The organism is Streptomyces cinnamoneus (assembly GCF_014650495.1).
In the GTDB taxonomy this organism is placed as follows: Bacteria; Actinomycetota; Actinomycetes; order Streptomycetales; family Streptomycetaceae; genus Streptomyces; species Streptomyces cinnamoneus.
Genome location: NZ_BMVB01000034.1, coordinates 1 through 48,191, shown reverse-complemented (window position 1 = coordinate 48,191; position 48,191 = coordinate 1). Strand labels below are relative to the sequence as shown.

The window sequence follows — 48,191 nt, the reverse complement described above, 5'->3', positions numbered from 1 at the left end:
GCGAGGCCCGCGAGGCCGACCTGGGCGTCGCCTCCGGCAACGGCAAGGGCCAGATCTTCGTCAAGGGCGAGGTCATCAAGACCGTCCCCGAATCGAAGATCGTGGAGACCCTCATCGAAGAGGCCCTGAAGATCGCCGAGCAGATGGAGAAGGACGGCGTCGCCTCCGGCGAGCCCACCATCAGCGTCGCCGGCTGACGCCCCGCACCCCGGCCGTGCCCCGCCCTCCCGGCGGGGCACCGCCATATCCGGCCGTCAGGGCGGTGCCCCGGGAGGCCGGGAGGTACAGTGCCAGGACCTGTCCCCATGGCCCCCGGCCCGCGACCGTGAGGCAATCGCACACGTGCTGACGACGTCCACCACCAAGGTCCTGGAGCCCGGCGAGCTCGACGCCGCCCTCGCCGTCCTCGACCGTGACCCCGTCGCCAACGCCTTCGTCGCCGCCCGCGTCCAGGTCGCCGGCCTCGACCCCTGGCGGCTCGGCGGCGAGATGTGGGGCTGGTACGCGGAAGGCCGTCTGGAATCGCTCTGCTACGCCGGCGCGAACCTCGTCCCCATCTGCGCCGGCCCCGAGGCCGTACGCGCCTTCGCCGACCGCGCCCGCCGCTCCGGCCGCCGCTGCTCCTCCATCGTCGGCCCGGCGCCCGCCACCACCGAGCTGTGGTCCCTGCTCGAACCCCACTGGGGGCCCGCCCGCGAGGTCCGCCCCCACCAGCCCCTGATGGTCACCCGGTCCATGCCGGCGGGCATCGAGCCCGATCCGTTCGTGCGCCGCGTCCGCAAGGACGAGATGGAGGTGATCATGCCGGCCTGCGTGGCGATGTTCACCGAGGAGGTCGGCGTCTCCCCGCTCGCCGGCGACGGAGGACTGCTCTACCAGGCCCGCGTCGCCGAGCTCGTCGGCTCCGGCCGCTCCTTCGCCCGCATCGAGGACGGCCGCGTCGTCTTCAAGGCCGAGATCGGCGCCGCCACCGACCGCGCCTGCCAGATCCAGGGCGTCTGGGTCGCCCCCGAGCACCGGGGCCGCGGCCTGTCCGTGACCGGCATGGCCGCCGTCCTCGGCCACGCCCTGCGCGAGGTCTCCCCGGTCGTGAGCCTGTACGTCAACGACTACAACACCGCCGCGCGGGCCTCGTACCGCCGGGTGGGCTTCGAAGAGGTCGGCGCCTTCATGAGCGTGCTGTTCTGATGGGACCCGGGCAGACGTGCGGGTAGCCTCCCCGCATGGATGACATCGTGGTCGGACCGCTCGACCTCGCCGCGCGGGTGGACGAGGCGCTGGCCGTGCAGGCCCTCGCCTTCGGGCTGACCCCCGAGGAGGTCGGCGTACGGCGCCACATCGTGCTCCGCCACCTGACCTGCCCCGGCGCCCGGGCCCTGGGGGCCACCACGGCCGAGGGCCGGCTCGTGGGCTTCGTCTACGGCATGCCCAATGACCGCACGCACTGGTGGTCCACCGTCGTCGAACCGTACCTGCGCGCCAACGGCTGCGACGGCTGGCTCGACAACGCCTTCGTCATCACCGAGCTGCACGTCCACCCCGGCTTCCAGAACCGCCGCATCGGCCGCGCCCTCATCACCGGCATCACCGCCACCGCGCAGGAGCCGCGCTCCATCCTCTCCGCCATCGACAGGGAGAGCCCGGCCCGGGCGCTCTACCGCAAGCTCGGCTACCGGGACCTGGCCCGGCACGTGGTCTTCCCCAGCGCGGCCAGCCCCTACGCGGTGATGGGCGCACCGCTGCCGCTGCTGAGCTGAAGCCGAGGGGCCGGGGCGCATCCCGGCGGGAGGGGCCGGGGGGAAACCGTTTTCCGGCTGTCGGTGGCTGCGGTTAGTCTCCTCGACATCACACCCCGTACGCCCGCACGCAGCAGGAGACGCTCCATGGCCCACGTCCAGCGCATGTCCACAACGATGATCAAGACCTTGCGCGACGACCCGGCCGACGCCGAGACCGCCAGCCACAAGCTGCTGGTGCGGGCCGGCTACGTGCGCCGCTCCTCGGCCGGGGTGTGGACGTGGCTGCCGCTCGGCAAGAAGGTCCTGGACAACGTCGCCCGGGTGGTGCGCGAGGAGATGGACGCCATCGGCGGCCAGGAGGTCCTGCTGCCCGCCCTGCTGCCCAAGGAGCCCTACGAGACGAGCGGGCGCTGGAAGGAGTACGGCGACCTGCTCTTCCGGCTGCGCGACCGCAAGGGCGCGGACTACCTCCTCGGGCCCACGCACGAGGAGATCTTCACACTGACGGTCAAGGACCAGTGCACGTCCTACAAGGACCTGCCGGTGATCCTCTATCAGATCCAGACCAAGTACCGGGACGAGGCGCGGCCCCGCTCCGGCGTCCTGCGCGGCCGCGAGTTCCAGATGAAGGACTCCTACTCCTTCGACACCACCGACGAGGGCCTCGCCGAGTCCTACCGGCTGCACCGCGCCGCCTACCGGCGCATCTTCGAACGCCTCGGCCTGGACCACCGGATCGTCTCCGCCGTCTCGGGCGCGATGGGCGGCTCGGCGTCGGAGGAGTTCCTGGCGCCCGCGGCGGCCGGTGAGGACACCTTCGTCGACTGCCCGTCGTGCGACTACGCCGCCAACACCGAGGCGGTGACGACGGTCGTCGCCCCCGCCGAGCCCGCCGCCCACGGCCCGGTCGAGGAGCTGGACACCCCGGACACCCCCACCATCGAGAGCCTCGCCGAACACCTGGGCGTACCCGCCTCGGCCACCTTGAAGAACCTCCTCGTCAAGGTCGACGGTCGGATCACGGCCGTCGGTGTGCCCGGCGACCGCGAGGTGGACCTCGGCAAGCTCGCCGAGCATCTGGCCCCTGCCGTGGTGGAGTTGGTGACGGCCGAGGACTTCGCCGGCCGCCCCGACCTCGTCCGCGGTTACGTCGGCCCGCAGGGGCTGGCGGACGTGCCCTGCATCGCCGACCCGCGCGTGGCACCCGGCACGTCCTGGATCACGGGCGCCAACAAGCCGGACACGCACGCCCGCAACGTCGTCTGCGGCCGCGACTTCACCGTCGACCGCTACCTCGACGTCGTCGTGGTCGAGCCCGGCGACCCCTGCCCGTGCTGCGGGGCGGGCCTGGAGATCGGGCGGGCGATCGAAATCGGTCACATCTTCCAGCTCGGCCGCAAGTACGCCGACGCGTTCGGGCTCGACGTGCTGGGCCCGCAGGGCAAGCCGGTCCGCGTCACCATGGGTTCGTACGGCATCGGCGTCTCCCGCGCGGTGGCCGCCCTCGCCGAGCAGACCCACGACGAGGCGGGCCTGTGCTGGCCCCGCGAGGTCGCGCCCGCCGACGTCCAGGTCGTGGCGGCGGGCAAGGCCCTCCAGACGGAGCTGGCGGACGAGCTCGCCACGCGGCTGGCCGAGTCGGGGGTGCGGGTGCTGCTGGACGACCGGGCGGGCGTGTCGCCGGGCGTGAAGTTCACCGACGCCGAACTCATCGGCGTGCCCACGATCCTGATCGTGGGTCGAGGCGCAGCGGACGGCATCGTCGAACTCAAGGACCGCCGCACGGGCGAACGCGAACAGCTGCCGGTGGAGGAGGCACTGTCGCGCGTACGGTCCCTGTGCTGACCACCGGCTGACGGCGGCCGGAGGCGCCGTCACGCCCCGGCGCCCCCGCCTCCGTGGGCGCCGGTCCCCGCCGCCCACGGCGAGCACCCCGGCGGCGCCGGGCCGGCCCCCGTCCCTCCCTCGTCGGGGTCAGAGCAGGCCCGCGAACTCCAGGAGGAGTTCGCCCTGCCCCCCGGCGCCCAGCGCCAGGGCGTGGGCACCTGCCGATGCCGTGCGGAAGAGCGTCCAGGCGCGCAGCCGGGTGGCGTCGACGTCCAGGGACTCGGCCAGTTTGGCCACCCGGCGGCGGGCCGCGGCGGCTGCGCCCGGTGCCGCCAGCAGCGTGTCGGCGCGGTCCCGCACCAGCCACGCCAGGTCGTAGGCGCGCTCGCCGACCAGCGGGCGGGGCGCGACGGCCAGCCACGGGACGCGGTCGGCGGCCAGCACCGTGCCCTGGTGGTACTCGCCGTGCAACAGCACGGCGCCCTCCTCCGCGACCTCCGCCGTCAGGTCCCCGTGCAGCTCCAGCGCCTCGTCGAGCACGGCCCGCACGTCCGCCGCCCACGGCTGTTCGCGGTGGGAGCGCAGGACGTCGGCCAGCTGCGCCGTGTGCGCGGCCACGGTCGGGAAGTCCACGCCGGCCGCGGCCGGCGGGGGCACCCACAGCCGGTGCAGCGTCGCCGCCGCCTCCAGCTGGGCCTTGGGCTCCGCGAGGGAGCGCAGGCTGACGTCCGCGTGCAGACGCTCCAGCAGCAGCGCCCCGTTCGCCGTGTCCACGCGCAGCGGGCGCACGGCGCTGCGGCCGTCCCAGTGCGCGAGCGCGGCGTGTTCGAGGGCGGTCGTGCCGTCGGGCGGGGAGAGCTTGAGCGCGGCGGGCGTGCCGTCGGCCTGCCGGACGAGGGCGACCATGCTGGTCCGCCCGCCGGGCATCTGCACCCGTTCGGGTGTCAGTTCCCAGCGCGCCAGGCACTCCTGGGCGACGTCCGGCAGAGCGGCGAGCCACTGCCGTGCCACCTCTTCGGTGACGGAGGCGGAGGCGGGGTCCGAGCCCAGGGACCGAACCAGCCTTTCCGGCGGTTCGAGGCGGTCGTGAGCATTGGCCATCCCTGAGCTGTCCCTTTCGTTCTTTCGCTGATCAGGCACGCGGGGAGGGGCCGCCCGGCGAGCCGCCGGGCCCGGTGGAAGCGGCCCGCTCCGCGAGCCCAGGGAAGGCTACGCTGCCGCCGCTCCAGCGCACCGCCCGCACCGCCGCCTCGCGCAGCGCGGCGGCGGCCTCGCCGCGCAGGCCGCCCGTGGCGGCCCGTACGAGATCGGCGTACACGGCGGCGACGCGGTTCTCCAGCTCCGCCGCGAGCCGCACCGCAGCGTTCGCGTCCGGCACCGGGAAGGGCAGGGCGTACGCGGCCGCCGCGGCCCCGGGCTCGGCACCCAGGTCCCGGACGGCACGGATCATGGCGTCGCGCCGGGCCCGGTGCGCGTCGTACGCCTCCCGCGCCTCGGTCTCCCGCGCGTCGTCGACCCGTCCGCCGACCACCCCGTAGCCGTAGACCGCCGCGTGCTCGGCGGCCAGCGCGGCCTGCGCCGCGGCCAGCGCCTCGCGGGAGCGGGAGCGCCTCATGAGCCACCTCCGGTGAGCAGGTACGCGTGGGCCGCGCCGGCCGCCGCCACGGAGGCCAGGAGGCGGGCGAGTTCGGGGCCGGCGGCGCCGAGGGCGGCGGTACGGGCGTCGGCCGTACGGCGTTCGGCGTCGGCGAGGGCCGCGAGCGCGGCACGCTCGTCACCGGGCACCTCCACGCCCGCGGCCGGTGGGGACGCGCCAGGGGACGCCGGCGCGGAGGACGCGGACCCGGACGCTGACGGCGCGGAAGACCCGGGAGGGGCGCCGAACGCCTCGGCGTGGTGGGCCACATCGGTCCGCAGCGGCCGCAGCCGGTCCGCCAGGGCGGCGTGCGCGGCGATCGTCGCGTCGTAGCGCGCCAGCAGCGCCGCACTGTCCCGGGCGGCGCCCTCGCGCAGCCGGCCGTCGGCGGCCGGGCGCCCGTCGGCGTCGGCTCCGCCGGAGGAACATCCGGCCAGCAGCACGGTGCCACCGGCGGTCAGCAGGGCCGCCGCGGCCCCGGCCAGTACCCTGCGTCTGCGCGGGTCGTCGGCGCCCCGCGTCCTCGTCGTGAGCGGCACGATCCTCTTTCCGCCTCGTCCGGGCATGATCACCGCACGCGAGCGTACCGGCGCGCGACCGGCCGGCCGTGGACCGGGCACCGAATCGTCAGCCGGCTGCCGGAACAGATAGGCTTTGACCTGACACGCGACTTTCCCACAACAGCACACGCGGCCGAGGAGTCACCCGGATGAGCACCACCCAGAGCGAGAGGCTGCGCGAGCTGCTCGCCCCTCTCGTCAGCGCGCGAGAGCTGGAGCTGGAAGAGGTCGAGGTGACACCCGCCGGCAAGCGGCGCGTCCTGCGCATCGTGGTGGACTCCGACGAGGGCGTGCAGCTGGACACGTGTGCGGATCTGAGTCGCGACATCTCCGCGAAGCTCGACGAGACGGACGTCATGGGTGGCGCTCCGTACGTCCTTGAGGTCACCTCCCCCGGCGCCGACCGCCCCCTCACCCAGCAGCGCCACTACGTCCGTGCCACGGGCCGGCTGATCAAGGCGCAGCTGACGGAGGGCGGTGAGCTCGTCGCGCGGATCGTCTCCGTGGACGACGAGGGCCTCGACCTGGAGGTGCCCGGCGTGAAGGGCCGCAAGGCCACCGCCCGCAGGCTGGCGTTCGCGGAGATCGCGAAGGCGCGCGTGGAGATCGAGTTCAACCGTAAGACGGCGGACAAGGCCGTCGACGAAGCAGACGAATCCGACGAGATTCAGGAGGAGGCGTAGCCGTGGACATCGACATGAGCGCCCTGCGGGGTCTGGTGCGAGAGAAGGAGATCTCCTTCGACCTGCTGGTCGAGGCGATCGAGTCGGCCCTCCTCATCGCCTACCACCGCACCGAGGGAAGCCGCCGCCGGGCCCGCGTGGAGCTGGACCGGTCGACCGGGCACGTGACGGTGTGGGCCAAGGAGGACCCGCAGGACCTCACCGAGGGCGAGGAGCCGCGCGAGTTCGACGACACCCCCTCCGGCTTCGGCCGGATCGCCGCGACCACCGCGAAGCAGGTCATCCTCCAGCGTCTGCGCGACGCCGAGGACGAGATCACTTTCGGTGAGTTCGCCGGCCGCGAGGGCGACGTCGTCGCGGGCATCGTGCAGCAGGGCAAGGACCCCAAGAACGTCCTGGTCGACATCGGCAAGCTGGAAGCCATCCTGCCGGTGCAGGAGCAGGTGCCGGGCGAGGAGTACAAGCACGGCACGCGGCTGCGCACCTACGTCGTGCGCGTGGCCAAGGGTGTCCGCGGCCCGTCGGTGACGCTCTCGCGCACCCACCCCAACCTGGTGAAGAAGCTCTTCGCCATGGAGGTCCCGGAGATCGCGGACGGTTCGGTGGAGATCGCCGCCATCGCCCGTGAGGCCGGTCACCGCACCAAGATCGCGGTCCGGTCCACCCGCTCCGGCCTCAACGCCAAGGGCGCCTGCATCGGCCCGATGGGCGGCCGCGTCCGCGCGGTCATGGCCGAGCTGCACGGCGAGAAGATCGACATCGTCGACTGGTCGGACGACCCGGCGGAGCTGGTGGCGCACGCGCTGTCCCCCGCACGGGTGAGCAAGGTCGAGGTCGTGGACCTCGCCGCCCGCTCCGCCCGGGTGACCGTGCCGGACTACCAGCTCTCCCTCGCCATCGGCAAGGAAGGGCAGAACGCCCGTCTCGCCGCCCGCCTCACCGGCTGGCGGATCGACATCCGCCCGGACACCGAGCAGCAGCAGTCCGAGCGCGACTGACCCGCGGGCAGCGCACAGAAGCGACGGGGGGCGTGCGGCAAGCCGCTCCGAGCGGCTCCGATTGGTCCGTAAAACGACCATGAGGGGCCCGCATCCCCCCGGTGGGCCCGGTCCCGGGCCCCGAATCCTGGCCGATCATGGCCGAAACGTATACGTGCACGCACAGTGCCCCGAAGGGGTGAGGTCGGCACGGGGAGGTAGACTTAACCAGTGTCTGGCCGGACGCATGCCCGCGCATGCCCTGAGCGCACCTGTGTGGGGTGCCGGGAGCGAGCGGCCAAGGGCGAACTGCTGCGGACCGTGGTGATCGAGGGCGTCTGCGTCCCCGACCCCCGCGGTACGCTGCCCGGCCGGGGTGCCTCCGTGCATCCCACACTGGTCTGCCTCGATCTGGCGGTGCGCCGCCGGGCGTTCCCCAGGGCCTTCAAAAGCCCGGGTCCGCTCGACACGGCGGAGTTGCGCCAGTACGTCGAACAGATCGATCAGCAGTAGAGATCGGCCCCGCCTGCGCGGGGAGACCCATTGTCAGGTACCTCGCGAGTTGGAAGTAGGTCGAGATTGCGATGAGCACTCGATGAGTACGCGATGAGTACGCCCATGAAGTAGCGACGGTCCGGTGGACACCCGGACCTAGAAGGAGCGAAGTGGCTAAGGTCCGGGTATACGAACTCGCCAAGGAGTTCGGAGTGGAGAGCAAGGTCGTCATGGCCAAGCTCCAAGAACTTGGTGAATTCGTCCGTTCGGCGTCCTCGACCATCGAGGCGCCGGTCGTCCGCAAGTTGACTGACGCATTGCAGGGACCCGGCGGCAACGCCGGCAAGTCCGCTGCGAAGCCCGCGGCGCCGCGCAAGGCTGCGCCGAAGCCGGGTGCCCCCACTCCGGGCGCCCCCCGTCCCGCTGCCCCGGCTCCCAAGCCGGCCGCGGAGACCCCCAGCACCCCCAAGCCCGCAGGCGCCGCGCCGACCCCCGGTCCGCGCCCCGGCCCGAAGCCCGCTCCGGCGGCTCCGGCCAAGCCTGCCCCGGTCACCCCGGTGCCCGCCGCGGAGTTCTCCGCGCCGGCCCCGGCCGCCCCCTCCCAGGACCGCCCCGCGCCGCGTCCCGGCGGTGCCCCCGGTCCGCGCCCCGGCGCGCGTCCCGGCCCGGCCGGCCAGCGTGACGGCGGCCGTCCCGAGCGCGCCCCGCGCCCGGGTGGTCAGGGTGAGCGTGCCCCGCGTCCCGGTGGCGCCCGTCCGGCCGGTCCCCGTCCGGGCAACAACCCCTTCACCTCCGGTGGCTCGACGGGCATGGCCCGTCCGCAGGCGCCCCGTCCCGGTGGCGCCCCGCGTCCCGGCGGCGAGCGTCCGGGCCCCGGCCCGCGTCCGCAGGGCGGCCCCGGTGGCGCCCCGCGTCCGCAGGGTCAGGGCGGCGCCCGTCCGACCCCGGGCGGCATGCCCCGTCCGCAGGGTGCCCCCGGTGGCGCCCCGCGTCCCGGTGGCGCTCCCGCCGGTAACCGCCCGAACCCGGGCATGATGCCGCAGCGTCCGGCTGCCGGCCCGCGTCCGGGCCCCGGTGGCGGCGGTCGCGGTCCCGGCGGCGGCGCAGGCCGTCCCGGCGGCGGTGCCGGTCGTCCCGGCTTCGCCGGTCGTCCGGCCGGTCCCGGCGGCGGCGGTCGTCCCGGTGGCGGCGGCGGCTTCGCCGGTCGTCCCGGTGGCGGTGCCCCCGGTGGCGGCGGCGGCTTCGGCGGCGGTCGTCCGGGCTTCGGCGGTCGTCCCGGCGGCCCGGGTGCCCGTGGCGGCACGCAGGGTGCCTTCGGCCGTCCCGGCGGTCCGGCCCGTCGTGGCCGCAAGTCGAAGCGGCAGAGGCGCCAGGAGTACGAGGCCATGCAGGCCCCGTCCGTCGGCGGCGTGATGCTGCCCCGCGGCGGCGGCGAGACCATTCGCCTGTCGCGCGGTGCCTCCCTCACCGACTTCGCGGAGAAGATCGGCGCCAACCCGGCGTCGCTCGTCGCCGTGATGATGAACCTCGGCGAGATGGTCACGGCCACGCAGTCCGTCTCGGACGAGACGCTGCAGCTCCTCGGCGGCGAGATGAACTACACCGTTCAGATCGTGAGCCCCGAGGAGGAGGACCGCGAGCTGCTCGAGTCGTTCGACATCGAGTTCGGTGAGAACGAGGGCGGCGAGGAGATGCTCGTCGCGCGTCCGCCGGTCGTGACCGTCATGGGTCACGTCGACCACGGTAAGACGCGACTGCTGGACGCGATCCGCAAGACCAACGTGGTCGCGGGCGAGGCCGGTGGCATCACCCAGCACATCGGTGCCTACCAGGTCTCCACCGACGTCAACGACGAAGAGCGCAAGATCACCTTCATCGACACCCCGGGTCACGAGGCGTTCACCGCCATGCGTGCCCGTGGTGCGAAGTCGACCGACATCGCGATCCTCGTGGTGGCGGCCAACGACGGTGTCATGCCGCAGACGATCGAGGCCCTGAACCACGCCAAGGCGGCCGACGTGCCGATCGTGGTCGCGGTCAACAAGATCGACGTCGAGGGTGCCGACCCGACCAAGGTGCGCGGTCAGCTCACCGAGTTCGGTCTGGTGGCCGAGGAGTACGGCGGCGACACGATGTTCGTCGACATCTCCGCCAAGCAGGGTCTGAACATCGACAAGCTGCTCGAAGCCGTCGTCCTCACCGCCGACGCCGCCCTCGACCTGCGCGCCAACGCGGAGCAGGACGCGCAGGGTATTGCGATCGAGGCCCACCTCGACCGCGGTCGCGGTGCCGTGGCCACCGTGCTCGTCCAGCGCGGTACCCTCCGCGTCGGTGACACGATGGTCGCCGGTGACGCCTACGGCCGTGTCCGCGCGATGCTCGACGACAAGGGCCAGAACGTGGAAGAGGCGGGTCCGTCGACCCCGGTCCTCGTCCTCGGTCTGACCAACGTCCCGGGCGCCGGCGACAACTTCCTCGTCGTCGACGAGGACCGCACGGCCCGCCAGATCGCCGAGAAGCGCGCTGCGCGCGAGCGCAACGCCGCCTTCGCCAAGCGCACCCGCCGGGTGTCCCTCGAGGACCTCGACAAGGTGCTCAAGGCCGGTCTGGTCCAGGACCTCAACATCATCATCAAGGGTGACGCGTCCGGTTCGGTCGAGGCTCTCGAGTCCTCGCTGCTCCAGCTCGACGTCGGCGAAGAGGTGGAGATCCGGATCCTGCACCGCGGTGTGGGTGCGGTCACCGAGTCCGACATCAACCTGGCGACCGGCTCCGACGCGATCGTCATCGGCTTCAACGTCCGCGCCGAGGGCCGTGCCACGCAGATGGCCGAGCGCGAGGGCGTCGACGTCCGGTACTACTCGGTCATCTACCAGGCGATCGAGGAGATCGAGGCGGCCCTCAAGGGCATGCTGAAGCCGGAGTACGAAGAGGTCGAGCTCGGTACGGCGGAGATCCGCGAGGTCTTCCGCTCGTCCAAGCTGGGCAACATCGCGGGTGTCCTCATCCGCTCCGGCGAGGTCAAGCGCAACACCAAGGCGCGCCTCATCCGCGACGGCAAGGTCGTGGCCGAGGACCTCACCATCGTCGGTCTGCGTCGCTTCAAGGACGACGTCACCGAGATCCGCGAAGGCTTCGAGGGCGGTATCAACCTCGGAAACTTCAACGACATCAAGATCGACGACGTCATCGCGACGTACGAGATGCGCGAGAAGCCGCGCGGCTGATGTGAAGCCCGCGCGTAGCGCGGTCCACCCGGTGTGGTGGTCGGGCGACGGGCGGGCACAGCTCGGCTGGGGCCGGTCGGCGGGAAGATATTCCGTCGATCGGCCCCGGCCGTTGCGTGTACGGTTCGAAGAGCGGTACACCACATTCCTCCAGCTACCGCTGGGGGGACCCCATCACGCCTCCCGGGTGGGCTTCACCCGCACCACATGTATGCAGGGACTCTGTCCTTCGACCTCCTCCTCGGCGACGTACGGTCGCTGAAGGAGAAGCGCTCCGTCGTCCGCCCGATCGTCGCCGAGCTGCACCGCAAGTACGCGGTGAGCGTGGCGGAGGTCGGCGACCAGGACCTCTACCGCCGGGCCACGATCGGCGTGGCGGCGGTCTCCGGGGACGCGGGGCACCTCACAGACCTGTTGGACCGTTGCGAGCGCCTGGTCGCCGCACGTCCTGAAGTGGAGCTGCTGTCGGTACGGCGGCGGTTCCACGGAGACGACGACTAACGCCGTCGACTGGGCGCGCCAGCGCCGAGAGCACAATGATGGAAGACGAGAAGGAGACGGACCAGTGGCCGACAACGCGCGTGCGAAGAGGCTGGCGGACCTCATCCGCGAGGTCATCGCACAGAAGCTGCAGCGCGGAATCAAGGACCCGCGGCTCGGCTCTCACGTGACCATCACGGACACCCGGGTCACCGGCGACCTGCGGGAGGCCACGGTCTTCTACACGGTCTACGGCGACGACGAGGACCGGGCCAGCGCCGCTGCCGGGCTGGAGAGCGCCAAGGGCATCCTGCGCTCCGAGGTCGGCCGTGCCGCGGGCACCAAGTTCACGCCGACGCTGACGTTCGTGGCGGACGCCCTGCCGGAGAACGCCCGGACCATCGAGGACCTCCTCGACCGGGCGCGGGCCTCGGACGCCCAGGTGCGCCAGGCGTCCTCCAACGCGACGTACGCCGGCGAAGCCGACCCGTACCGCAAGCCGGGCGAGGACGACGAGGCGGACGACAAGGGCGCCGGCGCCTGATGAAGCACAAGGCACCGACCACCCCGGACGGGCTGGTCATCGTCGACAAGCCGGCCGGTTTCACCTCGCACGACGTCGTCGCCAAGATGCGCGGCATCGCCCGCACCCGGCGCGTCGGCCACGCGGGGACGCTCGACCCGATGGCGACCGGCGTGCTCGTCCTCGGCGTCGAGCGGGCCACCAAGCTCCTCGGTCACCTCGCGCTGACCGAGAAGGAGTACGTGGCCACGATCCGGCTCGGCCAGAACACGGTGACCGACGACGCGGAGGGCGAGGTCACCTCGTCCACGGACGCCTCCGGGGTGACCCGCGAGGCGATCGACGCGGGGGTGGCCAAGCTGACGGGCGCCATCATGCAGGTGCCCTCCAAGGTCAGCGCGATCAAGATCAACGGCGTGCGCTCCTACAAGCGGGCGCGCGAGGGCGAGGACTTCGAGATCCCCGCCCGGCCGGTGACGGTCTCCTCCTTCACCGTGCACGCCGTGCTGCCCGCCGAGACGGCGGACGGCACGCCGGTGCAGGACCTGCTGGTCTCCGTCGTCTGCTCGTCGGGCACCTACGTCCGTGCCCTCGCCCGCGACCTGGGCGCGGACACGGGAGTCGGCGGCCACCTCACGGCGCTGCGGCGCACCCGCGTCGGCCCGTACGGGATCGGCGACGCGCGCACGCTTGAGGCGCTCCAGGAGGAGCTGACCGTGATGCCCGTCGCCCAGGCGGCCGAGGCCGCCTTCCAGCGCTGGGACGTGAACGAGGAGCAGGCCCGCCTGCTCGGCAACGGTGTGCGCATCAAGGTGCCGCCGTTCGACACCACGGGCCCGATCGCCGTCTTCGGCCCCGACGGCGGCTTCCTCGTGCTGATCGAGAACCAGGGCGGCAGGGCCAAGAGCCTGGCCGTCTTCGGCTAGCACGCCGCCTTCGCCCCCACGGCACACCGTGGGGCGGGGACCGCGCCCGAACGCGTTCCCCGCCCCACGATCCCCCTCCCACCTGTCTCTATCCATCCGAGACGGATGATTCACCCCAACGGGCAGGCGCTCGGAGTGAACCAGGGGGGTGGAAGGGGGCGCGTTCAGGGTGGGACCTGGCTTCGCCGATCATCCGCTGCCTACCGTCGTGTGGACGAGCACGGCGGGAGGTTCGACGGATGAACGGGCGGCGGGCCGACGCGGAAGAGTCGCTGGTGCGTATCCGCGACCTCGCCGGGCGCGCGCGGGGCACGGGATTCCTCGCCGACGACCGCGGCACCCTGATCACCAGCCATGAGGCGGTCGACGGCCTCGCACGCCTCGTGCTGCACGCACCCGGCGAGCTGACCTGCATCGTCGGCGCGGAGAACGTGACGCCCCTGCCCGAGTGCGACCTGGCGCTCGTGCGGACCGAGGGCCTGTGCGTCCCCCCGCTGCCGGTGGCCGCCGCCGTGCGCTTCGAGGGCGGCCAGGAGGTCCGGCTGCGCGCCGGCCGCTGGCACAACGCCCGGATCGTCGGCGACGTCCCGGTCACCTACACCGCCACCGACCGCTTCCACCTCCTCGGCGCCGCCCTGGAGCTCTCCCTGTCCGAGCGCGCCGGGCTGCGGCTGGGGGAGGAGGCCACGGGCGGCCCGGTCTTCGACGCCCGCACGGGGGCGGTGGTCGCCGTCCTCGGTACCGCGCTCCAGGCCGACCGCCGGGCCGCGGGCTTCGCGATCCCCCTGCGCGCCGTCGCCGCGACCGCGCCGGACGGGCCGCTGGCCGAGCTCCTCGACCGCAACTCCGCCACGGTCCCCGCCTTCGGCCCCGACCTCAACCTCGCGGGCGCCCTGCAGCTGACGGCGACGGCCCTGGGCTCGGTCGTCACCCCGCGCGTGTGGCGCGACCCCGTCGAGCGGCCCGAGGTCGAGTGCGAGTTCGCCCGCTTCCTGGACGTGGAGCCGGACGGGCCCGGTGGCGGGCGGCACGTCCTCGGGCTCGTCGGCGACCCGGGCACCGGTCGCACCACCGAGCTGGGCGCCCTGGCCGGGCGCCGGGCGCGCGGCGCCGAGCCCGCCCCCACGCTGTGGCTGCGCGGCGCGGACCTGCAGGTGGGCGACGAGAGCGTCCGGGACGCGATCGCCCGGTCCCTGGCGGCCGCCGGGCGCATCGTGGCGGCCTCGGCGGGCCCCGGGGGCACCGTCGGCGCCACCGCGGCCGCCACCCCCGAGGGGGTGGCCGAGCTGGCCCGCCGCATGGGGCGCCCGCTGCTCGTCCTGCTGGACGGCCCCGAGGAGATGCCGCCCGTCCTGGCCCACGCCCTGCCCGAGTGGACGGCCGCGACCACCCGGTGGCTGCGGAGCACGGCCTCCCGCCTGATCGTCGCCTGCCGCCCCGAGCACTGGGAGAGCGCCGGCGCGCTCTTCCCCCCGGAGGTCCTCCACCTCCCCGGCGGCCCCGGCGGCCCGCCGTCGGCGCCGGGGCCGCGCGCCCTGCCGCCCTGCACCCGGCTCCCCGCCCTGACCCCCGGCCAGGCCGCGGAGGTCCGTGCCTCCTACGGCATCCCCCCGGACGCCATCGATCCCGCCGACGCCGGCCACCCGCTGGCCCTCCGGCTCCTCGCCGAGGTGCGGGCCGCGCTCCCCGACGGCACCGTGGGCGCCGGCGGCACCGGCGAGGCGGCCCCCGGCCGGTGGGACGTCTTCGCCGCCTACCTCGACCTGGTCTGCCTGCGCATCGCCGTGCGCCTGGCCGCCTCCCGCAGGCCGCCGCTGCGCGGCGCGGCCGTGCGGCGGCTCGCCGCGCGCGTGGCGGGGCAGGTGCACGAGGCCGCCCGGCGCTGCCTCGGCCCCGGCCAGGGGGAGCTGGAGCGGGAGGCGTTCGAGGAGCTGTTCCCCTGGCGCACGGGCTGGGCCTCCGCCGTGCTGACCGAGGGCCTGCTCGTCCCCGCCGGCTCCGGCTACCGCTTCGCCCACGAGGAGTTCGCCGACTGGCTGCAGGGCACCCACCTCGACCTGGACGCCGCGCTGCACGCCCTCGTCCACCGCTGGTACGAACCGGAGGGCCCGCCCGCCGAGGCCGCCGTCCGCCTGCCGTCCCGCGCGGGTGGCGGGCCCATGCCCGCTCCCGGGGGCCATGTGCCGCCCCCGCCTGGCTCCGGCGGCGCGGCCCGCTCGGGCGCCCGCCGCCGCAAGCGCGGCGCGGCGGCGCAGGAGCCGCCCCGGCCGCTGCCCGTGCCCCGGCACCGCATCGGGCCCGTCCTGCAGGCGCTGCTCCTGCTCGCACGCCGCGCGGGCCCGATCGAGCTCTCCCGGCGCCTGAGTGCGCTGGTCCATGCCGTCGAGACGCTCGCGCTGCGCGCGGAGGCCGCCGGGACGAACGAGGCCAAGGACGGGGGGAAGGCCAAGGGGGCCGCGAAGGCCGAGGGGGCCACGGCGGGGGACGGCGGCCGCTGTGCCGGCGACCCGTCCTGGTGGGCCGCCCACCTGCTCGGCGAGGCCCTGCTGCGGGTGCCCGACGCCACGCCCTACCTCGGCGTGCTGCGGCTGCTGGCCGAGCGCGTCACCGCCCGTTCGGTGGCCGCGGGCGGCTTCGACAGCGCCGACTCCCGCACGCTGGGCGGCCTCGCCGAGTTCGGCCCCTGGTTCTGGCTCCGCCTGCCGCTGGGCCTGGCCGACCGGCTGGAGCTGCTGCGGATCCTCATCCCCGCGGACAGCCCCCCGCCCGGCGCGGCCCAGGAGGCCGCCACCGCCGCCCTGGAAGCGGGCCCGGCGTCGGGGGAGGACGAGGCCCCCGTGGATGCTTCCGTGCCGGCCGGTACGGGCGAGGTGACCGAGGCGCACGCTGCGACTCCTCCCGAGGAGGGTGCGGACGCCCGGGTCCCGGGGCGACCCGAAACCGGTGGGCACCGCGTGCCCGGGCAGGGGCACGCGCGCAGTGCCGACGCCCGCCAGGGGGCGCCCGGGCAGCCGTGGTCCGCCCGCGGCCGCCGCAGGGGAACGGGCGCCGCGGGGCAGCCGGAGCACCCCACCGACGCGGTGCCGGGGCCCGCCACAAGCCACGGGGGCGTGCCGGGCCAGACGCGGGGAAGCGGGGGCGTGCGGGACGCGGCGACGAGCGACCCGGCGGAGTGGGACGGGGCGGACGAGGGCGCCGGTGGCCGCGGGGCCGTGCCCGGTCGGACCCGGGCAAGCGGTGAGGCGGAGGACGGCCCGGCGGAGGGTGCGGGGCACGGCACCGTGCCGGGGCAGGCGACCGGGAGCGACGGAGCGGTCGGCGGCGCCGAGGGAGCCGTGCCCGGTCGGACCCGGGGGAGCGACGCGGCAGGGGGCCCGGCGGAGGGTGCGGGGCAGGCGGCCGGGAGCGGGGGCGTGTGGGACGGGGGCCGCGGGCCGGTGCCCGGGCGGACGCGCGGGAGCGGAGGCGTACGGGACGGGGCGGACGCGGCCGTTGCCGGCCAGGCGTACGGCGGTGATGGCGTACGGGCCGGCTCCGTGAGCGACACCGCCCGGGACGACGCGGGGCCCGGCCGCGAGCGCCGCGGACAGGGCGACGCCGCGGGTGCACGGGTGCCGGGGCCCGCCCGTGGGGGCAGCCGGCCGGCCGGAGCCGAGGACGGGCCGCAGAGGCAGGTCCACCCCGCCGACCGGTTCCTGACCGCCACCTCGGCCCTCCTCATCGAGCACACGTGTGACGCCCAGCCCCTCCTGTGCCGCTGGTTCACGGACGAGCGGGCCCTGCAGACCATGAACCTCGGCGGCCACGTGCGGCCCACCGTCGCCACCGTCGCCCAGGCCCTGCTGCACACCCACCGCCGCCGGGCCATCGACGACCTCGCCGAGGCGCTCGTGGAGGCCGGCCATCCGCGCGCCGACGAGCTGCTGACGGCCCTCGCCGAGGACGAGCCCTCCGCACTCTGCCGGGCCGTGGACCGCTGGGCCCACGACGACCGCGTCGAGCGCCATGTGGCGGCCGCCGCGTACGGGCTGCGGACGGCGCCCCACGTCACCACGGACGCCGACCGCGAACTGCTGCGCTTCTCGGCCCTCGCCCTGCTCGCCCGCCCCGCCGAGGGCGCCCTGCACGGCACCGCCCTGGCCCTCCTCGTGCGCGACGTCACCACCCGGGCCAAGCACCTGCCCCAGGCCGTCGCCCGCTTCGCCGCGGGCGACCCCCACCTGCCGCCCGACGTCCTCGCCCCCGCCCTGACCAGCCACCCCGACCTCGTGCTCGGCGCCTTCCAGGCCCGGCTGTACGAGCCCGGCGAGCGGCCCGCCGAGGTCCTGCGCACGCTCGCCGAGGTGTCCTCCCCGGCCACCCTCGCCCGCCGCATCGCCACGCTCGTGCGGGAGCACGTCGAGCACCGCCCGGAGGGCGCACAGAACGCGTCGGCCTTCATCGACCGGCGCCTGGAGGACGGCCCACCCGCCCGGGCCGTGGTCTTCCCCCTCGTCGTGGACCTGGTGCGCACCTGCCCCCCGCACGTCCGGCGCGCGCTCGCGCCCGTCCTCGCCGGTCCCGGCACGCCGCTGTCCCGCCCGCTGCGCCAGGAGTTGCTGGAGGTGCTGATGGAACGGGAGGAGTACGGGCCGTACGAGCGGGACGTCACCGTCCTCGACGCACTGCTGCGGGCCGTGGCCGCCGGGGCCGCCGACCGCTCCGAGGCCCGCACGCGCGACCTGGTCCACCGCACCGGTCTGCTGATGGCCCGTACGCCCGAGGGGGCCGCCTGCTTCGACCGACGGCTGACGCAGCTCGCCCGCGAGGTCCCGTTCTTCGGCGCCCAGGTCCGCGGCTGGCTGAAGTCGGCCCCGGCGCAGTGGGCCGTGGTGGTGGGCCCGAGCGCGCGCATCCGGCTCACCGCGGGGCGGGAGAAGGGCGGCGGCGGGAGCGGGGACGACGCGTCGGACGCCTCCGACCCCGCGGGTGTGACCGTCGGCTCACCGGCCGATGCGGAGCGCCGCCAACCGGCATGGCACTCTTAGACCTGCGTCATCAGACAGACAAAGGTTCGGGTTCGGGCGAGGAGCGGGCACAGTGCAGCGCTGGCGTGGCTTGGAGGACATCCCCCAGGACTGGGGGCGCAGCGTCGTCACCATCGGCTCGTACGACGGCGTGCACCGCGGGCATCAGCTGATCATCGGCCGTACGGTGGACCGGGCCCGTGAGCTCGGCGTCCCCGCGGTCGTCGTGACGTTCGACCCGCATCCCCGTGAGGTGATCCGGCCCGGCAGCCACCCGCCGCTGCTCGCGCCGCACCACCGGCGTGCGGAGCTGATGGCCGAGCTGGGCGTGGACGCGGTGCTCGTCCTGCCGTTCACGGCGGAGTTCTCGCAGCTGTCGGCCGCCGACTTCGTGGTGAAGGTCCTGGTCGACAAGCTGCACGCCAAGCTGGTCGTGGAGGGCCCCAACTTCCGCTTCGGCCACCGCGCGGCCGGCACCGTGGAGTACCTCAAGGAGCTCGGCGGCACGTACGACTACGCGGTCGAGACCATCGACCTGCAGGTGACGGGCGAGGCGGGCGGCGGGTTGCCGTTCTCCTCGACCCTGACCCGGCGCCTGGTCGCCGAGGGCGACATGGCGGGTGCCATGGAGATCCTCGGCCGCCCGCACCGCGTCGAGGGCGTCGTCGTGCGCGGCGCGCAGCGCGGCCGGGAGCTGGGCTTTCCGACCGCCAACGTGGAGACCCTGCCGCATACGGCGATCCCGGCGGACGGCGTCTACGCGGGCTGGCTGACCGTCGGCGGCGAGGCGATGCCGGCGGCCATCTCGGTCGGCACGAACGTGCAGTTCGACGCGACCGAGCGGACCGTCGAGGCGTACGCCATCGACCGCGTCGGCCTGGAGCTGTACGGCCTGCACGCGGCCGTGGACTTCCTGGCGTACCTGCGCGGCATGGAGAAGTTCGAGTCCATCGAGGCGTTGCTGGCCTGCATGGCGGACGATGTGAAGCGGGCCCGCGAGATGGTGGCCGCGCACGAGGCGGCCGTGGTCGCCGGCTGACGGTCCGCGGCCGACGTCCGACACGGGACACGACGAAGGGCCCCGGGCGCGAGGAGCGCGCCCGGGGCCCTTCCGTCATGCCCGTTACTGCTGGGGCGGCATGGCCCAGCCGTCCTGCGGGGGGTACGGGCCCGGCTGGGCCTGCGGCTGGGCGGCGCCGTAGGGGTTGTACGCGGCCTCGGGCGCGGGAGCGGGCGCGTAGCCGCCCGGCACCGGGGGCGCCTGGTGGGGCGCCGCGTACAGGCCCTGCTGCTGCTGGGCCCGCACGAAGTCCTCGGCCACCATGGCGGACAGGTGGAAGTACGCCTCGCGGGTCTTCGGCCGCATCATGTCGAGGTCGACCTCCGCGCCCGTCGACAGGTGCTCGTCGAACGGCACGACGACGACGCCGCGGCAGCGGGTCTCGAAGTGCGACACGATGTCCTCGACCTTGATCATCTTGCCGGTCTCCCGGACGCCCGAGATGACCGTGATGCTGCGCGAGACCAGTTCGCCGTAGCCGTGCGCGGCGAGCCAGTCCAGCGTGGTGCTGGCGCTGCTCGCGCCGTCCACGGACGGCGTGGAGATGATGATCAGCTGGTCGGCGAGGTCGAGCACCCCGCGCATCGCGCTGTAGAGGAGGCCGGTACCGGAGTCGGTGAGGATGATCGGGTACTGCTTGCCCAGCACGTCTATGGCGCGCCGGTAGTCCTCGTCGTTGAAGGTGGTGGAGACCGCCGGGTCCACGTCGTTGGCGATGATCTCCAGTCCGGAGGGCGCCTGCGAGGTGTAACGGCGGATGTCCATGTAGCTGTTGAGGTGCGGGATCGCCTGGACGAGGTCGCGGATCGTCGCCCCGGTCTCGCGGCGGACCCGGCGGCCGAGCGTGCCGGCGTCCGGGTTGGCGTCGATCGCGAGGATCTTGTCCTGGCGCTCGGTGGCGAGCGTCGCCCCCAGGGCCGTGGTGGTCGTCGTCTTGCCGACGCCGCCCTTGAGGCTGATGACCGCGATGCGGTAGCAGGAGAGGACGGGCGTGCGGATGAGCTCCAGCTTGCGCTGCCGCTCGGCCTCCTCCTTCTTGCCGCCGAACTTGAACCGGTTCGCCGGGCTCTGTTTCTTCGGCTTGGGCTTGCCCTTGAGCAGCCGCTCCGAGGACAGCTCTACCGCGGCCGTGAAGCCGAGGGGCGCGCCGTGCACGGACCGCTGCCGCTGCTCGGGCGTCACGCTCGGCCACCCGCCGGCGCGGGGGTCGACGGGCGCGCCGGCCGCGCCCGGCTGGGGCGCGTAGGGGTAGGCGCCGGGATCCGCGGCGCCCTCGGGGCCCGTGGCGGGCGGCAGGGCACCCGGGTGCGCCTGCGGGGCGTACGCCCCCGCCGCGGGCGCCGCGGCGGGCGGCAGCGCGCCCGGCTGGGGTGCGGCGGTGCCGGGGTAGCCGTGCGGGCCGGGCACGCCCGGCGCCGGGTGGCCGACGGGCGTCTCGGGCGCCGGTGCCGGGGTGGTGGCACCCGGCTGCGGGTAGCCGTAGCCCCCCTGCGGCGCGGGCGGGGCCGGCGCGACACCGGGGTGGGCGTGACCGGCCTGGGCGGCGGCCGTGTGCGGGGCGTCGGGTGTGGGCGCGATGGGGTAGCCGTAACCGCCCTGGGGGGCGGGTGCGTTCGCTGCCGCAGCGCCTTCCGGTGCGGGGTGGCCGGGGTAGCCATAGCCGGGCTGCGCCTGCGGGGCCGGAGCCGGGGCTGCGGGTGCGCCGGTGGCGTCGGGGAGCGGGTAGCCGTAGCCGTCCTGGGGCGCCGGGGCGGCCGTGGGCGCGGCGGGGTAGCCGTATCCGCCCTGCGGCGCGGGCGGGACCGGCTGGCCGTAACCGTTCTGCGGTGCGGGTGCGTTCGGCGCGGGCACGGCAGGCGCACCGAACGGCGCGGGGGCGGCCGGGTAGCCGTAACCGCCCTGAACGGCATCCGCGGCGGGCGGGGCGGCGGGCGCGGGGGCGCTCACGGCCTCCGGGCCCGCGTACCCGGCGCCGTCCTGCGCCGCGGCGGACGCCTCCGGCACGGCGGCGACCGCGGGAGCGTCGCTCTCCGCCGCCGGGGCGGCCGGGGGCTGCTCCGCGCCCAAGGGCGCGGCCGTCACCTGCGGGAGCACCGCGTCGTCGCCCGTCCGGGCGGTGTCCGACGCCCCGGCCGGCGCGTCGGCCGCCTCCGGGGCCGGCGCGGGGGCGGGGACGGCACCGGACTCGGCGCCGGCCACGGGGGCCGTGACCGGGGATCCGTGAGCGCCGCCGGACGCGGTGGCGCCGAACGGTGCGTCAGCGACGGGGGAAGACACCTGGCCGTCCTGCGACGCCGGCGGCCAGGCGGCGGGCGGCGGGCCGGGCGGGGTCGCGGGCGGGAAGTTCGGGGGCAGCGGCGGCAGCGGGACCTGAGGCGCAGCCGGAGGCGTCCACGCCTGAGCAGGCTCGACGGACGGGGCGGCCGCAACGGACTCGACCGGCGCAACGGACTCGACGGGCGCCGCGGACTCGACGGGCGTCACCGTCTCCACCGGCGTCACTGCCTCAATGGGCGTCACGGGCTCGACGGGCGCCACCGCCTCAGCCGGCGTCATCGGCTCAACGGGCGTCACGGGTGCGGCCGGTACGGCCGGCGCGTCCGGAGCGGCGGCGTTGCTCTCGCTCTGCGGCGTCGCGGCCGGGCCCTCCCCGGCGGTGCCGCCCACGAAGGATGCGGCGGCGGACAGCGGCTCGCCCGTGGGCGGCGGGGGAGTCACCGGAGCCGCCGCCCCGGCGGCCGAGGACGTGCCCTGCGTGTACCAGGCGGGCGGCGTGTAATCGATCGTGAATTCACCCGTGTGTTCGGGTTCGTTCTCGTGTTCCGGCGTGTGCGCGGCCTCGGACCGGTCCTCGCCGGCTGTCTTCCCGGCCGCGCGGATCTCGTCCCGATCGCTGCTCACAATGCCTCCTGCTGGTGTGGTCCGGCGCCCGTGGACACCTCTGGCGGGGCCGACCGTTCCTGACGCCCCGATGTGCCCGGGTTCCCCCTCTGACACGTGTTCTGTCACGTGACAGGACTGGCTTCGGGTTCTCCAGTGCGTACGTTCATACAGACTAATCGTCATCCGCAACGCTGCGGCAGGCCCGCCCCGCCCCACCCCTCACCCCCGGTGGGACAAGGCTTCCCCGGAGGGCTCCGGCGACACCGCGTGTGCGCCCGGCCGCTGCCGAGGGGGCGTCACTCCATGCGCCGGGCCGGGCCCAGGAGCCCCGCCTCCGGCTCGGTGGGCTGCGTGGTCACGTACGTGTGCGCCGAACGGGTGCACCACAGCGTGACCCCGTCCGGGAGCGAGGAGAGCGCCTCGACGTCGTCGGGCGCGAGGTTCATGGACCGGCCGACCTGTTGCGCCTCGTCCGGCGCGACGCGCTGGACGCCGACGAGGTCCGCCCCGTCCAGCAACCGCGGAGTCGTGGGCCCGGGATAGGGCAGAAGAGTGAGTACGGACTGCCAGGGCGCCGAGCCGGCCCGGCCGCGCGGGGGCCGCGCCCCGCAGTCGCGGACGACGAGCACCGGGCTGTGGACGGACGGCCCCTGCGGCGGCACCCGGCCGACGTCGTGCAGCGTGATGGACTGCTGGCCGGTGTTGGCCGACTGCGCGAGCCCCGTCCACAGCTGCCGCCGCCCGGTCTCGACCGCGACCCGGGCGCCCGTGCCGACCGCGCGCAGCGCGATGACCTGTGCCGTCCAGGCGCTGCCGATGAGGACGGCGTCGAACGCCGTGGGCCGGGCCAGCCCGAGCACCGCCGGCGCGCCGTGCCGGTCGGAGCCGATGACGACCCCGTCGTCGCCGACGGGCAGGGACAGCGCCTCGAACTCCTCGGGCGACAGCTCGTGCCGGCCCCGGCGCGGGCCGATCAGCCCGAACCCGAAGCGCGGCCGCCGCACCCCGGCCGGCGGTGGTGCGGGTGTGCCCCCTGCCGGAGACCCGGAGGCGGGCGCGGGCGCAAAGGCGGACGTACTCATCAGCGGGTTCCTCCCAGGGGCAGTGTGGCGAGGACGCCGGGCACCTGTTCGTGGTCCAGCCGCACCAGCCCGGCCTTCACCGCCCGCGCGGCCCGCTCCAACTCGCGGCGGACCATGGCCAGTTCGTCCGCACTGCGCCCGCATATGCGCACATGTCCGGTCAGGGTCGAGGCCGGCCGGCCGGTCGCCGTCCCGCTGCGGCCGAGCGTCAGGCTCAGCGTCGTCGACAGCGCCGGCAAGGACGTCAGCAGCGCGGCCAGCTGCGGCAGTGCGGCGCCGCCCGCGCCGAGGCGGGGCCAGCGGCCCACCCAGTACGTGGTGTGCCAGCGGTCGTCGCACCGCCAGGCGCGCGGGCTCTCGACGGTCCGTCGCGCCGGCGTTCCCGTACGGCTCGCCTGGGCCGTGGCGGCGGGGTTGACGTCGGCGGCCACCGACAGCGCGGCCGTCAGCCCGTCCTCGGACAGCAGCGTCGCCGCGAACCCGGCGCCCCGCAGCCGGCTCGCCAGCTGCTCGGCGGCCCGCAGCACGCAGCGCCGCGCACCCTCGGCGCCCCCGCCGCGCGCCTCCACGGCCGCCGGGCACAGTTCGGGATCGAACTTGAGCGCCACCCACGTCTGCCGGACGGCGGGCGAACCGGTGAGCGCCTGCAGCGGGGTGTAGTTCCGCGCGGCCAGCGCCTGGCCGGGCAGGTGCGGAGCGGGGGCCGGCAGGGTGCTCTGCACCACCTGCACCGACTCCAGCCGGACGCCGTCGACGTCCATGGCGTCCCGCAACAGCCCGAGCGGCAGCGCCTTCTCCACGCGGTCCGCGCGCAACGGTCTGTCCACGGCGTCCACGCGCAGCACGGCCGTCAGGAACGTGCCGTCGCCGACCAGGCCCACCGAGCGCCGCTCGCGGTCGGCGAAGGACTCGCAGCGCAGCGCCGGTTCGCACTCCACGAGCGGCGCGAGGCGCGGGTCGGTGCCCGCGGCCACCGGCCCGGACGCGGCCGCCCTGCGCAGCCGCCGCCGCAGCCCCGCGGCAGCGGTCAGCCACTCGGTGACCGGGCGGGAGCCGCGGCGCACCACGGCCGGCAGCAGGAGCAGCACGCCCAGCACCACGGCCGGCACGAGCAGCAGCCCGCCCGCGACCCAGCCGACGAGCACCACGGCCGCCGCCACCTCGGCCAGCACCACCTGGTGCAACCGCACCGGCCCCAGCGTGCCCCGGCCCGGCGCCCAGCGGGGAACGACCGTACCCGCACCGGCCCGCGGGCCGTTCGTAGCCCGTACGCGCGTCGCGGCAGACATGACCGTCAAGCCCCCTCATTCAACCCGGAATGCATGCACGGAAATCGGCCGCCGCCCCGGCCGGTACCGTCCCCCGGCGACAGGTGCCGATCACCTACGGGCATAGTAGAGGCTCGGTCCGACACCGGGCCCGATAGGGCGGCGCCGGGCGGCCGAGACGAAGCCGCAGCGAAATACCGGGGGAGAAACGGCTCGACATGGCATCACGGCGGGATGAACTCAACGCCTACACGTTCGCGAAGAAACGGACAGTTGCCGCCTTTCTGCAGCCCTCGCCCAGTGGCTCGGAGGAGGGTGCGCCGCGGCCGCTGCGCACGGTCCTGCCCGGCCTCGTCGTCGGCGCCCTGCTCGTGGCGGGGTTCGGCGCGTGGGGCGTGTTCAAGCCCGTGGCCCCCAAGGGCTGGGACGACGTCGCCGGGCACGTCATCGTCGGCAGCGACTCCACCACCCGCTACGTGGTGCTGAAGACGGACGGCAGGAAGCAGCTGCACCCGGTTCTCAACCTCGCCTCCGCCCGGCTCCTCCTCGCCCCCGGCAAAGGCCAAGTGATCAAGGTCCGGGAATCCGAGCTCGACAACGGGCATATTCCGCGCGGCCCCACGATCGGCATTCCCTATGCGCCGGACCGAATGCCCTCCGCCGCACAAGCGGGCAAAGAGAAGCAATGGGCGGTCTGCCAACAACCGGGCGGCAACGGTAAAACCACGCAAAAAGCGGTCTTCCTTTTCTCCGCAAACGACCCGAAGGCCCGGCAACTCACCGGCCCGCACCGCCTGCGCGGCGGCCAGGCCCTCTACGTCCAGGGCCCCGACGACGCTCGCTACCTCGTCGACCCCAAGGGCACCCGCTACCTCCTCGGCGGACCCGACTGGAGGAGCAAGGACGCAGCCGACCACAACCTGCTGCTGCGCGCACTCTTCCACGACGGCGCCCAGCCGCAGCGCGTGACCAAGGAATGGCTGGCCACCCTCGACGAGGGCGCGCCCATCACCTTCCCCGACCTCCCGGGCAGCGTCGGCGCCCCCGCCGGCGTCCCCACGCTCCACGGCGGCGCGGGCCGCGTCGGAATGATCCTGCAGGCACCCACCGGCACCACCACCCAGCACTACGTCGTGCTGCCCGGAAAGGTCGCCCGCGTCTCGGAGTTCGTCGCCAAGCTCCTCCTCAGCAGCCGCACCCTCGCCTCCCTCGGCCAGGCCGGCACGCCCCAGCGGGTGAGCGCCGCCGACTTCACCCCCGACGCCGAGGAGTTCTACGGGGGCCGGCACTGGCCCGCGCAGGTGCCGCGCCAGGCCAACTCCGGCGACCCGGCGGCCGGCGCCGACGCCAACGACACCGTGTGCAGCCTCTTCGCGGGGCTCGGCTCCGACGGCAGGCCCGACCTGGGCGTCTGGGCCGGCAAGGACTACCCGGCGACCATCCCCGACGGCGCCACCAGCGCCTACGTCACCCCCGGCTCCGGGCTGCTCTACCGTCAGGTCACCGGCCGCCAGACGCAGAGCGGCGCGGTCTACCTCGTCACCGACACCGGGCTGCGCTACGCGGTGCAGTCCAACAACGACAGCGCCACGGTCACGTCGAAGATCGGCGAGGAGACCTCGCAGGACGCGTCGGCGACGGCCGGGGCGGACCAGGCCCGCGCCCGGCTCGGCTACCAGGGCGTGCGCCCCGTCGCCGTCCCCGCCAACTGGTCCCAGTTCCTGCCGACCGGGCCCCGCCTGGACGCCAACAGCGCCAAACAGCCGCAGGGTTCGTAGGGGGACGTCCGGATGCGAACGACCGCCATGCTGACCGCCGCCCTGCTCGCCACGCTCACCGGAGCCGGCACCGGCGCCGCCGCCGCGAGCGACGGCGCGGCCGGCAACGGCACCACCGACGCCCCCTCCACCGCCCACCCGGCGCTGGACGGCAGCGGCGAGTGCACCTACCCCGCCAAACCCATCAAGGGCACCCCCTGGTCGCTCCAGCGCGTCCTCCTCGACCAGCTCTGGCAGGACACCAAGGGCAGGGACAGCCAGGGCCGCCCCGTGCGCGTCGCCGTCATCGACACCGGCGTGGACGTGACGAACCCACAGCTCAAGGACGCCGTCGACGTCAAGGCCGGCACCGACCTGCTCTCCGGCCCCCAGGACGCCGGCAAGGGTCCCACGACCGACCCGGTCGGCCACGGGACGAAGGTCGCCGGCATCATCGCCGCCCGCCCCTCCGCCGGCAGCGGGTTCGTCGGCATCGCCCCGGAGTCGGTCGTCATCCCCATCCGGCAGAACAACGAGAAGGGCGACGGCACCTCCCGGACCCTCGCCGTCGGCATCAAACAGGCCGTCGACGCCGGCGCCCGCGTCATCAACATCTCCCAGGACACCACGACCCCGCTGCGCCCCGACTCCGACCTCGAACGGGCCGTCGAGGACGCCCTCGCCCGGGACGTCGTCGTGGTCGCCTCGGCGGGCAACGACGGCGCCGACGGCAAGTCGAAGGCCACCTACCCGGCCGCCTACCGCGGCGTCCTCGCCGTCGGCGCGTCCGACCGCAACAACGAGCGCGCCCCCTTCTCCCAGTCCGGCGACTTCGTCGGCGTCGCCGCGCCGGGCGTCGACATGGTCTCCACCGTCCCCGGCGGCGGCCAGTGCGTCGACAACGGCACCAGCTTCGCCGCCCCCTACGTCGCCGGGGTCGCCGCCCTCATCCGGGCCAAGCACCCCGACTGGAAGCAGCACCAGGTCGTCGCCCAGATCGAGCAGACCGCCGAGCGCCCCGCCAGCGGCCGCGACCGGCACATCGGCTGGGGCGTCATCGACCCGGCCCGCGCGCTCACCGAGGACGACCACCCCCCGGGCCGCGTCACCACCCCCCAGGGCCCGGCACACGCCGTCGCCGCCCCCCGCCCCGCGGACTTCCCCCTGGGGGAGACGCCGCAGGAGCGACAGGTGCGCCTGGCCACCTACACCCTGGGCGGCACGGCCGTCCTGGTCGCCGTGATCGCGGGTTCGGCCGTGGTCGTGCGCGACCGTAACCGACGCCGCCTGCCCTGAGGGCGGACGGCACCGCACGAAGGAACCCATGACTGAGCCCATACCCCCCCACGGCCAGCAGCGCCCGCCCCAGGTCTGGGGCACGCGCTTCGACCAGCGGAAGACGGCCCCGCCCGGCTTCGGCCCGGCGCCCCAGGTGTTCGGCCCGCCCCCGGACGCACCCGCAGGGGGCGGCCCCGCCGCGCCCGGGCCCCGCCGGCGCCGCAAGGCCCTGGCCATCGGGCTGGGGCTGCTCCTGGTGGCCGGCGTGGGAACCGGCGGCTGGCTGCTGTGGGGGCGCGGGAACGATCCTGCGCCGAAGCCGAAGAAGAACACCGTCCAGGCCGTCGACGCCAAGCTCGACTGGATGGCGCCGGTGCCGGACGCGGACAAGGACAAGGCCGACCGCATCGCCAGGCCGTGGTTCGCCAAGGACGTCATCGTGCTGCCCACGAGGACGGCGGTGACGGCCTACGACTCCGCAACCGGCAAACCCCGCTGGACCCTGCCCGTCCCCGGCACCGCCTGCACCAGCTCCCCGCGGTCGGACCAGGGCGTCGCGGTCGTCGTCTACGGCAAGGCCGAATTCGAGTGCAACCTGGTCATGGCCGTCGACCTCGAACACGGCCGTGCCCTGTGGAACAAGGAACTGACCGACTCCAAGGGGCGCAAGGACAGCCACGGCGGAGCCAACATCTCCTTCTCCGAAGGCGCCGTGACCCTCACCGAGGTGCTGGAGCCGCGCGTCTACGAGACCCGCACCGGAGAGCGCCGCAAGTCCTTCGACTTCGGGTGCGCGGAGCAGGGCACGGTCGTGGACCGCTCCGCGCAGCTGACGATCGCCCAGTGCCAGATCTTCGACCGCTACTTCGTCATGAACGTGGACCCGAAGACGGGCGTGGAGAAGTGGACCTGGAAGGTCCTGGACGGGCTCAAGGTGCAGAACATCCTGTCCGTCAACCCCCCGGTCCTCACGGTGGCCCGCGAGCACGACACCGGCGCGTCGGACATGGTGGTCCTCGACGACAAGGGCCGCCTCAAGCAGCTCATCTCCGTCTCGTCCGGACCGTACGACCTCGACGACTGCAAGCCGAGGCAGTACGACTCGTGCCGCAGGGCCGTGGTCGACGGGAACACGCTGTTCCTGCCGACGCGCCACGACAAGGGCCCCGGCAACGCCGTCGCCGCCATCGACCTGAACACGGGCAAGCCGCGCTGGACCTCCGAGTTCGGCGCCGACCGGACGCACCGGCCCGTCGCCATGCAGGACGGACGCCTGCTGGTCTACCAGGAGGCCACGCGGGAGGAGAGCGGGAAGCTGCTCTCGGTCGACCCGGCGAACGGGAACCCGCAGGTCCTGATGAAGCTGCCGCAGGAGTCCGCGGAACGCGAGTTCAATCTGGCCCGCTACGGAGACGTCTACTTCCGTGACGGCCGCCTCTACCTGGTCACCAACTACGGCATGACCGATCCCTCGCTGATGATGGTCTTCCACTGACCCGGCCCCCACCCACGAAGCCCCGCACCGAGAACCAGGAGTCCCGTCAGTGTCACAACCGCCTCAGTACGGCTATCCGCCCCAGCCGCCGTCGGGGCCTCCGGGCCCGTTGCCGCCCGCCGCACAGCCGCCCGTGCGCCCCGTCCCCCTGTCGCCCTTCTCCGCGAGCGCGAGCGCGGGCGGCGGCGGTACGGGACGGCCCGCGTGGCGCAAGCCGACGCTCATCGGCCTGGTGATCGTGCTGCTGCTCGCGGCCGGCGGCTGGGCACTGTGGTCGTTCACGGGTGACGACCCGTCCGGGCCGAAGAAGCCGGGCGACGCCGCGAAGCGTTCCGCCGCCGGGTCCGTCGTCTGGATGGCCGACTCCCGCACCAAGCCGGACGAGAAGGGCCTGAAGGAGGCGATGGGCACCTGGTTCACCGACTCCCTCGTGGTCAAGGCGGAGCCGGACATGGTGACGGCCTACGACATCGGGACCGGCAAGAAGAAGTGGTCCTTCCTCCTCACCAAGGAGCTCTGCGCGGCCTCCCGGGAGTCGGCGGGGAACATCGCCGTCGTCTCCGTCCGGTTCGGTGACGTCTGCACGCACCTGATGGCCTTCGACCTGCGCGACGGACACCGCACCTGGGAGGAGCTGCTCGTCGACGAGAAGGAGGCCGGCGATTCCCTCAACCCCGCCAAGTGGGGCAAGGCGCCCCCGGAGATCGCCCTGTACGACGGCCACGTCTACATGACCTGGGCCCAGGGCGAGCAGACCCGCCGCCTTTCGGACGGCAAGGTCGTCGCCGAGGCCAAGCGCGACAAGTGCGACAGGGTCGGCAGCGCGGGCGGCGCCCGGCTGATAGCCCTCACCTACTGCGACGGCGCCCGTGACGTGAAGGTGCGCTCGCTGGACCCGGCCAAGCTGGACAAGCCCAAGTGGGAGCAGAAGCTCTCGCTCAACGACGGCTTCTTCTCCATCATCTCCACCGACCCGCTGGTCCTCTCGCAGCACCCTTCCAAGAGCGGGCCCAACGGCTACGACTTCGTCGTGCTGGACCCGGACAGCGGCAAGGAGAAGACCCGTGTCACCTTCCAGAGCCGCTGGCAGGTGGGAACCTGCCAGCTCCGGATGTCCGGCTGCACCGGAGTGATGACGGACAAGGACACCCTCTACGTGGCGGGCAAGGGCGTGACCATGGCCTACGACCTGGCCACCGGCAAGGAACGCTGGGCCTTCAAGGCCGACGAGAACCGCTACACCATGCCGCTGTCCGTGAAGAACGGCCAGATCGCCCTCTACACCGTCGCCACCCCCGACCGTCGTGGCCGGATGACCTATGCCGACCAGGCGACGGGCAAGACCATCCGGACGGTGGAGCACTCGGACGTCGAACGCGACCGCAAGAACGAGGCGATGATGAACAGGATCGAGGGCTTCCCCCGCCTGGTGAACGACCGCCTCCTGCTCATCAACGACGGCGGCTTCGAGGACGACCAGGCAGGAATGATCTTCGCGATCAGCGCCCCGGCGAAGAAGGACTGAGCCGCGCGTGGGGCGTGCGCACCGCACGCCCCACGCCGGACCGTTCCCTTCAGGCTTCCTCGACCTCGATGTCGAACTCGCCGTCCCGTACGCCCAGCACGAACGCGTCCCACTCGCTCTTGGTGTACCGCAGGACCGTGTCCGGGTCGGCGGACGAGCGCATCCCCACGGCCCCGCCCTCCAGATACGCGATCTCCACGCGTTCCGCCGAGGTGTCACCCGGGGCGCTGTGCCACTCCGCCCCCGAGATGTCCATGGCGTAGAGCGCTTCCTTCTCTTCTTCAGTGGCCACTGGGCAGGGCTCCTCTTCCGATCATCCGACGGTACGGGTGCGAGACACCGGAGCCGACGCTAGCAACCGACACCTGGGCGGCGGCGGGAGTTCGGCCACCTGCCCACCGATCGACTCCCTTTCCGTAGGACAGGAAGACGTTCGCTCCATGACCGCATCACCGTCGCCCTCGCCGACCGGCCGTAGGCGGAATCCGGTCGGCCCGTCAAGTCGCGGGGCCTGATGTGCGGTTGGGACACGGGCGGGGAGTGACTACAGTGACACGTGCGCCGCTCCGTGTGAGCGGCCGTTCGATTTGCACCAACTCATGGGGGAAGGTAGAGCATGGCTGACATTCAGAAAGTCGATGACGCTCATTTCCGGGCATTCAAGAATGCCATCGAGGAATCCAGCGCGGCTTTCTCGGCCAACCTGCGCACCTTGGTGAACGCCATCGACAACGTCGCGGGCCGGTGGGAGGGCGAGGCCGCCGCCGCCTTCAAGCAGGCGCAGCGCGAGCTGAACATGGACCACGACGCCGTGCGGAAGCTGATCGACGAGTTCAGCCGGGCGGTGGCCGAGACGCACAAGAACAGCAAGGCCAACGACGCGGACATCGCCGCCAGCATGAAGCGGGCCCACGCGTCGGCCGGGTCGGCCAGCGCCATCAGCGGCCTCTGAGCCGACGGGCCGAGCGCCCGGACCGCCGGGCATGCCGCCCGGCGACCATTGACGTCAGCACCACGGGGAGTGGGGAACATGGCAGGACACGGCGAACTCGTCGTCCACTACAGCTCGCTGCAGGCGACCGCGAGTGACATCAAGGGTGCGGCGGCGGTGATCCAGCGCGAGATCGAGGCGATGAAGTCCGCCGTCGGCAAGGTCGCGGAGGGCTGGCACGGCGAGGCGCACACCGCGATGACGCAGGCGCAGGACCAGCTCCAGAAGCGGGCCGACCACATCAAGCAGATCCTGGAGAAGGTCGCCCAGGACATCGTCACGGGCGGCGACCACTACCAGGCGACCGACCGCAAGTCGGCGGGGCTCTTCGGCCACTGAGGCCACCGACCGCATGTGCAGGGGGCGGGCGACCGGTTCTTCCGGTCGCCCGCCCCCTGCACATGTCCGCACATCGGCGTCCTACTCCGCCGGCAGCCACCCCAGCTGCACCAGCGGCGTCCCGCGCTTGCGCGAGACGAAGTAGCCGCGGCCCGGTGGCATCGGGCGGGGCCGGACGCCGCCCAGGACGTCGCCCTCGCCCGGGTCGCCCGACAGCACGACGCCCTGCGCACCGAGTTCCTTCACGCGCTGCATGAAGGGCTCGAACATCGAGCGCGAGGCACCCGCCGAACTCCGCGCGATGACGAAGCGGATGCCGACGTCGCGGGCGAAGGGCAGATTGTCCGTGAGCACCGCCAGCGGATTGCCGCCGCTCGCGGCGACCAGCTCGTAGTCGTCGACGATGACGAAGAGCTGCGGGCCCGACCACCAGCTGCGGTCGCGCAGCTGCTGCGGCGTGATGCCCGGCTGCGGGGCACGACGCTCCATCAGGCCGTTCAGGGCCTCGGCGTGCACCGTCAGTGAGGAGGCCAGCGGCGCGTACTCCAGCAGGTGCGTATCGGGGATGACGTCCAGCAGGGTGCGCCGGTAGTCACCGACCACGATCTTGGCCTCGTCCGGCCCGTAGCGCTCGGTGATCCGCTGGGCGATCAGGCGCAGCAGCGCCGTCTTGCCGGATTCGCTCTCGCCGAACACCAGGAAGAACGGGTCCGTCTCGAAGTCGACGAAGACCGGCTGGAGGGTGGTCTCGTCGATGCCGATGGCCACGCCCAGCTCCGGGTGCTCGCCGCCCTTCGGCAGGTCCTCGGCGCGCAGCCTGCGCGGCAGCAGCCGCACCTGCGGCGCCGCCGGTCCGCTCCAGGCGGCCCCCACTGCGGCGACCAGGGCCGCGGTCGCGTCCGTCATCGCCTCCGGGTCGTGGCCGCCGTCGATCCGCGGCTGGCCGCCCATGAAGTGCAGCTTCTCCGGCAGCTGGCCGCGCCCGGGCACGCCCGCGGGGACGTTCGCGGCGACCTTGCGGTCGAACTCGGAGTCCATCGTGTCGCCCAGCCGCAGTTCGAGACGGCTCAGGAGCAGGTCCTTCAGCGCCGCCCGGACCTCCATGTTGCGCGCGGCCGTCACCACCACGTGGACGCCGTACCCCAGGCCCCGGGCCGCGATGTCGGTGACGACGCCCTCCAGCAGCTCGTACTCCTGCCGGAAGCTGCCCCACCCGTCGACGATCAGGAAGACGTCGCCCCAGTCCTGGTCGGCCAGCCGGCCCGCCGCCCGCTGCCGCCGGTAGGTGGCGATCGAGTCGATGCCGTTCGCGCGGAAGAACTCCTCGCGGTGGCCCAGGATCCCGGCCACCTCGGCGACCGTACGGCGCACCCGCTCGGGGTCGAGGCGGGAGGCGATGCCGCCGACGTGCGGCAGCCCGGCCACGGTGCTCAGGCTGCCGCCACCGAAGTCCAGCCCGTAGAACTGCACCTCCGCGGGCGTGTGGGTGAGCGCGAACGACGCGATGAGCGTCCGCAGCAGCGTGGACTTGCCCGACTGCGGGCCGCCGACCACGAGCATGTGGCCCGCGGCGCCCGAGAAGTCCCGGTAGAGCACGTCCCGGCGCTGCTCGAAGGGCTTGTCGATCAGACCCAGCGGCACCACCAGCTGGCCCGCGCGGGGGTACTCGGCGGCCGTCAGGCCGCGGCCGGGCACCTCCGACAGCGGCGGCAGCAACTGGTCCAGGGACGGCGCCTTGTCCAGCGGCGGCAGCCACACCTGGTGGGCGGCCGGGCCCCGGCCCTCCAGCCTGCGCACGACCACGTCCAGGACGGTGTCGGCGAACGTGTCGTCCTCCGTGCGGTCCGGGGACGGCGCCGCCACCGGAGCGGACGGCGCGTGCGGGACGGGCACGGGCGCCGCGGTGAACAGCACCGGCCGCCGCTCGGCCGGCAGCAGTCCACCGTCGGCGGCCGCGCCCCCGCCGCTGCGGTGCACGCCGGAGACGTACGCGGCCTTGAACCGCGTCATCTCGTCCGTGCCGAACTTCAGGTAGCCCGAACCCGGCACCGTCGGCAGGTGGTAGGCGTCCGGCACGCCCAGCGCCGTGCGCGACTCGGCCGCCGAGAACGTGCGCAGACCGATGCGGTACGACAGGTACGTCTCCAGGCCGCGCAGCCGGCCCTCCTCCAGGCGCTGCGAGGCCAGCAGCAGATGCACGCCCAGCGAACGGCCGATGCGGCCGATCTGGATGAACATGTCGATGAAGTCCGGCTTGGCCGTCAACAGTTCGCTGAACTCGTCGATCACCAGGACGAGTGAAGCCAGCGGCTCCAGAGCGGCACCCGCCGCCCGCGCCTTCTCGTAATCGTGCACGTTCGCGTAATTGCCCGCCGACCGCAGCAGCTCCTGACGGCGCTGCAGCTCACCCGTGATCGAGTCGCGCATGCGGTCGACCAGCGTCAGGTCGTCCGCGAGGTTGGTGATGACGGCCGCCACGTGCGGCAGCCCCGACATACCGGCGAACGTCGCGCCGCCCTTGAAGTCGGCGAGGACGAAGTTCAGCGTCTCCGAGGAGTGCGTGACGGCGAGCCCCAGCACCAGCGTCCGCAGCAGCTCCGACTTGCCCGAGCCCGTCGCCCCCACGCACAGGCCGTGCGGGCCCATGCCGTCCTGCGCGGCCTCCTTGAGGTCGAGCATCACGGGCGAGCCGTCCTCGCCCACACCGATCGGCACCCGCAGCCGCTCGGCGGTGGTCCGCGGCCGCCACGTACGGGCCACGTCCACCGCGGCCGCGTCGCCGAGGCCCAGCAGCTCGGTGAAGTCCCAGTTGGCCAGCAGCGGCTCGTCCTCCTCGCCACCGCCCGTCCGCAGCGGGGCGAGCTGACGGGCCAGCGCCTCGGCGGCCTCCGCGGACAGCGTGTCCGGCACGCCGTCGTACGCCGCCACCTGCGACCGCAGCCGCAGTTTCCCCGGCCGCACCGTCACCGCCAGCCCGCCGCGCAGCTCGTCCAGCTCGCCCGGCACGACCTCCACGACGGTGACGCCCTGCAGGCCCTCCGGCGCGGCGAGGACCGAGTCCTGCGGCACCGCCGCGCCCTCCAGCACCACCACCACGTGCGGCTGCTCGTGCAGCGGCCGCCCCTCGCGGCTGAACCGCGGACGGCCGTCCAGGCGCGGCGCCAGCAACTCCTCCAGCTCGCCCAGGTCGTCGCTGATCAGCCGCCGCGTGCCGGCCCCGTCCACCGTGCCGGCCAGCTGCACGTGCGGCAGCCACTTCGTCCACTCCCAGCGGGCCGCGGCGCCGCGCCCCGCGACGACCGCGAGCACGAGGTCGTCCGGCGAGTGCAGCGTGACCAGCTGCGCCACGAGCGCCCGGGCGCTGCCGTGCACCGTCTCCGGATCACCCGAGAGCGTGACGTGGTAGAAGGCCCGCAGCGACACCGCCATCGGCAGCCCGTCCAGCGAACCGTGCACGGCCAGGAAGCGCTGCATCGCGCCCGCCGTCAGCGGCTCCAAGTCGTCTATGGGCGCCGTCTCCGGCGCCACCAGCGGCGTCGCCAGCTGCTGGGCGCCGAGCCCTATGCGGGCCTGCCCGAAGTCGTCGTCGCCGGCCCGCCGCTCCCAGATCCGGCTGCCCCCGGCCACCACCGACCACAACTGGTCGGGCGAGGGGTGCAGATAGAACTGCGCGTCGCGCTGCGCCCGCGCCGTGCGCCGCACGGTCCGCCGGGTCTGCGCGAGGTACCGCAGGTAGTCCCGGCGGGCGTCGGCGACCTGGCCCTGCGAGCCCTGACGGTGCCGGACGACCATCGCGATCGTCATGCCGAGCGTCGACACCATCATCAGCACGCCCATGATCTTCATCATCGGCAGCGCGCCCGGCATGAAGAAGTAGACCATCGACGAGGCCATGCCCACCGTCGGCAACAGCTGCATCAGGATGCCCTCCTGACGGCCGCGCGGCAGTTCGGGGGGCGCCTCCAGCCGCAGTTCCGCGCTCGGCACCTCGGGCGGGAGCACCCGCGGCTGGCGCTTGACGACGACCTGGCTCACGGAACGGCTCAACCCCTCAGAGCGAAGGGCCACTTCCCTTCCGGCACCCCTGCGGCCCCGGCCTCCCCTCGCGAGACGGTGATCCTATCGGCGTACGGACGTTCGCCCCGGGTAGGGTGGCCAGCCGCGCGCCGTGCACTCGGGCCCGGCGGACGCGGAACCACGCAGCACACCGCAGAGCCACGCGGAACCAGCAGAACAACCAGATCAGGGGGCAATCCGGGTGAGTACGTCCGCCACGACCGGCTTTCGCAGGGTGACCGTCGTCGCGCCGGACAGCCGCATCGACGTCGCCCTCCCCGAGGACCTGCCCGTCGCCGACGTCAACCCGGAGATCCTCCGGCTCACCGGCGGCACCCAGGCACCGGGCACCCCCACCGGCTACCACCTCGTGCGCCGCGACGGCACCGTCCTGGACGGCGCCCGCACCCTGGCCGCCCAGCGGGTCCTCGACGGAGAGATCCTCTCCCTGCGCCCCTTCGCCGAGTCCCTGCCGCCCGCCGTCCACGACGACGTCTCCGACGCCGTCGCCTCGGCCGTCAGCGGCGACCGCGCCCTGTGGGACGCCCGGCTGCTGCGCGCCACCGGCCTCTTCGCCGGCGCCCTGCTCCTCGTCCTGACCGGCTTCCTGCTCTGGTTCGCCGACCCCGCCCGCCACGACATGCACGGCGTGCCCGGCGTCGTCGCCGGCGTCGTCGCCCTCGTCCTGACGGCCTTCGCCGGCGTACGGGCCCGCGTCTACGACGACCGGGCCTCGGCCGTCGCCCTGGGCCTGGCCGCGGTGCCGCACCTGCTGATCGCCGGCTCCGGCGTGCTCGGACCCGCCGCGGGCGAGGGCGCGGGACGGCTGCAGCTCCTGCTCGGCTGCGCCACCGTCCTGATCGCCTCCGTCGTGCTCACCGCCCTCATGCCGGGCGGCGACGCCCCCTTCGTCGCGACGGTCGTGGCCTCCGCCACCGGCGTCCTGGCCACCTTCGGCGCCGTCCTCACCGGAGCCGACCCGGCCGACGCCGCCGCGGTCTGCGCGGTCGTCGCCATCGGCGCCCTCGCCTTCCTGCCCGGCCTCTCCGCCCGCGTCGCCCGCCTGCCCGTCGGCTACGCCGCCCCGCACGCCGCCCCCGCCGACGACGACCTCGACGCGCCCCGCGGTGCCGTCACCGCCGAGCCCGTCGACACCGAGCGCATCGCCGCCCAGGCACGCCGCGGTCACGAGCTGCTGCTGGGCCTCGTGGGCGGCTGCGCGGCCGTCGTCACCGGTTCGGCCGCCGTCCTCGCCTTCTCCGCCGACCTCTGGGCCCAGGCCCTCGCCCTGGCCGCCGGGCTCGCCATGCCGCTGCGCGCCCGCCTCTTCCGCTACACCCCGCAGGTCGCGGCCGTCCTCGGCGCGGGCCTGGCCGCCCTCGCCCTGCTCGTCCTGGGCCTGGCCCTGCACGCACCCGCCGCCTCCGGCGTGCGCACCGTCTCGCTGACCGCGGCCGTCGTCGCCGTCGCCGCCCTGTTCACCTGTGTGGCGCTGATCGTCCCCCGCAAGGGACTGTCACCCTTCTGGGCGAGAGCCGCGGACGTCACGGAGAGTGCTGTCCTCCTCGCCCTCGTACCGCTGTGTCTCGCGGTGCTCGACCTCTACACCACCGCCCGGGGCCTGACCAGCAGCTGACCGGCCACCCGGGGCCGGGCCCGGTGCCGGGGCTGGTACTGTGTGCGGTGGCCGTTTGTGTACGCGCCTCCGGACCCCGTCGGGGCCTCTGGGGGCAGCGCCCAGCGGACCCCGCCTCCCGAGTCACGGAAGCTCCCCTGAGACAGAGACCAGGGGCACTCGGCGGCCAAAACGAGATCCAAGAGGAGTACCGCGTGTCGCTCGACGCCGCTACGAAGAAGCAGATCATGGCCGAGTTCGCCACCAAGGAGGGCGACACCGGTTCCCCCGAGGTCCAGGTGGCCATGCTCACCCGCCGCATCTCGGACCTGACCGAGCACCTCAAGCAGCACAAGCACGACCACCACTCCCGCCGTGGTCTGCTGCTCCTGGTCGGTCAGCGCCGCCGCCTGCTGCAGTACCTGGCCAAGAAGGACATCACGCGCTTCCGCGCCCTGGTCGAGCGCCTCGGCATCCGCCGCGGTGCCGCGGGCGCCAAGTAAGACGCCATGAAGGGAGCGGTTCCCACCACGGGGGCCGCTCCCTTCGCGTATGCCCGGGCCGCACGCCCCTTCGTGCCGCCCACGGGAAGCGACGGGAAGCAGAAGCTTTGTAGTCTGGTCCCACAACGGCATACCGAAAGAAACACCTGACGAGGAGGGACGCCGGCGCTCCGCCGGTCCTCGGTAGTGGCCCCCGGAACAGGGAATTCCGGGTGCTTCGATCGAAGACCGGCTCCCGCAGGCGCACGCGGCGCCCTCCACCCACCGTCCCCCGCCACACGGGCGTGGGACGCACAAGAGGAGATACCCCTGGTGGAGAACGAGACCCACTACGCCGAGGCCGTCATCGACAACGGCGCCTTCGGCACCCGCACCATCCGCTTCGAGACGGGCCGCCTGGCCAAGCAGGCCGCCGGTTCCGCCGTGGCGTACCTGGACGACGACACCATGGTGCTGTCGGCCACCACCGCTTCCAAGAAGCCCAAGGACCAGCTCGACTTCTTCCCCCTGACGGTGGACGTCGAGGAGCGGATGTACGCAGCCGGCAAGATCCCCGGCTCCTTCTTCCGTCGTGAGGGCCGGCCCTCCGAGGACGCGGTCCTCACCTGCCGCCTGATCGACCGCCCGCTGCGCCCCTCCTTCAAGAAGGGCCTGCGCAACGAGATCCAGATCGTCGAGACGGTCATGGCGCTCAACCCCGACCACCTCTACGACGTGGTCGCCATCAACGCCGCCTCCTGCTCCACGCAGCTGGCGGGCCTGCCCTTCTCCGGTCCGATCGGCGCCACCCGCGTCGCTCTGATCAAGGGCCAGTGGGTGGCGTTCCCGACCCACACCGAGCTTGAGGACGCCATCTTCGACATGGTCGTCGCCGGCCGCGTCCTGGAGGACGGCGACGTCGCGATCATGATGGTCGAGGCCGAGGCCACCGAGAAGACCATCCAGCTGGTCAAGGACGGCGCCGACGCCCCCACCGAGGAGGTCGTCGCCGCCGGTCTCGAGGCCGCCAAGCCCTTCATCAAGGTGCTGTGCCGCGCCCAGTCCGAGCTCGCCGCCAAGGCCGCCAAGCCCGAGGGCGAGTTCCCGGTCTTCCTGGACTACCAGGACGACGTCCTGGCCGCGCTGACCACGGCCGTCCGCGACGAGCTCGCCCAGGCGCTCACCATCGCCGGCAAGCAGGAGCGCGAGACCGAGATCGACCGCGTCAAGGAGATCGCCGCCGAGAAGCTGCTCCCGCAGTTCGAGGGCCGCGAGAAGGAGATCTCCGCCGCGTACCGGTCGCTGACCAAGTCCCTGGTCCGTGAGCGCGTCATCAAGGAGCGCAAGCGCATCGACGGCCGTGGCGTCACGGACATCCGTACGCTCGCCGCCGAGGTCGAGGCCATCCCGCGCGTGCACGGCTCGGCGCTGTTCGAGCGCGGCGAGACCCAGATCCTGGGTGTCACCACGCTGAACATGCTCCGCATGGAGCAGCAGCTCGACACGCTGTCGCCGGTGACGCGCAAGCGTTACATGCACAACTACAACTTCCCGCCCTACTCCGTCGGCGAGACCGGCCGCGTCGGTTCGCCGAAGCGCCGCGAGATCGGCCACGGCGCCCTGGCCGAGCGCGCCATCGTGCCGGTGCTGCCGTCGCGCGAGGAGTTCCCCTACGCGATCCGCCAGGTGTCCGAGGCCCTCGGCTCCAACGGCTCGACGTCCATGGGCTCGGTCTGCGCCTCCACCATGTCGCTGCTGAACGCCGGTGTGCCGCTGAAGGCCCCCGTCGCCGGCATCGCCATGGGCCTGATCTCCCAGGAGATCGACGGCAAGACGCACTACGTCGCCCTCACCGACATCCTCGGTGCGGAGGACGCCTTCGGCGACATGGACTTCAAGGTCGCCGGCACCAAGGAGTTCGTGACCGCCCTCCAGCTCGACACCAAGCTGGACGGCATCCCGGCCTCCGTCCTGGCCGCGGCCCTCAAGCAGGCCCGCGACGCCCGCCTCCACATCCTCGACGTGATGATGGAAGCGATCGACACGCCGGACGAGATGTCCCCGAACGCCCCGCGGATCATCACCGTCAAGATCCCGGTGGACAAGATCGGTGAGGTCATCGGCCCCAAGGGCAAGATGATCAACCAGATCCAGGAGGACACCGGCGCCGAGATCACGATCGAGGACGACGGCACCATCTACATCGGTGCCGCCGACGGCCCGGCCGCCGAGGCCGCCCGCGCCACGATCAACGGCATCGCCAACCCGACCATGCCGGAGGTCGGCGAGCGCTACCTGGGTACGGTCGTCAAGACCACCACCTTCGGTGCGTTCGTCTCCCTGCTCCCGGGCAAGGACGGCCTGCTGCACATCTCGCAGATCCGCAAGCTGGCCGGTGGCAAGCGCGTGGAGAACGTCGAGGACGTGCTCGGCGTGGGCGCCAAGGTCCAGGTCGAGATCGCCGAGATCGACCAGCGCGGCAAGCTCTCCCTGATCCCCGTGATCGAGGGCGAGGACGGCGACGAGGCTGCTAAGGACGAGTCCGCCAAGTGACGTCCCGTAGTGCACGGGAGACGGCCCGCACCTCTTCGGAGGGGCGGGCCGTCGCCCGTACCCAAACGCTTCTCAAGGGCGAGAACGGCATCGGTACGGTCCGCCGGACCACCCTCCCGGGCGGTCTGCGCATCGTCACCGAGACCCTGCCGTCGGTACGCTCCGCGACCTTCGGCATCTGGGCCAACGTCGGTTCCCGCGACGAGACCCCGACGCTCAACGGCGCCACGCACTACCTGGAGCACCTGCTCTTCAAGGGCACGGCCAGGCGCAGCGCGCTCGACATCTCCGCCGCGCTCGACGCGGTCGGCGGCGAGATGAACGCGTTCACGGCCAAGGAGTACACCTGCTACTACGCACGGGTGCTCGACACGGACCTGCCGCTGGCCATCGACGTCGTCTGCGACATGCTGACCGGCTCGCTGATCGACGCGGCGGACGTCGACGCCGAGCGCGGGGTGATCCTCGAAGAGATCGCCATGACGGAGGACGACCCGGGCGACTGCGTGCACGACCTGTTCGCGCACACCATGCTGGGCGACACCCCCCTCGGGCGCCCGGTGCTCGGCACCGTGGACACGATCAACGCGCTCACCCGCGACCAGATCGCCCGCTTCTACAAGAAGCACTACGACCCGACCCACCTGGTCGTGGCCGCCGCGGGCAACGTCGACCACGCCAAGGTCGTCCGCCAGGTCCGCGCCGCCTTCGAGAAGGCGGGAGCCCTGGGCCGTCCGGACGCGGTGCCCGTGGCCCCGCGCGCCGGCACCAAGACGATCCGCACCGCGGGCCGCGTGGAGGTGCTGGGCCGCAAGACGGAGCAGGCGCACGTCGTCCTCGGCATGCCGGGCCTCGCCCGCACCGACGAGCGCCGCTGGGCGCTCGGCGTGCTCAACACCGCCCTCGGCGGCGGCATGAGCTCCCGCCTCTTCCAGGAGGTCCGGGAGAAGCGCGGCCTTGCGTACTCCGTCTACTCCTACACCTCGGGCTTCGCCGACTGCGGCCTCTTCGGCGTCTACGCCGGCTGTCGTCCGAACCAGGTCCACGACGTGCTGCGGATCTGCCGCGACGAGCTGGACCGCGTCGCGACCGAGGGCCTGTCGGACGAGGAGATCGGCCGCGCCATCGGCCAGCTCTCCGGCTCCACCGTCCTCGGCCTGGAGGACACGGGCGCGCTGATGAACCGCATCGGCAAGAGCGAGCTGTGCTGGGGCGACCAGATGTCGGTGAGCGACATGCTGGCCCGCATCGCGACCGTCACCCCGGACGAGATCCGCGAGGTGGCCCGCGATGTACTGGGGCAGCGTCCTTCGCTGTCCGTCATCGGCCCGCTGAAGGACAAGCAGGCCGCGCGCCTGCACGAGGCCGTTTCTTAAATCGCTGAGTCGATGGTTGAAAAGGAAGCAGGGACGATGAGCAAGCTGCGCGTCGCCGTCATCGGCGCCAAGGGCCGGATCGGCTCCGAGGCCGTACGGGCCGTGGAGGCCGCCGAGGACATGGAGCTGGTGGCCGCGCTGGGCCGGGGCGACAGCCTGGACGCCCTGACCGAGGCCCGTGCCCAGGTCGCGGTCGAGCTGACCCACCCCGACTCGGTCATGGACAACCTGGACTTCTGCGTCCGCAACGGCATCCACGGCGTCGTCGGCACCACCGGCTGGACCGAGGACCGCCTGGAGCAGCTGAGGTCCTGGCTGGCGGCCTCGCCGTCCACGGGCGTGCTCATCGCCCCGAACTTCTCCATCGGCGCGGTCCTCACCATGGCCTTCGCCCAGCAGGCGGCCCGCTTCTTCGAGTCCGTCGAGGTCGTGGAGCTGCACCACCCGAACAAGGCGGACGCCCCCTCGGGCACCGCCACCCGCACCGCGCAGCTCATCGCGGCGGCGCGGCGCGAGGCGGGCTGCGCGCCGCAGCCGGACGCCACGTCCACGGCCCTGGAGGGCGCGCGCGGCGCGGACGTCGACGGGGTGCCGGTGCACGCCGTGCGGCTGCGCGGGCTGCTCGCCCACCAGGAGGTGCTCTTCGGGGACACCGGCGAGACGCTCACCATCCGGCACGACTCGCTGCACCACAGCTGCTTCATGCCGGGCATCCTGCTCGGCGCGCGGCGCGTGGTGAGCACGCCGGGGCTGACGTTCGGCCTGGAACACTTCCTGGACCTGGGCTGATCAGCGTGCGTGCGAAAGTCGTCTACTTCGCCCTGGCCGCCGTCCTGGTCGTCTACTTCGTCCTGGTCGGCAGCCGCGGTGTGATGCTCATCCAGCAGGGCACGGTCATCACCGTGCCGTTCGGGCTGGCGGTGCTGGTGCTGCCGTTCATCGGGGCCTGGTTCCTGTACCGGACCACCAAGTTCGCGCGGGACGCCGACCGGCTGGCGCGGGAACTGGAGGCCGAGGGCGGGCTGCCGGTCGACGAGCTGGTGCGGACCCCCGGCGGCCGTATCGACCGCGACTCCGCGGACGCCGTCTTCGCCAAGCGGCGGGAGGAGACCGAGGAGGCGCCGGGGGACTGGCGCTCGTGGTTCCGCCTGGCCGTCGCCTACCACGACGCTCGTGACACCCCGCGGGCCCGCAAGGCGATGCAGCACGCGATCGCGCTGCACGACGGAAAGGCCAGCCCCTCCGGCGCATGACGCCCGAGGGGCCGGTCTCCGGAAGGTTCACGCGGAAGCTTCATGCGGAAGCTTCCGCATGAACGCGCACGCCGGGGGCACGGCCCCCGGCGGCTCTCAGCCCTTGAACTCCGCCACCTCGTCCTCGACGGCGAGGGCCGTCTCGGCGAAGGCCCGCGGGCGCCCGAGGAAGTCGGCTCCCTGGTCGCTCACCAGCGCCGGCAGCGCTTTGCCCTGCGTACGCTCCACGACCAGCACCTGACCCTGGACCGTGCGGGGCAGGCCGAGCAGGCGGACGGGCTGCTGGACGGTGCGGACGCCGGCCACGTCGGCCCACGACAGCGTGGTGCCCGACAGCAGGCTCAGCTGCCGCAGCCCCTTCGGGCCCACCCAGATGCCGGTCCGCACGAGCCGGAAGGCGATCGTGATCAGGAGCGCGGCGACGGCGACGCAGATGCCCGCCCCGGGCAGCGAACCGGCGAGGGCGATGATCACGCCGGAGAAGAGGACGCAGGCGGCCAGCAGAAGCACCACCGCCGTGCCACCCACCCGCAGCGGACCGGGGTGGTACGGGCGCCGCCAGCGGAGGTGGCGGCTCTCGTACATGTCTTCTGGCGCCTCGCGGGGCGGTGACACGGCGGTTCCGGTCGCGACGTCGGTTGCGGCGCCGTCGCGGTCGGCTGTCAGGAAGGGCAGGGGCACGACGGGTTCCTCACTCGTACGCACGCTCGAAGTGCTGTGCCGGGTGAGGGTACCCGCTGGTCAGCGGCTGCTGATCAGCGGCCCGCGTTGGCTTCGGACTGCTGGGTGTGGGGCTTGTGCTGCGGACCGGTTTCCAGGGACGGGATGCCGAACAGCAGCGCACCGATGAGCCCCGCCGCGACCGTCAGCCCCACCAGGGTCCGCCCGGCTATCTCGGAGCGGCTGGCACGATCTCGGGGCGGCGGCGTGACGTTGCTGCGGTAGCGCTCGGCCTCGGCGACGAAGGCGAACGGCACGGGCTCTCGCCGGCGGAACATGAAGGGCTCTCCTAGGAACCTCGAAGACTCTGCTGTCATACAGAAAGACGCTCGAACTCGTTCATAGGTGCCCGTTTTTCGTAACTTCTGTGAAAAATCTCAACTGGCGTCCCGGGCCCCGCTGTGGCAGGGGGCCGGGCCCGGCGGCGGCCGGGTGTCAGTGGCGGCCCTTAGGCTTGGCAGCGGCCCAGCACATGCAACAAGGGAAGGACCCCGCCGGTGACCGACACCCCCACCGAGGACGCCAAGCCGACGTTTCGCAGCGATGTGACCGTCGAGCTGGTCAAGCACAGCGCCGCCGACACCGACGTGCTGTGGGCGGCCCGCGTCTCCACGGCCGGCGAGCAGTCCCTCGAAGAGATCAGCAAGGACCCCGAGCGGTCCAAGGGACTGATCAACTACCTGATGCGCGACCGCCACGGCAGCCCCTTCGAGCACAACTCGATGACCTTCTTCATCAGTGCGCCGATCTTCGTCTTCCGTGAGTTCATGCGCCACCGCGTGGGCTGGTCCTACAACGAGGAGTCCGGCCGCTACCGCGAGCTGGAGCCCGTCTTCTACGTCCCGGGGGAGTCCCGCAAGCTGGTCCAGGAGGGCCGCCCGGGCAAGTACGTCTTCGTCGAGGGCACCGAGGCCCAGCACGAGCTGACCGGCCGGGTCATGGAGGACAGCTACCGCCGGGCGTACGAGGCGTACCAGGAGATGCTGGCCGCCGGCGTGGCCCGCGAGGTCGCCCGCTCGGTCCTGCCGGTGGGCCTGTTCTCGTCGATGTACGCCACCTGCAACGCCCGCTCGCTGATGCACTTCCTCGGCCTGCGCACGCAGCACGAGCTGGCGGCGGTCCCTTCCTTCCCGCAGCGCGAGATCGAGATGGTGGGCGAGAAGATGGAGGCGGAGTGGGCCAAGCTCATGCCGCTCACCTACGCCGCGTTCAACAAGAACGGCCGCGTCGCGCCGTAACGCACCGTGGTGCGGACGTCGCCAGGCCCCCTCCGAGTCAGGTGTCCGTATTGCGGCGTTTCGTCACCTTCATCTAGGCTGAAAAAACGGACCCGGCACTGCTTGAACCCCCGAGCAGGCAGTGCCGGGATCCACTTCGCACTCCCCGAGGGGGCACCTCACGGTGAGCAACGAGTAGCGTGACCCCCATGGCTCCGACCTCCACACCGCACACGCCCTTCGGACGGGTCCTGACCGCGATGGTCACCCCCTTCACGGCCGAGGGCGCTCTCGATCTCGACGGCGCACAGCGCCTTGCCGCCCACCTCGTGGACGCGGGCAACGACGGCCTCGTCGTCAACGGCACCACCGGTGAGTCGCCCACCACCAGCGATGCGGAGAAAGCCCAGCTCGTACGTGCCGTGGTCGAGGCGGTCGGAGACCGCGCCCACGTCGTTGCCGGAGCCGGAACCAACGACACCCGTCACAGCATCGAGCTCGCCCGCGCCGCCGAGCAGGCGGGCGCCCACGGCCTCCTCGTGGTGACCCCGTACTACAACAAGCCCCCGCAGGAGGGCCTCCGCCGGCACTTCACCGCCATCGCGGACGCCACGGAGCTCCCGGTGATGCTCTACGACATCCCGGGCCGCAGCGGCGTGCAGCTGGAGACCGAGACCATGGTCCGGCTCGCCGAGCACCCCCGCATCGTCGCCAACAAGGACGCCAAGGGCGACCTCTCCGCCGCCGGCTGGGCCATGGCCCGCTCGGGCCTCGCCTGGTACTCCGGCGACGACATGCTCAACCTGCCGCTGCTGTCCATCGGCGCCGCGGGCTTCGTCTCCGTCGTCGGCCACGTCGTCGCCCCGGAGCTGCGCGCCCTGCTGGAGGCCCACCGGTCCGGCGACGCCGTCAAGGCCGCCGAGATCCACCGCCGGCTGCTGCCCGTCTACACCGGCATGTTCCGCACCCAGGGCGTCATGACCACCAAGGCCGCCCTCGCGCTGCAGGGCCTGCCCGCCGGACCGCTGCGGCTCCCGCTCGTCGAGCTCACCGAGGAGCAGACCGAGCAGCTGAAGCGCGATCTCGCCGCGGGCGGGGTACAGCTGTAGCACCAGACTTCACAACTGAATACCGACTGAATACAGCCGAAACCGCATCTGCACGAATGTCATGCGCGCCATGCGTCCCCACGTCCTGAGCCCTGTCCAGGAAGGGCGAGCGGCGCGCGTGGTGAGGAGAGTCTTTTGAGCCACCCGCACCCTGAACTCGGCCCGCCGCCGAAGCTGCCCGAGGGCGGCCTGCGCGTCACCCCGCTCGGCGGCCTGGGCGAGATCGGCCGCAACATGACGGTCTTCGAATACGGCGGCCGTCTGCTGATCGTCGACTGCGGAGTGCTCTTCCCCGAGGAGGAGCAGCCCGGAGTCGACCTCATCCTGCCCGACTTCACGTCCATCCGGGACCGCCTGGACGACATCGACGGCATCGTCCTCACCCACGGTCACGAGGACCACATCGGTGGCGTCCCCTACCTGCTCCGCGAGAAGCCGGACATCCCGCTGATCGGCTCCAAGCTGACCCTGGCCCTCATCGAGGCCAAGCTCCAGGAGCACCGCATCCGCCCCTACACCCTTGAGGTCGTGGAGGGCCACCGCGAGCGCATCGGTCCGTTCGAGTGCGAGTTCGTCGCGGTCAACCACTCCATCCCGGACGCCCTGGCCGTCGCCATCCGCACCCCCGCCGGCATGGCCGTGCACACCGGTGACTTCAAGATGGACCAGCTCCCGCTGGACCGCCGCCTCACCGACCTCCCGGCCTTCGCCAAGCTCGGCGAGGAGGGCATCGACCTGCTGCTCGTGGACTCCACGAACGCCGAGGTCCCCGGCTTCGTCCCGCCGGAGCGCGACATCTCCGGCGTCCTGCGCCAGGTGTTCGCGGGCGCCCAGAAGCGCATCATCGTGGCCAGCTTCGCCAGCCACGTCCACCGCATCCAGCAGATCCTGGACGCCGCGCACGAGTACGGCAGGCGCGTCGCCTTCGTCGGCCGCTCGATGGTCCGCAACATGGGCATCGCCCGCGACCTGGGCTACCTGCGCATCCCCGCCGGTCTCGTCGTGGACGTCAAGACCCTCGACGACCTGCCGGACGACGAGGTCGTGCTCGTCTGCACCGGCTCGCAGGGCGAGCCGATGGCGGCACTGTCGCGCATGGCCAACCGCGACCACCAGATCCGCATCGTCCAGGGCGACACCGTGATCCTGGCGTCGTCGCTCATCCCCGGCAACGAGAACGCGGTCTACCGCGTGATCAACGGCCTGACCCGCTGGGGCGCCAACGTCGTCCACAAGGGCAACGCCCGCGTCCACGTCTCGGGCCACGCCTCGGCCGGCGAGCTGCTGTACTTCTACAACATCTGCAAGCCGAAGAACCTGATGCCGGTGCACGGCGAGTGGCGCCACCTGCGGGCCAACGCCGAGCTCGGTGCCCTGACGGGCATCCCCAAGGACCACATCGTCATCGCCGAGGACGGCGTCGTGGTGGACCTCGTGGACGGCAAGGCGCGGATCGTCGGCAAGGTCCAGGCCGGCTACGTGTACGTCGACGGGCTCTCGGTCGGCGACGTCACCGAGGCTTCGCTCAAGGACCGCCGCATCCTCGGCGACGAAGGCATCATCTCCGTCTTCGTGGTCGTCGACAGCACGACCGGCAAGGTCGTCAGCGGCCCGCAGATCCAGGCACGCGGCTCGGGCATCGACGACGCGGCGTTCAACGCCGTCGTCCCGAAGATCGAGGAAGCCATCGCCAAGGCCGCCGCCGACGGCGTGGCCGAGCCCCACCAGCTGCAGCAGCTGGTGCGCCGTTCGGTCGGCAAGTGGGTGTCCGACAGCTACCGCCGACGCCCGATGATCATGCCGATCGTCGTCGAGGTCTGACGAAGCCTCAGCCGTATGGGCGGCCGCCCCTGCGCCGATTTGCATCAGGGCGCGGCCGTCCAGTACGTTTACGTCTCCACCGCAGCGGGAACGCCCCAACACTTCGTGTGCAGGGGGAGGTTCCGGCAAGGCGGCGGAAATCCGGCTCAGATAAATCTGATAAAGTCGGAACCCCGCTCCAACAGGGAGCCGGAAACGAATTCCAGACCGGAAACGGAACGGAAAACGGATC

37 protein-coding genes and 1 pseudogene are annotated in these 48,191 nt (G+C 73.1%); 28 read left to right on the top strand and 10 right to left on the bottom strand.

The annotated features are described in order from the left end of the window. The 4 genes and pseudogenes from IE182_RS29150 to IE182_RS29135 form a co-directional block, all read left to right on the top strand. A pseudogene (locus tag IE182_RS29150) lies at positions 1 to 197 on the top strand (flavodoxin-dependent (E)-4-hydroxy-3-methylbut-2-enyl-diphosphate synthase); the annotation flags it as partial. Positions 198 to 342: 145 nt separating this feature from the next. After that, positions 343 to 1,188, top strand: a complete 846-nt coding sequence (locus IE182_RS29145; RefSeq protein WP_190112977.1) for a GNAT family N-acetyltransferase — start codon at positions 343 to 345, stop codon at positions 1,186 to 1,188. Between the two features lie 35 nt (positions 1,189 to 1,223). Continuing rightward, on the top strand, positions 1,224 to 1,757 hold the full coding sequence (locus tag IE182_RS29140; protein ID WP_190112976.1) for a GNAT family N-acetyltransferase: 534 nt from the start codon (positions 1,224 to 1,226) through the stop codon (positions 1,755 to 1,757). 126 nt (positions 1,758 to 1,883) lie between these two features. Further along, on the top strand, positions 1,884 to 3,584 hold the full coding sequence (locus tag IE182_RS29135) for a proline--tRNA ligase (protein WP_190112975.1): 1,701 nt from the start codon (positions 1,884 to 1,886) through the stop codon (positions 3,582 to 3,584). A gap of 129 nt (positions 3,585 to 3,713) precedes the next feature. On the opposite strand, the gene IE182_RS29130 is transcribed toward IE182_RS29135, so the two are convergent. The 3 genes from IE182_RS29130 to IE182_RS29120 are packed head-to-tail and all read right to left on the bottom strand — an operon-like array spanning position 3,714 to position 5,741. Further along, entirely contained in the window at positions 3,714 to 4,667 is a 954-nt protein-coding gene (locus tag IE182_RS29130; RefSeq protein ID WP_190112974.1) for an aminoglycoside phosphotransferase family protein, read from the bottom strand. A gap of 31 nt (positions 4,668 to 4,698) precedes the next feature. Further along, entirely contained in the window at positions 4,699 to 5,181 is a 483-nt protein-coding gene (locus IE182_RS29125) for a ferritin-like domain-containing protein (RefSeq protein WP_190112973.1), read from the bottom strand. Further along, complete coding sequence (locus IE182_RS29120; RefSeq protein WP_190112972.1) at positions 5,178 to 5,741, bottom strand: hypothetical protein; 564 nt, start codon at positions 5,739 to 5,741, stop codon at positions 5,178 to 5,180. The genes IE182_RS29125 and IE182_RS29120 overlap by 4 nt, the downstream gene beginning before the upstream one ends. Before the next feature lie 170 nt (positions 5,742 to 5,911). On the opposite strand from IE182_RS29120, the gene rimP reads away from it, so the two are divergent. The 9 genes from rimP to IE182_RS29075 all read left to right on the top strand — a co-directional run bounded on the left by rimP (position 5,912) and on the right by IE182_RS29075 (position 19,118). Next, the gene (rimP, locus tag IE182_RS29115; RefSeq protein ID WP_190112971.1) at positions 5,912 to 6,445 is read left to right on the top strand and encodes a ribosome maturation factor RimP; all 534 of its coding nucleotides are present in this window, start codon (positions 5,912 to 5,914) and stop codon (positions 6,443 to 6,445) included. A 2-nt stretch (positions 6,446 to 6,447) separates the two neighbouring features. Further along, positions 6,448 to 7,443, top strand: coding sequence for a transcription termination factor NusA (gene nusA, locus IE182_RS29110; protein WP_190112970.1), 996 nt, complete (start codon positions 6,448 to 6,450; stop codon positions 7,441 to 7,443). A 210-nt stretch (positions 7,444 to 7,653) separates the two neighbouring features. After that, a complete protein-coding gene (locus tag IE182_RS29105; RefSeq protein WP_190112969.1) occupies positions 7,654 to 7,935 on the top strand; it encodes a YlxR family protein in 282 nt (93 codons plus the stop codon). 152 nt (positions 7,936 to 8,087) lie between these two features. Beyond that, the gene (gene infB / locus IE182_RS29100) at positions 8,088 to 11,144 is read left to right on the top strand and encodes a translation initiation factor IF-2 (protein ID WP_190112968.1); all 3,057 of its coding nucleotides are present in this window, start codon (positions 8,088 to 8,090) and stop codon (positions 11,142 to 11,144) included. 207 nt (positions 11,145 to 11,351) lie between these two features. Continuing rightward, entirely contained in the window at positions 11,352 to 11,645 is a 294-nt protein-coding gene (locus tag IE182_RS29095; protein ID WP_190112967.1) for a DUF503 domain-containing protein, read from the top strand. A 64-nt stretch (positions 11,646 to 11,709) separates the two neighbouring features. Then, positions 11,710 to 12,168, top strand: coding sequence for a 30S ribosome-binding factor RbfA (rbfA, locus tag IE182_RS29090; protein WP_190112966.1), 459 nt, complete (start codon positions 11,710 to 11,712; stop codon positions 12,166 to 12,168). Beyond that, a complete protein-coding gene (gene truB, locus IE182_RS29085) occupies positions 12,168 to 13,073 on the top strand; it encodes a tRNA pseudouridine(55) synthase TruB (protein ID WP_190112965.1) in 906 nt (301 codons plus the stop codon). Before rbfA ends, truB begins: the two co-directional genes overlap by 1 nt. A gap of 239 nt (positions 13,074 to 13,312) precedes the next feature. Further along, positions 13,313 to 18,100 (top strand): serine protease, encoded by a 4,788-nt coding sequence (locus IE182_RS29080; RefSeq protein WP_190112964.1) that lies wholly within the window; start codon positions 13,313 to 13,315, stop codon positions 18,098 to 18,100. 52 nt (positions 18,101 to 18,152) lie between these two features. Beyond that, positions 18,153 to 19,118: a bifunctional riboflavin kinase/FAD synthetase gene (locus IE182_RS29075; RefSeq protein ID WP_190112963.1), complete on the top strand. Its 966-nt coding sequence runs from the start codon at positions 18,153 to 18,155 to the stop codon at positions 19,116 to 19,118. 84 nt (positions 19,119 to 19,202) lie between these two features. On the opposite strand, the gene IE182_RS29070 is transcribed toward IE182_RS29075, so the two are convergent. From IE182_RS29070 to eccE, 3 genes are all read right to left on the bottom strand, one after another. Then, a complete protein-coding gene (locus IE182_RS29070) occupies positions 19,203 to 22,040 on the bottom strand; it encodes an SCO5717 family growth-regulating ATPase (protein WP_229845210.1) in 2,838 nt (945 codons plus the stop codon). Positions 22,041 to 22,318: 278 nt separating this feature from the next. After that, on the bottom strand, positions 22,319 to 23,104 hold the full coding sequence (locus tag IE182_RS29065; RefSeq protein WP_190112961.1) for a hypothetical protein: 786 nt from the start codon (positions 23,102 to 23,104) through the stop codon (positions 22,319 to 22,321). Continuing rightward, complete coding sequence (eccE, locus tag IE182_RS29060) at positions 23,104 to 24,393, bottom strand: type VII secretion protein EccE (RefSeq protein ID WP_190112960.1); 1,290 nt, start codon at positions 24,391 to 24,393, stop codon at positions 23,104 to 23,106. The genes IE182_RS29065 and eccE overlap by 1 nt, the downstream gene beginning before the upstream one ends. A gap of 197 nt (positions 24,394 to 24,590) precedes the next feature. Between eccE and eccB the strand changes: the two genes are divergently transcribed. Genes eccB through IE182_RS29040 form a run of 4 tightly spaced genes read left to right on the top strand, consistent with a single transcriptional unit; the run spans position 24,591 to position 30,427 of the window. Beyond that, complete coding sequence (gene eccB, locus IE182_RS29055; protein ID WP_190112959.1) at positions 24,591 to 26,150, top strand: type VII secretion protein EccB; 1,560 nt, start codon at positions 24,591 to 24,593, stop codon at positions 26,148 to 26,150. 12 nt (positions 26,151 to 26,162) lie between these two features. Next, positions 26,163 to 27,425, top strand: a complete 1,263-nt coding sequence (gene mycP / locus IE182_RS29050; RefSeq protein WP_229845209.1) for a type VII secretion-associated serine protease mycosin — start codon at positions 26,163 to 26,165, stop codon at positions 27,423 to 27,425. Between the two features lie 28 nt (positions 27,426 to 27,453). Then, positions 27,454 to 28,902 (top strand): outer membrane protein assembly factor BamB family protein, encoded by a 1,449-nt coding sequence (locus IE182_RS29045; protein WP_190112958.1) that lies wholly within the window; start codon positions 27,454 to 27,456, stop codon positions 28,900 to 28,902. 49 nt (positions 28,903 to 28,951) lie between these two features. After that, the gene (locus IE182_RS29040; RefSeq protein WP_190112957.1) at positions 28,952 to 30,427 is read left to right on the top strand and encodes an outer membrane protein assembly factor BamB family protein; all 1,476 of its coding nucleotides are present in this window, start codon (positions 28,952 to 28,954) and stop codon (positions 30,425 to 30,427) included. Positions 30,428 to 30,476: 49 nt separating this feature from the next. Here IE182_RS29040 and IE182_RS29035 read toward each other — a convergent pair whose 3' ends face one another. Next, complete coding sequence (locus IE182_RS29035; protein ID WP_079274010.1) at positions 30,477 to 30,683, bottom strand: DUF397 domain-containing protein; 207 nt, start codon at positions 30,681 to 30,683, stop codon at positions 30,477 to 30,479. A 360-nt stretch (positions 30,684 to 31,043) separates the two neighbouring features. On the opposite strand from IE182_RS29035, the gene IE182_RS29030 reads away from it, so the two are divergent. Beyond that, positions 31,044 to 31,379, top strand: coding sequence for a WXG100 family type VII secretion target (locus IE182_RS29030; protein WP_190112956.1), 336 nt, complete (start codon positions 31,044 to 31,046; stop codon positions 31,377 to 31,379). Between the two features lie 78 nt (positions 31,380 to 31,457). Continuing rightward, positions 31,458 to 31,757, top strand: a complete 300-nt coding sequence (locus IE182_RS29025) for a WXG100 family type VII secretion target (protein WP_190112955.1) — start codon at positions 31,458 to 31,460, stop codon at positions 31,755 to 31,757. Positions 31,758 to 31,838: 81 nt separating this feature from the next. Here the strand turns inward: IE182_RS29025 and eccCa are convergent, their stop codons facing one another. Next, entirely contained in the window at positions 31,839 to 35,792 is a 3,954-nt protein-coding gene (gene eccCa / locus IE182_RS29020; RefSeq protein ID WP_190112954.1) for a type VII secretion protein EccCa, read from the bottom strand. 223 nt (positions 35,793 to 36,015) lie between these two features. Between eccCa and eccD the strand changes: the two genes are divergently transcribed. From eccD to IE182_RS28990, 6 genes are all read left to right on the top strand, one after another. Next, complete coding sequence (gene eccD, locus IE182_RS29015; protein ID WP_190112953.1) at positions 36,016 to 37,449, top strand: type VII secretion integral membrane protein EccD; 1,434 nt, start codon at positions 36,016 to 36,018, stop codon at positions 37,447 to 37,449. Between the two features lie 194 nt (positions 37,450 to 37,643). Further along, positions 37,644 to 37,931 (top strand): 30S ribosomal protein S15, encoded by a 288-nt coding sequence (rpsO, locus tag IE182_RS29010; protein ID WP_045934183.1) that lies wholly within the window; start codon positions 37,644 to 37,646, stop codon positions 37,929 to 37,931. Positions 37,932 to 38,243: 312 nt separating this feature from the next. Next, the gene (locus IE182_RS29005; protein ID WP_190112952.1) at positions 38,244 to 40,463 is read left to right on the top strand and encodes a polyribonucleotide nucleotidyltransferase; all 2,220 of its coding nucleotides are present in this window, start codon (positions 38,244 to 38,246) and stop codon (positions 40,461 to 40,463) included. Then, positions 40,460 to 41,839 (top strand): M16 family metallopeptidase, encoded by a 1,380-nt coding sequence (locus IE182_RS29000; protein WP_190112951.1) that lies wholly within the window; start codon positions 40,460 to 40,462, stop codon positions 41,837 to 41,839. The genes IE182_RS29005 and IE182_RS29000 overlap by 4 nt, the downstream gene beginning before the upstream one ends. A gap of 36 nt (positions 41,840 to 41,875) precedes the next feature. Further along, positions 41,876 to 42,628, top strand: a complete 753-nt coding sequence (dapB, locus tag IE182_RS28995; protein ID WP_190112950.1) for a 4-hydroxy-tetrahydrodipicolinate reductase — start codon at positions 41,876 to 41,878, stop codon at positions 42,626 to 42,628. A 5-nt stretch (positions 42,629 to 42,633) separates the two neighbouring features. Next, on the top strand, positions 42,634 to 43,092 hold the full coding sequence (locus tag IE182_RS28990) for a hypothetical protein (protein ID WP_190112949.1): 459 nt from the start codon (positions 42,634 to 42,636) through the stop codon (positions 43,090 to 43,092). 96 nt (positions 43,093 to 43,188) lie between these two features. Here IE182_RS28990 and IE182_RS28985 read toward each other — a convergent pair whose 3' ends face one another. Beyond that, entirely contained in the window at positions 43,189 to 43,773 is a 585-nt protein-coding gene (locus IE182_RS28985; protein WP_190112948.1) for an SCO5741 family PH domain-containing membrane protein, read from the bottom strand. A gap of 74 nt (positions 43,774 to 43,847) precedes the next feature. Then, positions 43,848 to 44,090: a hypothetical protein gene (locus tag IE182_RS28980; protein WP_190112947.1), complete on the bottom strand. Its 243-nt coding sequence runs from the start codon at positions 44,088 to 44,090 to the stop codon at positions 43,848 to 43,850. Between the two features lie 219 nt (positions 44,091 to 44,309). Between IE182_RS28980 and thyX the strand changes: the two genes are divergently transcribed. From thyX to IE182_RS28965, 3 genes are all read left to right on the top strand, one after another. After that, on the top strand, positions 44,310 to 45,050 hold the full coding sequence (thyX, locus tag IE182_RS28975) for an FAD-dependent thymidylate synthase (protein ID WP_190112946.1): 741 nt from the start codon (positions 44,310 to 44,312) through the stop codon (positions 45,048 to 45,050). A 188-nt stretch (positions 45,051 to 45,238) separates the two neighbouring features. Further along, positions 45,239 to 46,138, top strand: coding sequence for a 4-hydroxy-tetrahydrodipicolinate synthase (dapA, locus tag IE182_RS28970; protein WP_190112945.1), 900 nt, complete (start codon positions 45,239 to 45,241; stop codon positions 46,136 to 46,138). A gap of 135 nt (positions 46,139 to 46,273) precedes the next feature. Next, entirely contained in the window at positions 46,274 to 47,959 is a 1,686-nt protein-coding gene (locus tag IE182_RS28965) for a ribonuclease J (protein ID WP_190112944.1), read from the top strand. The last annotated feature ends 232 nt before the right edge of the window (positions 47,960 to 48,191 follow it).

Excerpts from the sequence above, each read along its gene's own strand:
- IE182_RS29095 (WP_190112967.1), top strand. The coding sequence starts at position 11,352 with ATGTATGCAGGGACTCTGTCCTTCGACCTCCTCCTCGGCGACGTACGG.
- truB (WP_190112965.1), top strand. The coding sequence starts at position 12,168 with ATGAAGCACAAGGCACCGACCACCCCGGACGGGCTGGTCATCGTCGAC.
- IE182_RS29080 (WP_190112964.1), top strand. The coding sequence starts at position 13,313 with ATGAACGGGCGGCGGGCCGACGCGGAAGAGTCGCTGGTGCGTATCCGC.
- IE182_RS29025 (WP_190112955.1), top strand. The coding sequence starts at position 31,458 with ATGGCAGGACACGGCGAACTCGTCGTCCACTACAGCTCGCTGCAGGCG.
- IE182_RS29140 (WP_190112976.1), top strand. The coding sequence starts at position 1,224 with ATGGATGACATCGTGGTCGGACCGCTCGACCTCGCCGCGCGGGTGGAC.
- mycP (WP_229845209.1), top strand. The coding sequence starts at position 26,163 with ATGCGAACGACCGCCATGCTGACCGCCGCCCTGCTCGCCACGCTCACC.
- eccB (WP_190112959.1), top strand. The coding sequence starts at position 24,591 with ATGGCATCACGGCGGGATGAACTCAACGCCTACACGTTCGCGAAGAAA.
- IE182_RS29130 (WP_190112974.1), bottom strand. The coding sequence starts at position 4,667 with ATGGCCAATGCTCACGACCGCCTCGAACCGCCGGAAAGGCTGGTTCGG.
- IE182_RS29030 (WP_190112956.1), top strand. The coding sequence starts at position 31,044 with ATGGCTGACATTCAGAAAGTCGATGACGCTCATTTCCGGGCATTCAAG.
- IE182_RS29135 (WP_190112975.1), top strand. The coding sequence starts at position 1,884 with ATGGCCCACGTCCAGCGCATGTCCACAACGATGATCAAGACCTTGCGC.
- IE182_RS29035 (WP_079274010.1), bottom strand. The coding sequence starts at position 30,683 with ATGGACATCTCGGGGGCGGAGTGGCACAGCGCCCCGGGTGACACCTCG.
- IE182_RS29045 (WP_190112958.1), top strand. The coding sequence starts at position 27,454 with ATGACTGAGCCCATACCCCCCCACGGCCAGCAGCGCCCGCCCCAGGTC.
- dapA (WP_190112945.1), top strand. The coding sequence starts at position 45,239 with ATGGCTCCGACCTCCACACCGCACACGCCCTTCGGACGGGTCCTGACC.
- IE182_RS29065 (WP_190112961.1), bottom strand. The coding sequence starts at position 23,104 with ATGAGTACGTCCGCCTTTGCGCCCGCGCCCGCCTCCGGGTCTCCGGCA.
- dapB (WP_190112950.1), top strand. The coding sequence starts at position 41,876 with ATGAGCAAGCTGCGCGTCGCCGTCATCGGCGCCAAGGGCCGGATCGGC.
- eccE (WP_190112960.1), bottom strand. The coding sequence starts at position 24,393 with ATGTCTGCCGCGACGCGCGTACGGGCTACGAACGGCCCGCGGGCCGGT.
- IE182_RS28980 (WP_190112947.1), bottom strand. The coding sequence starts at position 44,090 with ATGTTCCGCCGGCGAGAGCCCGTGCCGTTCGCCTTCGTCGCCGAGGCC.
- rimP (WP_190112971.1), top strand. The coding sequence starts at position 5,912 with ATGAGCACCACCCAGAGCGAGAGGCTGCGCGAGCTGCTCGCCCCTCTC.
- IE182_RS29125 (WP_190112973.1), bottom strand. The coding sequence starts at position 5,181 with ATGAGGCGCTCCCGCTCCCGCGAGGCGCTGGCCGCGGCGCAGGCCGCG.